The sequence below is a fragment of the Thermodesulforhabdus norvegica genome, from assembly GCF_900114975.1.
Taxonomy (GTDB): Bacteria; Desulfobacterota; Syntrophobacteria; order Syntrophobacterales; family Thermodesulforhabdaceae; genus Thermodesulforhabdus; species Thermodesulforhabdus norvegica.
Genome location: NZ_FOUU01000001.1, coordinates 459991 through 517351, shown reverse-complemented (window position 1 = coordinate 517351; position 57361 = coordinate 459991). Strand labels below are relative to the sequence as shown.

The 57361-nt window shown below is 49.4% G+C and carries 53 protein-coding genes, 2 tRNA genes and 2 riboswitches (1 of these 57 cut by a window edge); of the genes, 31 read left to right on the top strand and 24 right to left on the bottom strand.

Going from position 1 to position 57361, the window contains the following annotated elements; translation table 11 throughout:
- Positions 1-230: 230 nt before the first annotated feature.
- Positions 231-451: riboswitch (cobalamin riboswitch) on the bottom strand.
- A gap of 25 nt (positions 452-476) precedes the next feature.
- The 12 genes from rsxA (BM091_RS02490) to BM091_RS02435 all read right to left on the bottom strand — a co-directional run bounded on the left by rsxA (BM091_RS02490) (position 477) and on the right by BM091_RS02435 (position 12359).
- Positions 477-1055, bottom strand: coding sequence for an electron transport complex subunit RsxA (rsxA, locus tag BM091_RS02490; RefSeq protein ID WP_093393218.1), 579 nt, complete (start codon positions 1053-1055; stop codon positions 477-479).
- Positions 1056-1070: 15 nt separating this feature from the next.
- Complete coding sequence (gene rsxE, locus BM091_RS02485; protein ID WP_093393217.1) at positions 1071-1658, bottom strand: electron transport complex subunit RsxE; 588 nt, start codon at positions 1656-1658, stop codon at positions 1071-1073.
- A 3-nt stretch (positions 1659-1661) separates the two neighbouring features.
- The gene (rnfG, locus tag BM091_RS02480; protein ID WP_093393216.1) at positions 1662-2216 is read right to left on the bottom strand and encodes an RnfABCDGE type electron transport complex subunit G; all 555 of its coding nucleotides are present in this window, start codon (positions 2214-2216) and stop codon (positions 1662-1664) included.
- Position 2217: 1 nt separating this feature from the next.
- The gene (locus tag BM091_RS02475) at positions 2218-3195 is read right to left on the bottom strand and encodes an RnfABCDGE type electron transport complex subunit D (protein ID WP_093393214.1); all 978 of its coding nucleotides are present in this window, start codon (positions 3193-3195) and stop codon (positions 2218-2220) included.
- Positions 3192-4565: a 4Fe-4S dicluster domain-containing protein gene (locus BM091_RS02470; protein ID WP_093393213.1), complete on the bottom strand. Its 1374-nt coding sequence runs from the start codon at positions 4563-4565 to the stop codon at positions 3192-3194. The genes BM091_RS02475 and BM091_RS02470 overlap by 4 nt, the downstream gene beginning before the upstream one ends.
- Before the next feature lie 228 nt (positions 4566-4793).
- On the bottom strand, positions 4794-5240 hold the full coding sequence (rnhA, locus tag BM091_RS02465; RefSeq protein WP_093393212.1) for a ribonuclease HI: 447 nt from the start codon (positions 5238-5240) through the stop codon (positions 4794-4796).
- Positions 5241-5250: 10 nt separating this feature from the next.
- A complete protein-coding gene (locus BM091_RS02460; protein WP_093393210.1) occupies positions 5251-6255 on the bottom strand; it encodes a DHH family phosphoesterase in 1005 nt (334 codons plus the stop codon).
- Between the two features lie 70 nt (positions 6256-6325).
- Positions 6326-6400: transfer RNA gene (locus BM091_RS02455), tRNA-Gly, on the bottom strand.
- Between the two features lie 55 nt (positions 6401-6455).
- Entirely contained in the window at positions 6456-7196 is a 741-nt protein-coding gene (locus tag BM091_RS02450) for a superoxide dismutase (protein WP_218148775.1), read from the bottom strand.
- Positions 7197-7215: 19 nt separating this feature from the next.
- Positions 7216-8595, bottom strand: coding sequence for a TolC family protein (locus BM091_RS02445; RefSeq protein WP_093393209.1), 1380 nt, complete (start codon positions 8593-8595; stop codon positions 7216-7218).
- 12 nt (positions 8596-8607) lie between these two features.
- Entirely contained in the window at positions 8608-11367 is a 2760-nt protein-coding gene (locus tag BM091_RS02440) for an MMPL family transporter (RefSeq protein ID WP_093393207.1), read from the bottom strand.
- 23 nt (positions 11368-11390) lie between these two features.
- Positions 11391-12359: a radical SAM protein gene (locus BM091_RS02435; RefSeq protein ID WP_093393206.1), complete on the bottom strand. Its 969-nt coding sequence runs from the start codon at positions 12357-12359 to the stop codon at positions 11391-11393.
- Positions 12360-12449: 90 nt separating this feature from the next.
- Here BM091_RS02435 and hpnA point away from each other — a divergent pair, with 90 nt between their 5' ends.
- From hpnA to BM091_RS02420, 3 genes are read left to right on the top strand one after another with little or no spacing between them, the layout of a single operon-like run.
- Complete coding sequence (gene hpnA / locus BM091_RS02430) at positions 12450-13475, top strand: hopanoid-associated sugar epimerase (protein WP_093393204.1); 1026 nt, start codon at positions 12450-12452, stop codon at positions 13473-13475.
- Positions 13472-14467: an adenosyl-hopene transferase HpnH gene (gene hpnH, locus BM091_RS02425; RefSeq protein ID WP_093393203.1), complete on the top strand. Its 996-nt coding sequence runs from the start codon at positions 13472-13474 to the stop codon at positions 14465-14467. Before hpnA ends, hpnH begins: the two co-directional genes overlap by 4 nt.
- On the top strand, positions 14460-15266 hold the full coding sequence (locus tag BM091_RS02420; RefSeq protein WP_093393201.1) for a carotenoid biosynthesis protein: 807 nt from the start codon (positions 14460-14462) through the stop codon (positions 15264-15266). The genes hpnH and BM091_RS02420 overlap by 8 nt, the downstream gene beginning before the upstream one ends.
- Here the strand turns inward: BM091_RS02420 and sfsA are convergent.
- The 5 genes from sfsA to BM091_RS02395 form a co-directional block, all read right to left on the bottom strand.
- Positions 15217-16353 carry a DNA/RNA nuclease SfsA gene (sfsA, locus tag BM091_RS02415; protein WP_093393200.1) on the bottom strand — a complete coding sequence of 379 codons (1137 nt, stop codon included), beginning with the start codon at positions 16351-16353 and terminating at the stop codon, positions 15217-15219. The genes BM091_RS02420 and sfsA overlap by 50 nt on opposite strands.
- 22 nt (positions 16354-16375) lie before the next feature.
- The gene (locus BM091_RS02410; RefSeq protein WP_177193493.1) at positions 16376-17161 is read right to left on the bottom strand and encodes an ABC transporter permease; all 786 of its coding nucleotides are present in this window, start codon (positions 17159-17161) and stop codon (positions 16376-16378) included.
- A 5-nt stretch (positions 17162-17166) separates the two neighbouring features.
- Positions 17167-17973 carry an ABC transporter permease gene (locus BM091_RS02405; RefSeq protein ID WP_093393197.1) on the bottom strand — a complete coding sequence of 269 codons (807 nt, stop codon included), beginning with the start codon at positions 17971-17973 and terminating at the stop codon, positions 17167-17169.
- Positions 17974-18493: 520 nt separating this feature from the next.
- Positions 18494-18569: transfer RNA gene (locus BM091_RS02400), tRNA-Ala, on the bottom strand.
- 17 nt (positions 18570-18586) lie between these two features.
- Positions 18587-19954 (bottom strand): CCA tRNA nucleotidyltransferase, encoded by a 1368-nt coding sequence (locus BM091_RS02395; RefSeq protein ID WP_093393195.1) that lies wholly within the window; start codon positions 19952-19954, stop codon positions 18587-18589.
- 158 nt (positions 19955-20112) lie between these two features.
- On the opposite strand from BM091_RS02395, the gene BM091_RS02390 reads away from it, so the two are divergent.
- Positions 20113-21042, top strand: coding sequence for a sulfite exporter TauE/SafE family protein (locus BM091_RS02390; RefSeq protein ID WP_093393194.1), 930 nt, complete (start codon positions 20113-20115; stop codon positions 21040-21042).
- A 14-nt stretch (positions 21043-21056) separates the two neighbouring features.
- On the opposite strand, the gene BM091_RS02385 is transcribed toward BM091_RS02390, so the two are convergent.
- Entirely contained in the window at positions 21057-22010 is a 954-nt protein-coding gene (locus BM091_RS02385; protein ID WP_093393192.1) for an ROK family protein, read from the bottom strand.
- Between the two features lie 240 nt (positions 22011-22250).
- Between BM091_RS02385 and rsxC the strand changes: the two genes are divergently transcribed.
- The 6 genes from rsxC to BM091_RS02355 are packed head-to-tail and all read left to right on the top strand — an operon-like array spanning position 22251 to position 27068.
- Positions 22251-23567 (top strand): electron transport complex subunit RsxC, encoded by a 1317-nt coding sequence (gene rsxC / locus BM091_RS02380; protein WP_093393191.1) that lies wholly within the window; start codon positions 22251-22253, stop codon positions 23565-23567.
- Positions 23567-24520, top strand: coding sequence for an RnfABCDGE type electron transport complex subunit D (locus tag BM091_RS02375; RefSeq protein ID WP_093393189.1), 954 nt, complete (start codon positions 23567-23569; stop codon positions 24518-24520). The genes rsxC and BM091_RS02375 overlap by 1 nt, the downstream gene beginning before the upstream one ends.
- Positions 24517-25080 (top strand): RnfABCDGE type electron transport complex subunit G, encoded by a 564-nt coding sequence (locus BM091_RS02370; RefSeq protein WP_093393188.1) that lies wholly within the window; start codon positions 24517-24519, stop codon positions 25078-25080. The genes BM091_RS02375 and BM091_RS02370 overlap by 4 nt, the downstream gene beginning before the upstream one ends.
- A gap of 1 nt (position 25081) precedes the next feature.
- Positions 25082-25678: an electron transport complex subunit RsxE gene (rsxE, locus tag BM091_RS02365; RefSeq protein WP_093393186.1), complete on the top strand. Its 597-nt coding sequence runs from the start codon at positions 25082-25084 to the stop codon at positions 25676-25678.
- Positions 25679-25693: 15 nt separating this feature from the next.
- Positions 25694-26269 (top strand): electron transport complex subunit RsxA, encoded by a 576-nt coding sequence (gene rsxA / locus BM091_RS02360; protein WP_093393185.1) that lies wholly within the window; start codon positions 25694-25696, stop codon positions 26267-26269.
- A gap of 19 nt (positions 26270-26288) precedes the next feature.
- Entirely contained in the window at positions 26289-27068 is a 780-nt protein-coding gene (locus BM091_RS02355; protein ID WP_218148774.1) for an RnfABCDGE type electron transport complex subunit B, read from the top strand.
- Between the two features lie 38 nt (positions 27069-27106).
- Here the strand turns inward: BM091_RS02355 and BM091_RS02350 are convergent, their stop codons facing one another.
- From BM091_RS02350 to BM091_RS02340, 3 genes are all read right to left on the bottom strand, one after another.
- Positions 27107-28645, bottom strand: coding sequence for a 2-isopropylmalate synthase (locus BM091_RS02350; RefSeq protein WP_093393182.1), 1539 nt, complete (start codon positions 28643-28645; stop codon positions 27107-27109).
- 303 nt (positions 28646-28948) lie between these two features.
- Entirely contained in the window at positions 28949-29104 is a 156-nt protein-coding gene (locus BM091_RS13825) for a hypothetical protein (protein WP_177193492.1), read from the bottom strand.
- A gap of 73 nt (positions 29105-29177) precedes the next feature.
- The gene (locus BM091_RS02340; RefSeq protein WP_093393179.1) at positions 29178-30086 is read right to left on the bottom strand and encodes a hypothetical protein; all 909 of its coding nucleotides are present in this window, start codon (positions 30084-30086) and stop codon (positions 29178-29180) included.
- Positions 30087-30494: 408 nt separating this feature from the next.
- On the opposite strand from BM091_RS02340, the gene bioA reads away from it, so the two are divergent.
- The 10 genes from bioA (at position 30495) to BM091_RS02290 (ending at position 41072) form a co-directional block, all read left to right on the top strand.
- On the top strand, positions 30495-31772 hold the full coding sequence (gene bioA, locus BM091_RS02335) for an adenosylmethionine--8-amino-7-oxononanoate transaminase (protein ID WP_093393520.1): 1278 nt from the start codon (positions 30495-30497) through the stop codon (positions 31770-31772).
- The gene (locus BM091_RS02330; protein ID WP_093393178.1) at positions 31772-32932 is read left to right on the top strand and encodes an aminotransferase class I/II-fold pyridoxal phosphate-dependent enzyme; all 1161 of its coding nucleotides are present in this window, start codon (positions 31772-31774) and stop codon (positions 32930-32932) included. Before bioA ends, BM091_RS02330 begins: the two co-directional genes overlap by 1 nt.
- A gap of 1 nt (position 32933) precedes the next feature.
- On the top strand, positions 32934-33557 hold the full coding sequence (gene bioD, locus BM091_RS02325; protein ID WP_218148772.1) for a dethiobiotin synthase: 624 nt from the start codon (positions 32934-32936) through the stop codon (positions 33555-33557).
- 80 nt (positions 33558-33637) lie between these two features.
- Positions 33638-35023 (top strand): TrkH family potassium uptake protein, encoded by a 1386-nt coding sequence (locus tag BM091_RS02320; protein WP_218148771.1) that lies wholly within the window; start codon positions 33638-33640, stop codon positions 35021-35023.
- 149 nt (positions 35024-35172) lie between these two features.
- Positions 35173-35658, top strand: a complete 486-nt coding sequence (locus BM091_RS02315) for a SixA phosphatase family protein (RefSeq protein ID WP_093393176.1) — start codon at positions 35173-35175, stop codon at positions 35656-35658.
- A 7-nt stretch (positions 35659-35665) separates the two neighbouring features.
- Complete coding sequence (locus BM091_RS02310) at positions 35666-37078, top strand: cobyrinic acid a,c-diamide synthase CobB (protein ID WP_093393175.1); 1413 nt, start codon at positions 35666-35668, stop codon at positions 37076-37078.
- On the top strand, positions 37075-38646 hold the full coding sequence (locus BM091_RS02305; RefSeq protein ID WP_245735221.1) for a cobyric acid synthase: 1572 nt from the start codon (positions 37075-37077) through the stop codon (positions 38644-38646). Before BM091_RS02310 ends, BM091_RS02305 begins: the two co-directional genes overlap by 4 nt.
- Positions 38646-39596: an adenosylcobinamide-phosphate synthase CbiB gene (cbiB, locus tag BM091_RS02300; protein ID WP_093393172.1), complete on the top strand. Its 951-nt coding sequence runs from the start codon at positions 38646-38648 to the stop codon at positions 39594-39596. Before BM091_RS02305 ends, cbiB begins: the two co-directional genes overlap by 1 nt.
- A 15-nt stretch (positions 39597-39611) precedes the next feature.
- The gene (locus tag BM091_RS02295) at positions 39612-40037 is read left to right on the top strand and encodes a gamma-glutamylcyclotransferase family protein (RefSeq protein WP_093393170.1); all 426 of its coding nucleotides are present in this window, start codon (positions 39612-39614) and stop codon (positions 40035-40037) included.
- 261 nt (positions 40038-40298) lie between these two features.
- A complete protein-coding gene (locus tag BM091_RS02290) occupies positions 40299-41072 on the top strand; it encodes an epoxyqueuosine reductase (protein WP_218148770.1) in 774 nt (257 codons plus the stop codon).
- Here the strand turns inward: BM091_RS02290 and BM091_RS02285 are convergent.
- Entirely contained in the window at positions 41069-41974 is a 906-nt protein-coding gene (locus BM091_RS02285; RefSeq protein WP_245735219.1) for a sirohydrochlorin cobaltochelatase, read from the bottom strand. The two genes, BM091_RS02290 and BM091_RS02285, sit on opposite strands and share 4 nt — an antisense overlap.
- A 179-nt stretch (positions 41975-42153) precedes the next feature.
- Positions 42154-42341: riboswitch (cobalamin riboswitch) on the bottom strand.
- 420 nt (positions 42342-42761) lie between these two features.
- Between BM091_RS02285 and BM091_RS02275 the strand changes: the two genes are divergently transcribed.
- From BM091_RS02275 to BM091_RS02235, 9 genes are all read left to right on the top strand, one after another.
- Positions 42762-43799, top strand: a complete 1038-nt coding sequence (locus BM091_RS02275; RefSeq protein WP_093393167.1) for a Ppx/GppA phosphatase family protein — start codon at positions 42762-42764, stop codon at positions 43797-43799.
- Positions 43800-43843: 44 nt separating this feature from the next.
- Entirely contained in the window at positions 43844-45316 is a 1473-nt protein-coding gene (gene guaB / locus BM091_RS02270; protein ID WP_093393166.1) for an IMP dehydrogenase, read from the top strand.
- Between the two features lie 2 nt (positions 45317-45318).
- The gene (gene guaA / locus BM091_RS02265) at positions 45319-46887 is read left to right on the top strand and encodes a glutamine-hydrolyzing GMP synthase (protein WP_093393164.1); all 1569 of its coding nucleotides are present in this window, start codon (positions 45319-45321) and stop codon (positions 46885-46887) included.
- Positions 46878-47600 (top strand): UPF0280 family protein, encoded by a 723-nt coding sequence (locus BM091_RS02260; RefSeq protein ID WP_093393163.1) that lies wholly within the window; start codon positions 46878-46880, stop codon positions 47598-47600. Before guaA ends, BM091_RS02260 begins: the two co-directional genes overlap by 10 nt.
- Positions 47601-47874: 274 nt before the next feature.
- Positions 47875-48675 (top strand): DUF4198 domain-containing protein, encoded by an 801-nt coding sequence (locus BM091_RS02255; RefSeq protein WP_093393161.1) that lies wholly within the window; start codon positions 47875-47877, stop codon positions 48673-48675.
- Between the two features lie 21 nt (positions 48676-48696).
- On the top strand, positions 48697-49026 hold the full coding sequence (locus BM091_RS02250; RefSeq protein WP_093393160.1) for a hypothetical protein: 330 nt from the start codon (positions 48697-48699) through the stop codon (positions 49024-49026).
- A complete protein-coding gene (locus BM091_RS02245) occupies positions 49026-49385 on the top strand; it encodes a bZIP transcription factor (protein ID WP_093393158.1) in 360 nt (119 codons plus the stop codon). The genes BM091_RS02250 and BM091_RS02245 overlap by 1 nt, the downstream gene beginning before the upstream one ends.
- 13 nt (positions 49386-49398) lie before the next feature.
- On the top strand, positions 49399-50001 hold the full coding sequence (cbiM, locus tag BM091_RS02240; RefSeq protein ID WP_093393157.1) for a cobalt transporter CbiM: 603 nt from the start codon (positions 49399-49401) through the stop codon (positions 49999-50001).
- A gap of 99 nt (positions 50002-50100) precedes the next feature.
- The gene (locus tag BM091_RS02235) at positions 50101-51435 is read left to right on the top strand and encodes a sigma-54 interaction domain-containing protein (protein WP_093393155.1); all 1335 of its coding nucleotides are present in this window, start codon (positions 50101-50103) and stop codon (positions 51433-51435) included.
- 36 nt (positions 51436-51471) lie between these two features.
- Here the strand turns inward: BM091_RS02235 and BM091_RS02230 are convergent, their stop codons facing one another.
- Positions 51472-52611, bottom strand: a complete 1140-nt coding sequence (locus BM091_RS02230) for a carbohydrate porin (protein ID WP_218148769.1) — start codon at positions 52609-52611, stop codon at positions 51472-51474.
- 460 nt (positions 52612-53071) lie between these two features.
- Positions 53072-54970 (bottom strand): penicillin-binding protein activator, encoded by a 1899-nt coding sequence (locus BM091_RS02225; RefSeq protein WP_093393154.1) that lies wholly within the window; start codon positions 54968-54970, stop codon positions 53072-53074.
- Between the two features lie 175 nt (positions 54971-55145).
- Here BM091_RS02225 and BM091_RS02220 point away from each other — a divergent pair, with 175 nt between their 5' ends.
- Positions 55146-56537, top strand: coding sequence for a penicillin-insensitive murein endopeptidase (locus BM091_RS02220; protein ID WP_093393152.1), 1392 nt, complete (start codon positions 55146-55148; stop codon positions 56535-56537).
- Positions 56538-56661: 124 nt separating this feature from the next.
- A protein-coding gene (gene fusA / locus BM091_RS02215; protein ID WP_093393151.1) for an elongation factor G crosses the window boundary here: on the top strand, positions 56662-57361 show its 5' end (the start). 1385 nt of this gene lie beyond the right edge of the window; 700 of the gene's 2085 nt are visible here — the first part of the coding sequence; the start codon lies at positions 56662-56664; its stop codon lies beyond the right edge, outside the window.

Sequence of the window (57361 nt, the reverse complement as noted above, 5' to 3'; positions counted from 1 at the left end):
GCCTGCCGTGATTCCCGATTAGTGGTCGGTAGCTAGGTTACTTTTTGGGAGTCAACAAAATGTAGTGGGAAAGCCCGGTTCCGGCAGCAGAACGGCAGCGACGACGGTAACTGATGACCTTTGCCTTCATGTCAGTACCTCCCGTTACGGTTTTGGTTTAAAAGAAAAACCCGGATCAACCACACACCTACAGCGTGATCGATCCGGGATCCCTTTGCCATCAGGATTGCCCGCTAACGGCTTCGACAGGTCTTCTGGCTCTCGGATCATCCGGGATGGCCACAGCCTTCCCATTCTGCTTGAGCAGAACAGTGGCCGGATCCGGAAAGCTAACTCCCGAATCCCTGGGGTGACCTCCCGTCCCCGATCACAGCGGCGGGTCCGCCACGGATTTTCACCGTGTTCCGGGATGCCGAAGCCTTAGCTACGCTCTTTCAACTCCGTAAATAACGCAAGTATGAAAAAAGGTCAAACTTCTATTCAACCATTCCAAAAAAGCCAAAAAAGGCCAGAGCAAGCAAACTTGCAGTAATTAAGCCCGATGAAGTACCCCTGAAATGCCGGGGTACGGGCTGAAGAGCATACCTTTCACGAAGCCCAGTCATCAATATCAGTGCCAGACCGAAACCAACGGCAGAGGCAATGCCGAAGACAACACCCTGGGCAAGGTTATACTCCTCGTTAATGGCTATAACAGCCGCACCAAGCACGGCGCAATTTGTTGTAATCAAAGGCAGGAAAATCCCCAGCATTCTGTAGAGAACAGGCACTGACTTTTGCAAGAACATTTCCACAAGTTGAACCAGCGATGCGATTACCAATATGAAGGCAATGGTGCGAAGGTATTCAAGACCAAAGGGAACGAGAATGTATCTGTGAACACACCAGGTTATGAGATTGGCCAGCGTCATGACGAAGACGACGGCCATAGCCATGCCGGTAGCCGTGTCCATTCGGTTGGACACGCCCAGAAAAGGACAGTTACCGAGATAACGTATCAAAAGGATGTTTTTTACAAGAACGGCACTGATAACAATCAACAAATACTCGTTCATGGCCCGCTCACTCTCTTACTTTTCGCTGATGGCGTTCATAATTGCGAGAATAACACCCAGACACAGAAAAGCCCCCGGGGCTTTTATCAGGAAACTCAAAGGTTCAAAAGATGCCCCCATAACGGCATGCCCGAAGATTGTGCCACTTCCGAAAAGTTCTCTTATAGCTCCGAGCACCGTAAGCGAGATGGTAAAACCAAGCCCAATGCCGAGCCCATCGGCCAGAGACAGAATTACCCCGTTTTTTGAGGCAAAAGCCTCAGCTCGACCTAGAACGATACAGTTAACCACGATTAAGGGTATAAAAATTCCAAGCACCTTGTATAGAGGATAGAAGTAAGCCTGCATGAGCAATTCCACCATAACAACAAAAGTTGCAATGACAACGATGAAGGAGGCTATTCTAACTTTAGAAGGTATGATCTTACGCAGAATTGAGACTATAAAATTGGAACCCACCAGGACGAAGGTTGTGGCCAACCCCATACCAAGCCCGTTTTCGGCCGCTGTGGTTACGGCAAGTGTCGGACAAAGCCCGAGAACAAGCCTGAAAGGAGGTATTTCTTTCCACAAACCCTTTGTGAATTCTTTTGCAACACTCATAGGTTAAAAAACCTCCCCCTTGATCTGAGAAAAGATTTCACTTGCCTGATTTACCGCAGTAACGACAGCAGTACTGGAGATCGTGGCCCCTGATACGGCGTTTATCGTACCACCCTGTGCCGACAGTTTTATGGGAGGTGTCTTGTCTCTGAACTGAGACGTAAAGACATCTTCCGTAACCCTTGCTCCCAGTCCGGGTGTTTCCGAATGTCTCATTATACCAATTCCCACAAGAGTACCATCAGGCTTAAATCCCACCATGACCTCTACCGGACCGCCGTAACCAGAAGCAGCAGCATCCAACGCCACGGCTATAACCTGACCACCCTTTTTGGCAGGAAAAACGGTTTTGGTTTCCTCTCCTACCTTGACCTCCATACGATCCTTTATGGGATCGTTGTCATAATCCAGTACCGAGAAAACTGCTCTGATGGAAGGTTCCTTCACGAATTTGAGCAACTGATAAGCCCGTGCCTCCCGGGTTGCATCGTTCAGGAAGGCAAGGGTAAAACCCGATACGGCGCATATGGCCGTAAGTACGACGACCATCTTTACCATGTCACGCAAGGCCCTCTACCCTCCCTATTGGTTTGGTTTTCATCCTGTCAAGAAGAGGCGCCACAGCATTCATGAAAAGAATCGCAAAGGGCACCCCGTCCACATAAACACCCCAGTTTCTTATGATCATGGTCATGATGCCGCAACCCAGGCCGTAAAGTACCATCGGCGCAGGCTTAAGAGGCGTCGTGCCCTTTTCGGTGGAAAGAAAGAAGGCACCCAGCATCATCCATCCGGAGAAAAGGTGGAAAATAGGGGAAGCATACTTGGCGGGGTTTATCATCCAGAAGATCAGTTCAAAGCCTGCCGCTCCGATCAAGTAGAAGACGGGAATCTGCCAGGGGATTATGCCCCGCAGGATTAAATATATGCCGCCGATAAGGACGGCGAGCACGGAAGTCGTTCCCGCCGTGCCGGGAACATTTCCGATGAACAGATCTACAAGTGGAATATCCCGAACGACTTCAACCCCATCCCACTTTAGAACCTCCGTTGGCGGATATTCCACATAGCCTCCGGGGGTCAAACCGAACAAGGGCGCAGGCATGGGATAATCGGCCATAATGGATTGATAGGACACGTACATCACTGCCCAGCCCACCAGAACTGTACTGAATGCATTTTGGCCGACTCCGCCGAAGAACTGCTTGGGTACAAGAATTCCAATCACGCCGCCAATGAAAGGAATCCACCAGGGAACGGAAGGCGAGATAAGAAGGCCCAGTAAAACCCCCGTTAAAACTGCACTACCGTCACTAACGGTCACAGGCCTTTTTATGGCCTTTTGCCAGACGGCTTCCGCCAGAACCGTGCCCACGACTGCCGCAACTATTGGTTTCAGTACTCCAAAACCGAAGAAATATATGCCCGCCAGTATTGTGGGCACCAGCGCAAGAACCGTCTCACAATGCACCCGGCAAACACTCCAGCCCGAATGCACATGAGGCGGAGGCGAAACGATAAAAGTGCCCTTTTTCATGATGCCACCCTCGTGAACTGCAGTTCGTATTTCCCATACCGCATAAGCTGCACCATTGGCCTATGGGCCGGACATACATAGGCGCAAAGACCACACTCAATGCACTGCCACAACCCCTTGTGAACGGCTTCTTCAAATCGCTTATATTCGCAGTACATGCTGAGTTCGGCCGGTACGATAGATACAGGACAAACCTTCACACAGAAACCACATCTAACACAGGGTTCGTGAGAGTAGTGGAAGACATCACCGGTAAAGATGTCTATGGCGTCCACTTCACCGGTTACGGGGACGTTGAGGTCGTAATGTGCATAACCGAGAAATCTTCCTCCTAATACGAATTTGGTGACCTGATCCGAAGAAATCGAGAGCTGATCCATTATGTGACTTATCGGCGTTCCCACAGAGCACTCTATCATAAAGGATTCACCACCCGGAACCAGATTGATCTGGAGAAGGACCCTCAAAGCCGGATCGCCGTCCAGGAGCGCCTGCTTGATCTGATACAAAGCCAGCGTATCCACGACCGCAGTTTCCAGGGCCCTGCTGTTTTTTGAAGGGTAAATCATTTCTCTGCCCGTTAAGGCCCAGATAAGGATGGATTCCAGACCGGAAGGGTACTTGCCGTCAGATACCGCAATTTCTGCCTGAAGCGCCTGGGCACACTGCTGGACCGAAGGATTGCTAGCGAGGTTAGAAGGTACCGCCAGTATTACAGATTGAGGAGAAGCAACTTTACGAATCAGGCGCGCCGCAGATACGATTTCATCAGGATGATTCAGCAGCACATGAGAGCGGGTTCGACAGTAAGGATCACGGTCGATTGCGTTCAAAATAAGGATCTTAATGGGTCGGTCAATGTACGGGATGTTTTTCACAGATGCCACAAGATCTTCGTCGGTTGCAGATGAAGCGAAGGACTGGACGCTTTTGGGTCCTGCAACCCTCAGGGCAAGAGGCAAGCCGTAGTCTTCAGATTCCCAGATACCCGCCTGAAGTAAAGCGCTCAAGATTTGCCCTTCATCGGAGGAGTCATCCACCTTTGTGAGCATTTCTGTGCCTTCTACAGGCTGATTTTCGACCACGACTTCAACCGCCTGACCCTCTTTCATCTGGACTGTAGGAAGCTTGATAATTCGGCTTACCTTACCGAAAACAGTTGACCTTATACCCGGTACCCTGGGAGATGAAGAAGAGGCAATGAGCTGGCCTGCAACCACCGGGTCACCTTCTTTAAGTGCAGGTAACAACCATCCCCAGCGATTTCCCAGCGGATAAACCATTCTGGTAGATGGGGATAAGGTCTTAACTGCAGGTTCGGGTAAGGCAGCCCTTATGGTGATACCTTTCTTGACGGAAATGGTTTTCATAGGACTCCCCAATTTTCCGAAAAGAATAAAACCGTTTGTGAACAATAATAAAAAGCTTCTGAAAAAATTCACATTCTAACTAGGCGAAAAATCGTGCCCCTGTCAAGACGGAACGCTAAATTTTTCACATGGCCTTAAATTTTTGTATTCACTTGAGGCAGGACTTCTCTGGTACAAGAGGCATTCTGCAAAATCACTGCACTTTCCTTCCCGGCCCATTTCTTAAAATCAGACAGCGTTGTTACAGAGTTTTATAAAGTTACGGGCGATGCGATCACATCTTTCGTTGTCTCGATGACCCGAATGACCTTTTAGCCAGACCCAGGTAACGCTATGAGCCTTCGAGAGCACATCAAGTTCTTCCCAGAGGTCTCGATTTTTTACCGGAGTTTTTTCTGAGGTTATCCAGCCACTCTGCCTCCACCTGTGTATCCAGCGGGTTATGCCGTTTTTAAGGTACTGAGAATCGGTGTGAACGGTAACTCGACAGGGTTCCTTGAGGGCTTTTAAAGCGTGAACTACCGCAGCCATTTCCATTCGGTTATTGGTCGTCAGCGGTTCGAAGCCTGCCAGTATCTTTTCGTGCTCTCCGTATTTCAGTATTGCTGCCCATGCTCCAGGGCCGGGGTTGCCACTGCAGGCCCCGTCGGTGAAAATCACCACTTCTTTTCCCACAGCATACCCCTCATAGAAGGTTTTTCTTTAAAAAGCTTTCTATACAGGTCCTGGTAAGCCTCTTTCTGTGCAGCCGGGTTCTCAGGGCTTCGAGGGGGACTTCTGCCCTCGCCATGGAAGCGTGCCCGCCGGCAGGCCCCATGGAACCGAAACAACGCTGCAGGGTTTTACCGGCGTTCTTCCGGTATCCATCACTTCTGGCCACAACAATTAGCCTGTCCTGAACCTTGCCCGCGGCAATGCTCCAGGAAATGTTATGAATTTTCAAAAAGAATTCGGAGACGATAACGAGGATGTCCGATGAAGGAACCTCACCAAGATAAACCAGTATTTTCTGATCGGAAATTATTTTTGACTTAAGCGCTCTTTCGAAGAAAACGAGATCTTCAACGGCTAGATCGGAGATTTCGATTTTGCTCAATACGCTGTGATTTACCTTTGGATACAGATAAAGGAAGCATCTTATATCCTCTTCTCTGGTATGCCTCTCAAAGTTACGCGTGTCCGTCTTTATGCCGTAAAGAAGAGCAGTGGCAAGAGATCTGGAAGGTGTTATCTTTGCCGTTTTTAGATATTCCGTAAGAATGGTGGATGTGGCGCCGTATTGAGGGCGGACGTCGTAAAAGGTGTCGTTGTCCGATGCAGGTTTTTCCGGCGGAAGGGGGTGATGGTCTATCACAACATCGAACCGGAAACTGCCGAAGACGGGGTTATGGTGAGGCTGGCCGTCAACCAGGACGAATTTGGAGAAAGATCCCACCGGGACGTTTTCAAGAGGGGTTAAGGGAATCCTTAAAAGGCGGATCATCGAGATGTTATTCCATCTCTTTACCGGACGTATTATGGCAATGACCGTTGAGGCTACACGTCTCCAGAGTATCCGCTTCAGAGCCCAGGCGGATCCCAGAGCGTCGGGATCCGGGTCTATCACAATGAGTACGTTATCGTCGGGACGGAAAAAAGATAGCAGAGTCCTGAGCCGATCGTTTCGATTTCTAAGGGACAAGGCATCCATTCCGGACAACTCGCGGCCAAAAATATAAAAAAAGCGGACAACTTTGCTGCCCGCTTCTCTTACTTCAGCCTGGAGCGGGAAACGGGATTCGAACCCGCGACTTCAACCTTGGCAAGGTTGCACTCTACCACTGAGTTATTCCCGCTCCTTTATTTTCAATTTTCTAATAAACGAGATTCCCCTGTCAGTCAAGAACCAATTTAAGCTTCCTGTCCCGATTTTTCTGTAACCTCCGCGGGTCTTTCGGGAAAGGGTTGCCCTCTAAAACGCTCTTCCAGAACCTTCCAGTTCAGCGCCTTCAAAAAGGCTTCAATATAAGCTTTTTTATCCAGTCCGTAATCGACCAGGAAGGCATGTTCGAAAACGTCCAGCGGCAGAATTACTCTACAGCCGGCAGGATGTCCCACGTGGTGTTCATTAATCCAGACATTCATCAGGCGGTTCTGGATTTCATCGTAGTAAAGAACTGTCCAGCCAACACCGCGGCTCATGGCGGTATCGACGAAATCCTTTTGCCAGTTTTCGAAACTGCCAAAGCTGGCAACGATGGCTTTGTAAAGGTCGCTTTCCTTATCCGGAATGCCGTTTCCGCCTAAAGATGAAAAATAGTATTCATGGAGCCTCATACCGTTGAACTCAAAGCCGAACCTCCGTTTCAGTTCCGAAAATTCGGAACTCTGAGACTTCCCCTGCCGGACCATCTCTTCCATCTTTGTGAGCAAAAGGTTGGTATTCTTTACGTAACCCTCGTACAGTGCAAAGTGTAGCTTCAGAGCATTGTCGCTGAAGCCGGGTGTTCCGAGAAGATAAGAAAAATCTTTGGCTGAATAAGGCCGGATTTTTCCGGTGTCGGATGCAGGCTTTGCGGCCTTTTCTTTGCAACCTGCTAGCCCCATGCAGACAACCGTCGTCAGTAGCAACAGCAGAAACAGGCGTTTCATTTTTGTCCCTCCTCAGATGTTAAAAATTATTATTTGCTTTATAAAGTTGCCCCGTGAGCTGCTTAAGCTGAGCTACCGCCATGTTGTAATCGTAAACGCTTTCATAATACTGTCCCGCCGTTCTTGCGTAAATACTCAATCCGTCAAAGACATCCTTTCCCGATCCTATGCCGAATTTGAAATTGGTAAAGTTGAGAATAAGAAGGGCTCTTCCCGCTTTGCGGGCTTCCCAGCTTGAATCCAGGTTCTTCTCCGTTTCTTTTACCTTCTCGTAAGCTTCCCGTACTTTGACCATTATGCCCCTGCGAGCCTCTTCGAGCTGTCGTTCCAGTGAAAGATAACGGGCTCTTTTCTGTTCGACTTCCGCACGGGTTTCCAAAATGTTCATATTCCATTTCACAGCCAGAGCTGCCCCGGCGCTGAAGTAGTTGTATTCGTCGTTTAGAAAGGGGTTGTCCTGGTCTTCGCGACCCGGTGCTACCGCATACTTGACCCCTCCTACGGCAAGCAGCATTGGATAATACTTGGCTTTTTCGGCCATATACTCTTCTTTAGCCGCCTGAACGGCCGCTTCCAGTTGCTTGATTCTGGCATTGTTTTCTTTTGCCATTTCTTCGTATTCCGACAGATCCAGAAGCTTTATTTTTACCGGTTTGAGCTGTTTATCTTCGGTAGCAAACTCCTCTTCTGACTTATCCCAGCCGATTAAGTTAAGAAGAGAAGCGATAACGGTTTGCCTCTGCCTTTCCAGTTTGCGCATCCCCTTGGATACGCCTTCAAGACCGATTTTCAGCTTCAGTACGTCCGCTTCCGTTACGTTGGGCTCGTTTTTTTCAAGGCGTTCCTGAGCGATGGTGTAGGCTTCCTGAAAACGCTCGAGCAAATCTCCCGTGGAGTCCATCAGATGGGACGTCAACAAATAGCCGTAGTAAAGTTCGTGAACCCTGAGGACAACCTCGTCAAGTTCGGATCGGTATGCGGCTTCTTGCGATTTAAGGGCTTCCTGAGCGGCCTTTATACCGTGACCAATTCTGCCAAAGGTTACAAGAGGTAGAGCCATCTTGACATCAAGTTTGTTAAAGAAGCCGTACTCATCATCTATGGTCTCGCCTGTAATGGCGTCTCCTTCTGCATCGGGTACAATCCCCATGAGATTTTCCAGCTCCATGCTGGGCCATCTTCTGAGTTTTGCTTCTTTCAGTCTCCATAAAGAGCTTTCAACTTCATAGCGGCTCTTCTGCAGGGAAGGATAAGATTCCAGCGCTCTCTTTACACACTCCTCAAGGGACAGCTTTTCGGCCTTTGAGCAAAAGGGATAAAAGATGCAAATTATGATTGCCAGAATTCTTATCAACCTTACCCGACAGCCTTTTTTATTTCCCCTTTGATGACCGCTCATCTTCCTCCTCCTTTATCTTGTTTCTGTGCCACCTTTTGAAAGGATCTGAAGAATAGCCGGCAGACCGAAAAGGGAGAGTATCCATGCAATACCGACCGACACCGTTACAAGCAGGCCGAGGGTAAATATTCCGTAATGGTGAGCGAGCATAAGACTTCCGAAGCCGATCATGGTCGTCCAGGAAGTAAGTGAAACGGCCCTGGTGAGCCCCCCTGAAAAAGTTTCGTGCAAATCCCCCTGTTTTTCGCTGTAGCGGTGCATGATGTGCACTCCATCATCAACGGCTATTCCCAGTATTAAAGGCAGAGTAATAAGGTTTGCCAGATTAAAGGGTATTCCCGTCCAGCCCATAAGACCGAGCATAAGCACGATGGTTCCGGCCAGAGGAATGCAGGAGACAAGTGCAAGGGATATTCGTCTGAAGGTTGCAATAATTACAACGAAGATTACGCACAGGGCATATATGCTACCCTCGATGTAGCCTTGTTGCATGGTGGATATTGCAATGTATCCCACAACAGGAGATCCCGTCACCGAGGGATCCACCGTTTCAAGCTCCTTTACGAAGTTTTCCATGTGTTCTTTTTCCCAGATATTTTCCCGGGAATAAATCTGCAAAAGGTATCGTCCACTCTTTCCTTTAAACCTTGCCAGCAACTCGGGAGGTATGTCTTTTTCTTCGATCGGGCCGGGAGGATTTACGTTGTTTTTTAGAAGGGTGAATTTGGTGAGAAAGTCGTCGAAAAGTTTTTTCTCGAAAGCGTGGAGACTTTTAACCGTTTCCATTGATTCCAGACGTTTTTTCAGCCCCTCTATGGCAAGGATAAGGGCTTCACGGGTGGATTCGATTTCCCGGTCGTCGGGTTTTCTTGTGGGATCCCATCTGGTATCGCTTCTGAGCTTGAATTTTATTTTTTCCAGAATGTCGAGAAGTTCGGCGGGATCATCTCCCGAGGGATTGATTTCTTCCAGCTCTATGTTCGGTACGTATGGAGCGAGGTCTCTTACCAGAGAAATCCTTACATTCTGATCTTCCGGCAACATATCCGCAAGGCTGTCAACCTTGCGAACCGAAGGAAGTTCTTCAAAGGCCCTGTGTTTTTTTCGGAGTTCGACAAGATCCCGAGCCGTCGTTACGGCAAACCATGAAGATCGACCGGACTCACCTATAATTTTTTCTTCCCAGACGACCGACTCGGTGCCCCTGGCCTGGAGTTTTAGAAGGTTATAGTCAAAACGCACACGGGACAGGCCGGCCAGGGCACAGACCGTAAGAACCCCCCAGATAAGAAGGATTAACTTTGAATGGCCCGTTACCAGCTTTTCCGACGATATGTTGATTCGAAGGGCCGTTGCGTGTCCTGTTCCGGGATTTGACCTGCTTTCGACCATCTTGAGCATGGCGGGAAACACCGTAAAGGTGGCAACCAGTGCAAGAAGGACTCCAGAGCCTGCGATAAAACCCAGCTCCTGAATTCCACGAAAGCGGGCAAGCATTAAAGAAAAAAATGCAAGAGCCGTCGTTATGGCTCCAACCGTTATGGCCCGACCGGTATGGTCCGCAGAGATCTTCATGGATTCCACTACATCGGCTCCTTTTTGCCGCTCTTCCGAGTATCTGGCTACCAGGTGTATCCCAAAATCGACGCCCAGGCCCATGAGAATGGGTACGAAGGCAACGGAGAGAATGTTTAGGGAGCCAACGGTAAGGGTTAGCCATCCCAAAGTCCAGGCGATGGATATAACAAGGGTCGTTACGACCATAAGAGGGTTATAGACCTGATGAAAGACGATCATGAAAAGCAGGGCGATTCCGATGGCGGCAACCGCCGTGGCAAGCTGAGTATCCTTCATAGCCTGAACCATTTCGTCGGTTGCCAGAGCAACCCCCCCTGTAACCCCTACCGAAAGATCTTCAAAGCCCTTCTTCCTCAGTTCCTTTATGTGCCATCTCAGCCTATCCAGGGCCGCCTTCTTTTTGGTAAAGCCGTCGGCCTGGCTTCTGGCTTCAAGGGTTATGTAGAGGAATCGTTCGTCGTCAGAGACGAGAAACCCGTCGTAAGAAAACTTTTTGCTTGCCTTGAAAAAGGTGTCCCAGGGTGAATGGAACTGATAACCCGGCTCCAGAGAAAGCCTCATCTCCGTCAGGAGTTCTCTGAGGAAACTCAGATCCACAGGTTTTCTGGTGGTTTCAGCATTTTCTTGTTTGTTTTCTTTGCCTTCTCCCTTGCCGAGAAACTCCCCAACAAGATGACTGACGGTGGCTTCGCTAATTTTCTGGTTAACGTATTGAAATATGGTTGCCAGCGAGGGTTCGAAGGCAAGTTCTTCGATAAGTTCACCGTATTCTTCCAGTTTATCTTTGAGGTTTTGCAAATCTTCGGGAGATAAAAAGAGCAACTTCTTTCCTTCAAGGGTTTCCGTATTTATGCGATAGAGAATGTTGCCGAAATATTGTGGTTCTTGCTTCAGTCGCTCTGCAAGGAGTCGGGCGAAGTTTTTCATTTGTTCCAGATCTTTTCCTTCAACAACGACGATCACATTCGTAAGCCTTCCAAAATCTTCCGATATCTCTTCAAAACGCTGAACGGCCGGCTCTGATGATGCCACGAGGTCGTTTCGGCTTGTTTTAAAATCGAGTCTTAAGGCGGTGTAAGCGATTGAAACAAAGGCAATAAGCAGTGCAGACAAAAAAACAGTTCCCGGATGGGATAGCGACCAGAGTGAGAGCCTGCTCAGGTAACCCGATAACCCTTCAAAAAGATTTTTCATTGAATTTAGCCCTTGTACAATTGCTATCTGTTCAATTCAATAATGCGTTTCAGGTCAAGCGGCGCTTCGGCTTCGCCCCGACAGGCATACCAGCATTCCCTACAACCCGTTTGTGGAATTGCCTTTAGGTTCAGATCCTGCCACCTTCCCAGAATCTCTTTTTCGGAGCATCTTCTAACCATGCCGTCAGGGCTTATATGTGCCCATTTAAGCCCTGCAAGACATCCGGGTATTCCCCCATTTTTCACATAATCCACAATCCTTAAGAGATAGTAATCCGAATTCGTTATGTTACGGTACCGGCTTTTCAGGTAGATTAGGCGCAGGATTGTTTCTTCCAGCCGGTTCAGGAACTGTGAGTCCAGCTTGTGGTCAAAGTTTTTGTTTTTAAAAGGATTGTAGGTACTAAAAGAGACCTTCCAGCCGTGATCGTGAGCAATGCCGGCAATGGTTTCGAGAACATCCAGGTTATCCCGCATGATTACGGTGTTAAAACAGAGGTTGTCTATTCCGGTAGAGGGAAGGGTTTTCATAAGCTCTTTTATGTGGTTCCAGAGACCCGGAACGTTTCGAAGAGCATCGTGGCGAGAATCCGGAAAATCCAGAGATACGGAGATCTGCGAGAGACCGGCTTCCCAGAGCTTCAGGGCCTTTTCTCTGTTGAGCAATATACCGTTGGTTATGCAGTTTATGTAAACGAAGCGATTTTGCTCGACGATTCTTCTGACGATAGCTTCGAGATCCTTCCTGAGAAGCGGCTCGCCTCCCGTTATGGTCACGTGAAGAGGGTTAAACTTTTTGACTATGTGCCCGTAATCGGGGCAGAGACTTTCAGGGCCCTTTGTCTTCCAGTAATCACAAAAGACGCATCGGGCATTGCATCGTCTGGTTACTTCAATGTGAAGGCCGAAAAAGCTTTTTCCGGCTTTCATGGAAAAGAACTTGATCGACCCTTCCAGGAGTTCTTTTAAGCCGATTTTCCGGGTTATCACGACCGCTTTCTCCTGTAATAAATTGCCGTACCCACAGTCTTCTGATATAGAGAATCTGCCGGGTTATGACAATGGAAAAGGGAGCAGGCGATGCCGAGGGCCTTCGTTACGGGAGGAACGGGCTTTGTAGGAAGCCATGTTATCGAATGTTTGGTTTCGAAGGGTTGGCATGTGGTTGCCCTTGCCCGGTCTGTGCGCCTTCCTTCTTTTATTAACTTTCCAGGAGTAAACTGGGTGCCCGGCGACATACTGGCAAGTGATGTTCTAAAGAAGGCCATGACCGGCTGTGATGCCCTTTTTCATGTTGCAGCAGATTACAGGCTGTGGGCCAGAAACGCCTTGGAAATATACAGAAACAACGTCATGGGAACCCGCAGGGTGCTTTCTGTGGCCAGGGAATTGAGAATTCCCAGGGTTGTTTACACCAGCAGTGTGGGGGCTCTGGGGCTTCGGCGTGACGGTAGACCGGCCGACGAGACCACCCCTGTTTCTTACTCCGATATGATAGGTCATTACAAGCGTTCCAAATTCCTTGCAGAACGGATTGCCGAAGAATATGCCCGCTCGGGTCTGGATCTCGTGATCGTGAATCCAAGTACCCCCGTGGGCCCCAGAGATCATAAACCCACTCCGACCGGAAGGGTCATCGTTGATTTTTTGAACCGTCGGATGCCGGCCTATGTCAACACAGGGCTCAACTTCGTCCATGTTCGTGATGTGGCCTTAGGGCATTTGCTGGCCTGGGAAAAGGGTATATCGGGTAGAAAATACATACTGGGTAATGAAAACCTCTCGTTTCGTGATTTTTTGCGTATCCTTAGCGAAATCACGGGCCTGCCTGCCCCAAAGATCAGAATACCCTATCTCGTGGCCTTAACGGCAGGAGTTGCCTGCGAGATCTTTTCCAGGCTTACGGGAAGGCCTCCGTCGGTTCCCCTTGAGGGCGTGAGAATGAGCCGGTATCTCATGTTCTTTTCGCCTGAACGGGCCGTAAAAGAGCTGGGACTGCCGCTTACCCCGGTGCGGCAGGCGGTAAAAGAGGCGGTATGGTGGTATGTTAAAAACGGTTACTGTAAGACAAGATTGCCAATTTCTCCAGGGGAGCTTCTGACATGAAATTTCCTATCGGCTTGAGTCTGACCATGACGGAGTATTTACTTCGACATCGCATAGCCGGAACAAAACGGTATCCTCTTGTCCTGATGCTTGAACCCACTCACAGGTGCAACCTCCAGTGTGCGGGATGTGGTCGGATCAGGGAATATCGCGATACCCTGGATCGAGAAATGAGCCTTGATGATTGCATAGATGCCGTGGAAGTTACCGGGACCCCGGTTGTTACTATAACGGGCGGAGAACCCCTTCTTTATAGCCACATGAAAGAACTCGTTGGTGAAGTACTTAAGAGAAAGCGTTATATCTTTTTCTGTACCAACGGGTTACTGATGGAAGAAGCTCTTGGCGAATTCCAGCCGCACGGCCGTTTTTTCTGGAATGTCCATCTGGACGGCACCGCAAGGGTTCACGATGAAATTACAGGTCGGCACGGAAGCTTCCAGAAAGCGCTTAAAGCCGTGGAAAAAGCTCTTGAGGCAGGCTTTCAGGTCATAACCAATACAACCGTTTACAGAGAGACGGATCTGGATGACCTGGAACAGCTTTTCACAATACTTTCTTCCGTAGGGGTTAAAGGAATCCTGGTAGCGCCGGGGTTCAGCTATAGCGAAGTGGACGAAGAGATTTTTCTAACCCGTCAGGAGATTATCGAAAAGTTCAGAGTAATACGAGGCTGGACGCGCCGCTTTCCAATAATGAGCAATCCCATCTATCTGGATTTCTGTGCAGGGCTTCGCTCTTTGGGATGTACTCCCTGGGGTAATCCCACGAGAAATGTCAAGGGCTGGAAGTCCCCCTGTTACCTCATCACAGATGCCCACTACCCAACTTACGAAGAATTTATGGAAAAGACGGACTGGGACTATTATGCTTCGGGGCGTGATTCGAGGTGTAAACAGTGTATGGTTCACTGCGGTTACGAACCCACCGTTGTTAGATCTATGTCACTCCGTGATGCGGTCCGAATGATGCTGTGGAACATTCATGGTTGAAATAGCAGAGTTGCTGATTGGGACCTTTAAGCTTCGACCTTATGTGTTCGTCTTTTTGACGGTGTACTTTATCGGTGCTTCGTATCATCTGGGGATCAAAAGAGCGCTTTTTTATGTGCCCTGCGGATATTTCATCGCGTGGCTTTCCGAATTTTCCTCCATCCATACGGGAGTTCCCTACGGAATGTATCGATATATTGAGGCTACAAAAGGACGGGAACTCTGGGTATTCGGAGTTCCTTTTATGGATTCGCTCTCCTATGTTTTTCTGAGCTACGCCGCTTATTCACTTGTGAGGTTTGCATCGGGTTGTTTTGTGCCGAAAAACCGCTGCTGGTATTCTACATGGCCGGGGACTTCAGTTCTTATCACAATCTACGGAAGTTGCTGTTTCGTCTTTTTGGACCTTATCATAGATCCCGTCGCACTCCGTGGAGACAGATGGTTTCTGGGGAAGATTTACGAATATCCCTGCGAAGGTGTCTATTTCGGAGTACCTATGTCTAACTTCGCAGGATGGTTTCTGGTGGGTTCCGTTCTTGTCAGAATCCTCCAGAGCCTCGATCCTCTCGAATCGGTTGTGAAAATAGAAGGAGTCAGGTCGTATGCTCTCCTAACCGGCCCTCTGCTCTATTTCTCTGTTCTCGCCTTCAACATCGCGGTAACGGCCTGGCTGGGTGAGAAACTCCTTCTGGTGGTGGATCTCATCCTGGTGCTCCTGTTGATCTTTTTCCTGGTTTTTTCGGTTCTCACAACCCGTAGAGCTTTTTTAGCCGTTCCTCCAGCAGGTAAACCCTGAACATCATGAGCCTGTCGATAAAGGATGGATTCGTAATGGGATCGGTGGGACTGTAGAAGAGATGGCTTTCACACCGGCAGTCGGAGGCTCCAAAACCGGGTACAACGGGAAAGACTTCCGCAAAAGACCCGGCAATTTCGCATTCCGGTGTTTCGGGCAACCTTATGGGAAGAGCTTTTATTCTCGATGCTCTTTCTGTTAGGTAATCAATGTGCCAGCGTAGTTTCTTGTTTTTTCGCCCATGTCGGGACAAGCGTTTTTTAAGGCCCTTCTTTGCCCTGCCAATGTAAATGTAAAACCCCGCTGGAAAAGGTGAAGCGGAGGATCCGGAGCCAAATTTTATGGAAACGGTTTCGGATAAGGTAACGAGTAGAATGTAACATCCCGCATCAATTGCATGGTCCGCCACAAAATCCCAGGGAATGTCGAGTTTTTTAACGGATTTTACGGTGAACGTGAGGTCAGGGTACTCGAGTGCCACCGCACGGATATCCAGACGGTCTTTGGCTTCCAGAAGAGCTCTGGCAAATTCTATATCCACATGGACATCGGGCATAAAAAATCGAGCATGAGGCCACTGGACAACGAAGAGGACGGATCCGCGGAGATGAGAAGAGTCGGAATGGACGAGCTCCCTTATGTGTCGGACCCCTCTGGAGGTTTCAGCATCGGGAAACATTGCAAGGATGTTTCCGAAAAGAGTGCAGGTCTTTACCTCGAGGAGAAGCTTCCCTTTTTGGGGGCAGGAAAGCAAAAAATCGATACGGCTGCCTCCTGAGTTGACTTCTCTCCTTTCAACGCCGTAGTCCTCGTACCCCGGGATTCTTCCCTCGGACAACAGTCTTTCCACAATGGAATTGGTGAGGTGAGTGTGAAGCATAACGGGGTAACCGTTCTTTTCCACCGCCATCAGTGTGTGGGTAAGCTTCCCCTTTCCCCCGGAGGGTTTGATCCAGACCTTCCGTCCCGGTAAAAGGAGCTCCCAGAGACGACCGGGGTTGGGGAGGTAAGCTTTTACAGGATTCCCGTCTTTCTCGCATTCCACAACAAACCGGTTTAGCCTACGAATAAAACGGGCCGCTTCCATTCCGGGATGACCTTTTCGTTTACTAGCTACTGGCACTGCTGTACTGCCTTAAAGCATATTTCCATAACCGAATGCTTAAAAAGGTAGTTCCCAGAGCCAGGAAAAGACCGGCAACAACATGAGAGTACCCGATCTTTCCCAGAATGGCTCCTGATGGAAAAGTGGTTATAAAGGCAATGGGGACTATAAAGGTGAGAAATATCCTGATTGGCGCGGGGTAAACGCTCACGGGAAAACGACCGGTTTCAAAAAGAGAAAAGATGAACTCCATGATGCTGTCGATTTGTATAAACCAGAAGGCTGTACTTACCAGCATGACCCATAGATTGTAGAGAATCACAAAAGCGCAGATAAAAAGAATTACAAAGCTTATTACCTCTTCAACTGAAGGAGTGTACTTAAGGCTACAGAGGGCATATATACAGACCCCCAGGCCGGCGACCAACCCCGGAAATTTTTTTATTGAGAATACCCTTAGTGTGCCGATAATCTGAACATTCACGGGTTTTACGAGGATAAAGTCAAAATTACCAAAACGAATGTCTTCAACCAGTTTGGCAACATTGGGTTCGAGAATCCCTTCGATGAAAGAACCGAAAAATGAAAAAAAACCCATGACCAGCATGGCTTCGTGATAGGACCAACCGCCGATCTCCTGCCTATGGTGGAAAAAAAGAGAAAGGCTCAGGAGGGAAAAGCATATCCAGAAAAGGCTCATAAAGCTGTTTACGACGAAGTGGGTTCGGTATTCCATATCCACGAGCAGAGAGTTTTTCAAAAATGCTACGAGAAGCCTTGGCGTCTTCATGGTTGTCACGCTCCCACCGCACTGTATTTCTTGAGTCCTTTTTTCCATAAGATCTGATAGATGATGAAGAAGGTTATCAACCAGCCGAATTGAATTGCCAGTTCGAGGATGATCATTTTTCCGTTCAGGAGTTCGAGAAGTATTTCCACGGGAAGGGAAAGCATGTATCTGAAGGGCAGGTGCATGATGAACCCTTGATACCGGGCCGGAAACAGGTCCAGGGGGGCAATGACACCGCCGAAAAGCAGAAGGCCTGCATAGACCATTTCGTTTATGGCCATTGATTGTGTAACCCAGAAACCCAGAAGACCGATACAATACTGTGAGACAAATCTGATGCTCCAGGCCATTGACAGCGAAAGCAAGAATCCCAGGATGTGTTCCGGAGAGGAAGAAAATCGAAGGGCCGGAAAGGGAAGGGTTATTGCCACTACGGCCGGAACGAGGGTGAGCAGGCGGAAGATCTTGTCCGCCAGGTTGAAGGCTATGTGATAATGTATGGGATTCAAGGGTTTCATGAGTCGTGACGATAATTCTCCAAGGCGTATTTCTCTGTCCAGATCCCAGATAACCCAGACGGTAACGAGCTGTCTTACCATGAGAACGGCAAGGTAATAACGAACGAATTCCTTCACGCCGTATTTACCGACGGGTCCTGTGGAGGCCAGAGACACCCATACCGAAAGCATCACGAGAGGCATTATGTTGCTTAACATCCACATAACCATGCTGCCCCGATATTCCAGCACTATCTGCCAGTATGTACGGAGCAGAGCCGAGTAGATTTTTAACCATCGGCGTATTTTAAGCATCCCCCGTCTCCAGATTAGTCTGTCAAAAGGATTGCTTCCGCACCGTCAAAGTATTCTACTGTAATCAAAAGACTCCCTGGGAAAAAAGAAATTTCAGCCTGCCGGGGTTCCGGTTGACCAGGGCAACTTTCAGTCACTCGATTTCGTTTTTGCAGGAAAAGCCCGGGAAAAGCGCCCGTTGTTTAAGAACAACGGAATAGAAGTAAGCCCAAAATCAATCCATCTGTTAAAAAAAACATGGCATGGAACAGAGGTAAACCACAGGCCTTACATGTTCTTTGCGACCAGAACTCATTTTCGGTTCCACAACGCCAACATCTGACCTTCATGGCTATCGGTCCATATTTTTAAGGGGGAGACCGGATCAATGGCAGAGCTGCTTTTTACCGTGAGACTTTATGAATTAAGGCCCCTTCAGAAATACCTTAAACAGAGGGGTTAAAATTTCGAGCGCAAACACTGTGAATCCGGCTTTGAAAGGCTCCTGAGTTACCGAAACAACGAAGGTAAAAATAATAAGTGGTGGAGCTGAGGGGAGTCGAACCCCTGACCTCTTGAATGCCATTCAAGCGCTCTCCCAACTGAGCTACAGCCCCACCTTTCAAAATGCTAACTAACAGGAAAATCTTCCGTCGTCAAGATGATTTACACTTCTGGTTAATTTTCCCGATTTTAAAAGCTCTAATAACCTCTCTTTTCGGTTGTCTTCGGGATATTTCAGCACGTGTCTAAAGGCGTTTTCCAGTACCCTGCCGACCAGCGGGCCCGGACCCACATTGAGAAACTTCATGACGTCGTGGCCGTTAATGGCAAGGTTCTTGCGGGACAAGAGCCCGTTCGATCCAATTTCCCTTTTTATACGGGTTTCAAGGAGTTCAACTTCTTCAACCGATTTCCTGTCATCGGTGCCGTGAGCCAGCCTGTCCGCTTTCAGCAAGTCCAGAAAATCGTTTATTAAGGGTTTCCCCACACGGTGAATGAGCCTTCGTATCGCCCCATCAGACCATTTTTCAATGTTGTAAACCATGTGGTTTTTGACCAAGATGCAGACTTCCTTCGTGAGTTGATGAGATGTCCTCCATCGTTCCAGAATCTCTCTGGTCATCTGCTCGCCGATTTTTTCGTGGCCGAAGAAACGAAAACGCCCATTTTTTTTAATGCGAACCCTGGGTTTTGCAATGTCGTGAAAGAGAGCGGCAAGTCTTACCCTGAGGCGCTGAGGTGAATGGAATAGGGTGTACAATATGTGATGGTAGATGTCATATCGGTGATGAACGTTCTGCTTCTTACGCCATCCTTCCAGAAGTTCGGGAAAGAATTCCCTGAGAGCTCCGCTTTTTCGAAGAAGCTCGAAGCCTTCAATTATGTTGGCGCCGACGACCATGCGGAACATTTCCTCCCGAATTCTTTCGGCCGCTACTGTTTTGATCAAGGGAGCCGTCATTTTCATTGCGGAAAGGGTTGTCGGTGTTACGTGGAAATCCTCTAAGGAAACGAATCGTGCCGCCCGCAATATTCTGAGCGGGTCTTCCTGAAAGCGCCGGACGGGGTCTTTTGGAGGACGAAGTCTCTTGCGCTCCAGGTCCTTTATTCCTCCAAAAAGATCCAGAAATTTCCCGTCGGGAAACGAAATCGCCAGGGCGTTGATTGTAAAGTCCCGTCTTTCAAGATCTTTTTCTATCCGGTCGGATCCCGCACTTTCGATGATGCTGGTGGCCTCCACAATGTGGTCTCCGACGTTTACATCAACTACTCCAAAGCGTGTACCTACGGCGTAAGTTTTAAAAGGAGAATCGAGAATGACCTTGGAGGGAGCATCCGTTGCAATGTCCCAGTCCTTGGGTTTTTTCCCCAGAATCCAATCCCTCACGGCTCCCCCGACTATCCAGGCCCTGTAGTTGTTCCGGACGAGCCATTCCAGGAAAGCTCTGACGGTTGAGGGAATTTCCATAGAGCCACAGTGCATAGGATAGGCAATCATGATGATCGACTCCTGTGGGGGGCGCTGGTGCCTGGGGCAAGAGCTTTTAATTTTTGACTTTCCTTTGATGTTGTGAATAAAATAACAATCATGGTTTCTGCGATCAGAGAAGTTAGGAAGCGGTGTAGCATTTGAAGCTGACAGGGAGAACAGGTCTTATGGATATTTTCGAAATATTCAGGTATCGCTTTCCCGTATCCGGAGTAGAAACCTACATTTTCGTTCCTCCGCTTGTGATGGGTATTATCTCTTTCTTTACTTCCATGGGTGGGGTGTCCGGTGCGTTTATTCTTCTGCCTTTTCAGATGAGTGTCCTTCATTATACGGCTCCGGGAGTAAGTGCTACTAACTTCGTTTACAATATAGTTTCAATCCCCAGTGGCGTGTATCGATACATCAGGGACGGAAAATTTTCCAGACTGCTCTTCCTTACTCTTATGATCGGGACTCTTCCGGGGGTATTTCTGGGTTACTTCATAAGGTTGACTTATTTGCCCAATCCCGGTCCTTTCAAAATTTTCGTCGGGTGTGTCCTGGCCTATCTGGGGCTTCGTACTCTGTGGAGCGGCTATTCGGATGTAACGGCATCAAAGAAGGGCGGTTCCTCTCTTCCGCCGCCGAAAGGGCGCATCACGGCCGAAAAATTCGGCAGGGTTTGCGTCGTGAGCTTTGAAGGTCGGCCCTACTCTTTTTCGCCTTTGTTTGTTGCTTCAGTAAGCCTTGTCGTTGGCGTGATAGGTGGTGCCTACGGAATAGGCGGTGGGGCTTTAATGGCCCCTTTCCTGGTTTCGGTCATGAGACTGCCCGTTTACATTGTTTCCGGAGCAGCCCTCTGTTCTACCTGGGTAACCTCCATTGTTGCCGCGCTTTTTTACGCCTTCGGCCCTTTAACGACAAAAAGCGCCAATGCCAGCCCCGACTGGTTGTTGGGTGCACTTTTCGGTCTCGGTGGTTTTATAGGCATATACACGGGAGCAAGGTTGCAAAAATATTTTCCGGCGTCTTACATCAAGCTTATACTGGGTTTTGCCATATTGGGAGTTTCCGCCAGGTATCTATGGCCTGTTGTAGAAAGGGTTATCGGCTGAATTCATAACCCCGTCTAAATTATGTCCAGAGCGAGACGGGCCGCCCCGTAAAGGGCAGCAGAGTCTTCCAGTTCGCTTTTTTCAATGACTATGTCTTCAGCGTTCAGCATGGAACAGTTATTCACCGTTGCACGCAGCAGGGGTTCGTAAAAAACGCCCCAGGCGTTGCTTACTCCGCCGCCGACTATTGCGCATCGGATGCCCAGAAGAGTAAAGGCGTTTGCTATGGCAATCCCCAGAGCAGTTCCGAATTCTTCAAAAAGCCTGCAAGCCTCCGGATTACCCGATAGAGCCATGTCGTAGAGTCTTTTGGCAGAAAGAGCTGAAAGGCCGTATTCTTTGCCAGAACCGCAGTTGGCAATGTGCCTTAAAAGACCGCCTTCCGATGCATAGGCTTCGAGACATCCGCGTTTTCCACACATGCAAAGGCGGCCGTTTGGATAAACCGTGGTGTGGCCTATTTCTCCGGCAAACCCGATTCCTCTGGAACCGGTCCAGACACGACCGTCCAGTATAACACAGCCGCCAACCCCGGTGCCCAGAGTAATGCCCAGCCAATCAGGGTACTTTGACCCTTTGCCAACCCACAGCTCGCCTCTGCCAAAAACGTTGGCATCATTGTCAATGGCAACGGGATAGGCCAGATGAGATCGCAAAAAGGCCACCACATCAAAGCCGTTGAGCTCCGGTATGTTCGGTGAAAAGATAACACGACCTTCTTCCACATCTATCTTTCCGGCAATACCAAAACCGAGTGCAGAAACCTTCAGCCCGAATCCTTGAGCCCTGGATTCAAGTCCCTTCGCAATTTCTATCCAGTCGTAAATCATTCGTTCGGGAGTGGATCCACGAATTCGGGAACGCTTTTCCTGAAGTAAAATTTCTCCCTTTTCCGTTACCAGGGCAAAACGAACGTGAGTTCCGCCGATATCGGCCGCTATGACGGCTCGGGACGACGATGTTTCCATCGGTTCTCCCGCTTAAACCAAATGTTGTTGATATAAATGAATATACTTTGAAATTCACGAACTCAAATTTTCCCTTGACATTGACGGAAAATGCCACACTTATTGTGCCGTTGCAAGCCCGTCCATGGAGGGGGGACGGTGCATTAGGTAATAAGGGGTGTGCCGTGTGTGGAGGAGAGCGGTATTGTCGTCGCAGGGGAGAGTGTTATCTTCTTGTGGTAATGGAGGAGAGGGGAGATTATGCTTGTCAGGGCTCTGAAAAAGGGAGTGCATCCGGCGGAATGCAAGTTTACTGCCGGTGATCCCATACGGGAGTTTCCTCTGCCTGAACTTCTTTATGTACCTCTTCAGCAGCACATGGGCAGGCGGGCAAAGCCGCTGGTAAAAAAAGGTGATGTTGTTAAAAAGGGGCAGAAGATAGGGGAAGCGGATGGCTTTATTTCTGCCCCCGTTCATGCACCTGCTGCCGGCAAGGTTAAGGCTCTTGAAAGGGTTATGCTACCCAACGGTGTTTACGACGATGCTGTGGTCATTGAGGTTGATTCCGGGGATGATGAGCTTGCGGAACCATCCTGGCCGATAAAACCGCTTGAAGAGCTTTCGCCAGAGGATATTAGACTCATTGCCAGGGAAGCCGGTATAGTGGGGCTCGGTGGAGCCACCTTTCCAACGGCGGTCAAACTTACGCCTCCCGATAACGTAAAGATAGACACCCTTCTTATCAACGGTGCCGAATGTGAACCCTTTCTTACGGCAGATCATCGCCTTATGTTCGAAAAGACCCGGGAAATCATAGAAGGCGCAGAGCTGGTCAGGCGCGCGGTGGGGGCAGAACGGGTTTTCATTGGTATTGAGGAGAACAAGGGAGATGCCGTTGAAAAGTTCGACGAGCTTCTCAGGAACCGGGCCGGCTGGGAAGTCGTGTCGTTAAAGAGCATATACCCTCAGGGAGCGGAAAAAAATCTCATTAAGGTCATTACCGGGCGGGAAGTGCCCGTAGGAGGGTTGCCTTTTAATGTAAATGTGGCGATTCAGAATGTCGGTACGGTTTACAGCCTTTACAGAGCCGCCGTAGAGGGTGTGCCGCTGATTGAAAGGGTTGTGACCGTAAGCGGAGATGGTGTTGCCGAGAGGGGAAACTACATCATACGATTCGGCGTAATGGCCAGAAGGGTTCTTGAAAAGTGTGGTGCCGACTTCGACGGGATAGAAAAGGTAGTGTTTGGCGGGCCTATGATGGGAATGTCGCTCAAGGGCTACGATGTTCCGGTCATAAAGTCGACATCGGGAATCATTACCTTTAAGAAGGCTTTCAGGGAAGAAGCCAGACCCTGCTTGAACTGCGGGAAGTGCGTTCATGTATGCACTCTGGGAATAGCTCCGACCAGAGTGGTCAAGTACATACGGGCGGGCAAGTGGAGTGAAGCCAAGAAGGCCGGGCTGCTTAACTGCATGGAGTGTGGTTGCTGTGCCTTCATCTGCCCGTCTCGAATTCCTTTGGTTCAATGGCTCCGCTATGGAAAATTCATGCTGAGGAAAATGGAGGCTCAGAAGTAATGGCAGAAAAGCTTATTGTTTCTTCTTCGCCTCATGTTGTTGCTTCGGATGATATGCCCAAGATCATGAGGCATGTCGTCTACGCTCTTTTACCGGCTACGGTCGGATCTTTATACTTTTTCGGTCTCCGGGCTTTGTTGTTAATTGCGGTGTCCGTGATCGTTGCCGTGGTGACCGAAGCGGGGGCGCTGGCCATGAGGCGGAAGCCCTTGCGCACGATTTTTGACGCCTCGGCGGTTGTAACGGGTCTTCTTTTTGCCCTGACATTGCCGCCTGGCGTTACGATCGGTACTGCGGCAATAGGGGCATTCATTTCTATTGCCATTGGAAAACAGGTTTTCGGAGGGTTCGGGAGCAACATTTTCAATCCCGCGCTGGTGGGCAGAGCCTTTCTTCAGGCTGCTTTTCCCGTCGAGATGACCACGTGGGTTCCTCCTAGAACCCTGCATGGTGTGGATGCCGTAAGCTTTGCAACGCCACTGGGAGGATTTAAGTTTTCTCAGATTGTTACGCCCTATAAAGACCTGCTTCTCGGCGGAGTTGGGGGAAGTCTCGGGGAAACATCTGCTGTTTTGCTGGTTCTGGGAGGGCTTTACCTCTGGTGGCGGGGTTACATAGACTGGCGTATTCCCGTCAGTTCCATTCTTTCCCTGGTGATTTTTAGCGGTGCCTTTTATTTGATCGACCCGGTCAGGTATCCTGATCCCATTTTTATGTTGCTGGCCGGAGGATTCATGCTTGGCGTTTGGTTTATGGCAACAGACCCGGTGACTTCGCCCGTGCATCCTCTGGCTGTCTGGATTTACGGAGCTGGAATAGGTTTCTTTGTCGTGATAATACGCTTATTTGGCGGTATGCCCGAGGGTGTCATGTATTCCATACTTTTTATGAACGCCCTGACCCCCATTCTTGAAAGATACACAAGACCTAGGATGCTGGGAGAGGCAAAATGAAGGACTCCATCAAGACCGTTATTGTGCTTACTCTCTGTGCCGTTCTTTCCGGAGCCGTTCTCGCCTGGTTTAACAAGTTTACCGAAGCCAGGGTTATAGAGAACAAGCTTGCCGAGTTGAGAAAAAGCTTGTCGGAGGTTGTGCCGGGCATGAGTTCTTATGAGGAAGTCGTCAAAGAGCGTGATTTTGCGCTATATAGAGTGCTTTCGGACGGCGATGTGGTGGGCTATGCCGTAGAAGCTCAGGGAAACGGTTACCAGGACAAAATCAGGGTTCTGGTAGGGGTTTCCCGGGACCTCAAGCGCATTTACGGTTTACGGGTGCTGGAGCAAAAGGAAACCCCGGGCCTTGGAGCAAGGATTGTGGAGCCGGATTATCTGGCAGGATGGAGTGAAAGAGACGCAACAAACCCGATTATGCTGGTTAAAGGCAAAAATCCCGAGAAGCCCAATGAAGTTCATGCGATAACCGGGGCAACCATTACGTCTAAGGCCGTTGTGGATATAGTTAATGCCGGTATAGCGAGGGCTCGGACCGTCGTAAAGGGGGAGGGGAAGTAAGGTGAAAAGCGTATCCCTTAGAAGAGAATTCAAGAAGGGTTTATGGAGGGAAAACCCCGTTCTTGTTATGCTTCTGGGGCTATGTCCTACTCTGGCGGTAACAAACACGGTGCATAATGCCCTGGGAATGATCGGAGCCGTTTTCTTTGTTTTAACCTGCTCCAGCGCAATGGTTTCTCTCATAAGAGGAATCGTGCCTTCACAGGTCAGAATAGCGACCTTCATAGTTATTATTGCCACTTTTGTAACCGTTGCAGATCGCTTCCTGGCGGCTTACCTGCCCGAGTTGAGCAAGTCCCTGGGGCCCTATGTTCCGCTCATAGTTGTTAACTGCATTATTCTGGGCCGTCAGGAGGCCTTTGCCTCCAAGCACGGAATTGTTCCGTCCGTTGTTGATGCCCTGGGGATGTCCTGCGGTTTTGGTATAGCTCTGCTTATCCTGGCTTCTGTGAGGGAGATTCTGGGTAACGGTACATGGCTTGGTGTGAACATAACCGGGGGATTGTTTACGCCCTGGCAGGTTATGATATTGCCTGCGGGCGCTTTTCTTGCTCTTGGAGTAATCATCGGGCTTGTAAGGCACATCATGCACAGGTAAAAAGAGGTGGCCAAAATGGAACTGGTTCTCATATTCTTTTCTGCGCTTCTCATCAATAATTTCGTTTTAAGCTATTTTCTGGGAATATGCCCTTTTGTCGGGGTTTCCAACCGGCTGGATTCGGCTTTTTCCATGGGTTGTGCCGTTACTTTCGTTATGACCCTTGCTGCCATGGTGGCCTGGGGCATTTACCATCTCGTACTTGTGCGCTATGGACTTGAATTTCTCGAAATTGTTTCCTTCATCCTGGTAATAGCTTCCCTGGTGCAGCTTGTGGAAATGTTCATACGAAAGACTTCGCCCGTGCTCTATCAGGCCCTAGGTATTTATCTTCCACTGATTACCACAAACTGCGCCATTCTCGGCGTGGCCCTTCTTGCCGTTCTGAAAAATTATACCTTTGCCGAAACGGTTTCCTTTGCGATAGGGGCCGGGCTGGGCTTTACCCTTGCCATTGTCATGATGGCGGGAATCCGGGAGGAGCTGGATGCGGCAGATGTTCCCGTGCCTTTTAAAGGCCCCGGTATAACCTTTATTACTGCCGGGATCCTAGCCCTCACATTCATGGGCTTTTCGGGACTCATCAGATAAGAGAGCAGGGGGGATGGACATGGTTCTTGCGGCAATTCTTACTATGGGGGCCATCGGTCTGTTCTTTTCGGTCGTTATTTCGGTTGCTCATCAGCGTCTCAGGGTTGAAGTGGACCCCAGGGTTGAGCAGATAATAGAGATCCTGCCGGGAGCGAATTGCGGAGCCTGCGGTTATCCGGGTTGCGCTAATTACGCTGATGCCGTGGTGAAAGGGGCTCCTGTGAACAGATGTACGGTCGGCGGCATGGCTGTTGCCGAATTGATCGGTCAGATCATGGGTGTTGCTCCGGCCGAGATGGTGAGGCAGGTAGCTCGAGTACGGTGTCAGGGTGATTCGGAAACGGCCGTTTGGAGTGGCGAATACACGGGCATCCGGAGCTGTGCCGCTGCTCATCTTGCCGGAGGAGCCGGGAAGCTCTGTAACCATGGTTGTCTTGGCTTTGGAGATTGTGAAAGGGCCTGTCCTTTCGGGGCAATTGTGGTTAATGAACTGGGCGTGGCTCAGGTGGACCCAGAAAAATGTACCGGATGCGGTATCTGCGTACATACCTGTCCTAGAGGGATAATATCTCTGGAGCCGGAGAATAAAACTATTCTCGTTCTCTGTGTATCTCAGGACCCGGGAAAGGTGGCGAAGGCAACCTGCAAAAAGGCCTGCATCGGCTGTGGGATCTGTGCGAAGAAGTCGCCCGAAGCTATAGTACTCGAACACAACCTTGCCCGGGTGGTTGATGCGGATAAGGTAAAGGACGAATCCGTAGAAAAATGCCCAACCGGCGCAATTGTTCGAATAAAATGATGGTAAAGCCCCACAATGGTGGGGCTTTTTCACGAAGATCAGTCCAGGCTTAATACCCCGTTTATTCCTTTTTTGGCGGCAAAATAACGGTTGAAGGCATTAACATAAGCGCGAGCGCTTGCTTCAATGACGTCGGGGCTTGTACCGATCCCTGAGTAAATCATGCCGTCTATTTCCACCCGAACCATGGCTTCGCCGAGGGCGTCGGTTCCGGTGGTAACGGCCTTCAGGTCATAGTCTCGAAGCTTTGCGGTCTTTCGCACTATCTTTTCTATGCTTTTAAAAACGGCATCAACGGGCCCGTTTCCAAGAGCCGACTCGGTTATCTTTTCTTCCCCTTTTATAAGGGTAACCGAAGCCATAGGTGTTATGGTGTTACCGCTCATTATCTGCAGGCTGTGGAAGGTATAGGTTTCGGGAACCTTTGTGAGCTCAATTTCTACAATGGTGACCAGGTCTTCCGAAGAAACCTCCTTTTTTCTGTCGGCAACATTAAGAAACCGCTGATAGACCCGCTCGAACTTCTCTTCGCCCAACGAAAACCCCAGTTGCTGGAGCTGGTGTCTCAGGGCTGCCCGTCCCGACCTCGCCGTGAGTACCAGCTTGTGGTCCTTTATTCCCACGTCTTCCGGGCGAATTATCTCGTAGGTGCTGCGGTCTTTGAGTATTCCATCCTGATGGATTCCCGACGAGTGAGCAAAGGCATTGGATCCGACTATCGCCTTGTTGGGTTGAACGGGAATGTTCATTATGCGACTTACCATTCTGCTTGTTCTGTATATTTCTTTTGTGTTTATGTTGGTGTAGGCGTCGAAGCTGGCCTGCCTTACCTTCAGAGCCATGACGATTTCTTCGAGCGCCGCATTACCTGCTCGTTCTCCGATGCCGTTTATCGTGCATTCGACCTGGTCGGCGCCATTCCGTATCGCTGCCAGTGTGTTTGCAACGGCGAGCCCCAAATCGTTGTGGCAATGGACGCTCAGGGTTACCCTGTCCAGTGCAGGCACGCGCTCCCGCAGTTTTTTTATCATTTCACCGAACTCGTCGGGAATTGCGTATCCCACCGTATCCGGTATGTTTACCACCGTTGCCCCGGCTTTTATGACGGCTTCCACTACCCGGCACAGATAATCAAAGTCCGTTCTTGAAGCGTCCTCGGTCGAATATTCGACATCCTGACAATAGCGCTTTGCGTATTTCACGGAATCAACCGCCTGTTGAAGAGCGGTTTCTCTGTCTCGTCGGAGTTTCTTCTGGAGATGAATATCGGAAGATCCTAGAAAGACGTGAATTCTCGGTCTTTCGGCGGGCTTTACGGCTTCCCACGCAAGATCTATGTCCTGCTGTACGGCCCGTGCAAGCCCCGCAATGACCGGGCCTTTTACCTGTTCGGCGATTGCCTTTACGGCTTGAAGGTCTTCAGGGGACGAACAGGGAAAACCGGCCTCAATTACATCAACTCCCAACCTTGCCAGTTGCTCCGCAATTTCCAGCTTCTGTCTTTTGTTCAATTTTGCACCGGGTACCTGTTCCCCGTCTCTCAGTGTGGTATCGAATATATAAATTCTTCTGGCCATTTTCCTGTCTCCTCTGTTTTTACGAGAAATGTTATCCGACCGGACCCGTGAATGTTGTTTCCCTGAAACCGTTCAGACAAATCCACTTGGATAACAAGCCCCATAGTCCTTTTCCTCCTTTTCAAATTTTCAGGAAATAAAAAAGGCCATGGGCGGGAACCCATGGCCTTTTTTCCGGTATGTCGTGCGATTTACCCTTCCGGCAACCGCACGCAACAGCCATCGGGTCCCCGAACTGGGCCCGTGCTAAGCAAAAGAAGAAGTAATAGCGTGCGCTTTATTGCTGGCGGGTTTAAGCTCATATCAGATTACCTCACCATCCTTCTCGTAAAGCCACAGTACCTTTAACCCCATATTTAGAAGCCTGTCAACATTTTCCACAGCGGTAAAACGGCGTTTATCTCTATTTCTCGGTTTTAAACTTTGCAGCAAGATCTGCCTTAACTGGAAGTGATCCATCCAAGATACCCTGCTCCCCTGTTCCGTATCATTTGAATTTTGAACAAATTTATATATCCCGGCTAATTTTTCCTTATTCCTCCAGTTCATAAGACCAGATGTAGGGTATGTTCTCGTCTTGCAAAAACCTTTCTATAGCAGGTGGAAAGTCGTGAGCAACAACGAGCAGGAACACTTCGGCTTCTTCTAAAGCCCCAATCTTTTCGGCATATTTCTTAAACCTTCTGATCTCGTTTTTCGAAGGCCTTACCTTACACTCGCCGAGCAGAAGGAGTCGTTGCCCGTCTCTTTTACCGTAACCGTAAATGTTCACCTGAATGTCCTTACCGTCAACGGGTAAGTATTTTCTTACAAGCCGCCCCTCGATCTCTATACCGTACCTGTCTTTAAGAAGCCCGGGAAGCTTTCCATATACCCTGTTCTCAAGACTGTATCCAACGCTGTGAGATATGCCTTCCAATCTCTCCTCGAAAGCGTCCATCCGCTTTACCAGGATTCTTATCTCCTCTTCGGTTTTCTTCTGAGCTGCGGCCAATTCTTCAACCCTGGCCTCAGTTCTTTTCTGGGCTTCCGCCAGCTCTTCAACTCTTGCTTCGGTTCTTTTCTGAGCTTCGGCGAGCTCTTCGACTCTGGCCTCGGTTCTTTTCTGAGCTTCAGCGAGCTCTTCAACCTTCTGAGCCAGTGAGTTCAGTCTAAGATCGGTTTGTTTTTGTGCTTCTGCGAGCTCTTCAACCCTGGCTTCAGTTCTTTTCTGGGCTTCAGCGAGTTCTTCAACCTTCTGAGCCAGTGAGTTCAGTCTAAGATCGGTTTGTTTTTGTGCTTCTGCGAGCTCTTTTACGATGCCTTTTAATTCGTTGAATTCCTTCTTTGTTACAGATTCCTCCCTCTGACGCTCGATTTCCTCAAGCATCGCTATTAAAATGCTTCGGAGCTGCGGATCCAGCGATTCTAGCCTTTTTATGAAGGATACACTCACAGGCATAAGCCATATCTCCTTCGAATTCCGATTTGTAAAATACTTTTAACCACTTTCATACCACGGTGACAACCCAAAAGAAAGAGGACATTTCTCTGCTTGCGATGATCAACGCGCAAGGGTTTTGGGCTCCGAAGATGGTAGCTGAAAACGCACAGTTTACAGGTGATTTTGTTATAAGCTTTGTTTATCCCTCAAGCTGTAATACCAGAGTTTCACCTGCCGTTTTTGCCTTATCCTTGATCCCCTCTTAGAGCTGAAAAAGTGTAACCAGTTACGAGCAGGGATGTAAAACCCTTGAAGTGGCGAGTCTTTGGGAATTGACAAAAAGAGCCGAGTGATGTTAACCATCTTGCTGTGAGTGGTTGACAAAGGGGAAACATCATGAAGAGTGCTGGCGAAACAATACGCGAGATGTTGGAATTTGACCGGATTCATCTTTGGCATCCCTATACATCGCCTGTAGACCCTTTGCCCGTATACCCGGCGGTTAGGGCTAAAGGTGTCAGGATAGTACTTGCCGATGGACGGGAGCTCATTGACGGTATGAGTTCCTGGTGGTGTGTGATTCACGGCTATAGCCATCCTGAACTCATAAAGGCTGCAAGGGAACAGATAGAGCGGATGGCCCATGTAATGTTTGGCGGGCTTACCCATCCACCCGCCGTTGAACTGGGAAAATTGCTGTTGGAAATTGCCCCAGATGGGTTGACAAAGATTTTTTATTGCGATTCGGGCTCTGTTGCCGTTGAAGTTGCCATGAAAATGGCGCTTCAGTACTGGCACGCTTTGGGGAAGGCTGGCAAGAAAAAATTTCTTACCGTAAGAAAAGGCTACCACGGTGATACCTTCGGGGCTATGAGTGTCTGCGACCCGGTAAACGGCATGCATCGGCTTTTTGCCGGATTTCTTACGCAAAATCTATTTGCTCCCGAACCTTCCTGTACATTTGATCAAGAGTGGCAGGAAGACGATATCAGCGATTTGATGAAGTTGCTTTCCGAACATGTTGACGAAATTGCGGCCGTTATCATGGAGCCGGTGGTACAGGGAGCCGGGGGCATGAGGTTTTATCATCCTCTCTTTGTCCGACGGGCCTATGAGCTATCTAAACAGTTTGGTGTGCTTTTCATAGCCGACGAAATTGCTACGGGTTTTGGCCGTACGGGAAAAATGTTCGCCTGTGAATATGCCGGTATCACGCCGGACATCATGTGCGTGGGAAAGGCTCTTACGGGAGGCATGATGTCGCTTGCCGCCGTTCTAACCACGGATGATGTTGCCGAGGTAATCGGAGGTGGCGATCCGGGAATATTTGCCCACGGTCCCACTTTTATGGGCAATCCTCTGGCCTGTGCCGTTGGTGCCGCAAGCATCCGTCTGCTTATGTCGTATCCATGGCGTGAACGGGTGAAAGTGATTGAGTCGGTTTTGAGAGATGGGTTGGAGCCCTGCAGGGGTATGCCCGTTGTGGAAGATGTGAGGGTCTTGGGTGCAATCGGTGTCGTGGAAACCAAGAGGCCCGTGGATGTGGCCCTTTTGCAAAAGCTTTTTGTGGAACGAGGTGTGTGGATTAGGCCTTTTGACCGGCTGATTTATGTTATGCCCCCTTACGTAATAGGAAAGGAAGATCTGGTCATTCTCTGTGAGGCCCTTTGTGAAGTCGTGGATATGTGGGGGAGAACGTACTGATGAATGTGGAATGGCGGTTCATAGACGAGGAGCTCGAAAGACGAAGAAAATTGAGTCGATTACGGCGGCTTGGAGTTGTTAATGTTATTTCGCCCAGAGAAATAGAGATCAACGGCAGGAAAATGCTGTCTTTTGCATCAAACGACTACCTGGGCCTTTCGAAGCATCCGATGGTAAAAAAGAGAGCGGTTGAGTTCATCGCGCGTTATGGTACCGGAGCAACAGCGTCACCTCTCGTGTGCGGAAATTTATCGTGCACAGAAGCACTGGCCAGAAAAATCGCCTCGATGAAAGGTACCGAATGTGCCCTTCTTTTTCCTTCGGGTTTTCAGGCTAATGTAAGCCTTTTCTCAGCTCTTGCGGATCGGGAATCGCTTATAATTTCGGATCGGCTGAATCACGCCAGCATAGTTATGGGAGCAAGGCTTGCCCGTTGCACTGTATGGGTGTCTCCTCATAATGATTACAAGGCTCTAAGGGCGCTGTTAGAAAAGGCTTCTGGTAAATATTCCAGGGTGATCATTGTTACCGAGAGCGTATTTTCAATGGACGGAGACACCGCAGATGTACCTTTGCTAGTGGAGCTTGCGATGAAGTATTCGGCTTTACTCGTTGTCGATGAGGCTCATGCAACAGGGGTTATGGGGCCTGAGGGAATGGGGCTTTGCACCGGTCTCCCGGTGGATGTGATTATGGGAACCTTCAGCAAGGCTCTTGGTGCAAGCGGGGCCTATGTGGCTTGTTCCAGAAAGATGGCACATTATCTCGTTAACTGCTGCGGGGGGTTCATATATTCCACGGGCCTGTCGCCGGCGATTATAGGAGCCGTAGATGCTGCACTGGACCTTCTTCCCGCAATGGGAAGTGAGCGGGAAGGTTTACTGCAGAAAGCCCGGTTTTTAAGAGACCGACTTAATTTCATGGGCTTTTCTACGGGATCCTCTACAACTCACATAGTACCGATTATAGTGGGTGACGATAAGGAGGCTCTTGATCTGTCCGGCTACTTGATGGAAAAGGGTATCTTCGCTCTTGCCTTCCGTCCGCCGACGGTGCCCGATGGGACAAGCAGGATCAGGATTTCTCTGAGCTCATGTCACACTCTACAGGATCTGGAAGTCCTGCTGGAAGCCCTTGATGACTGGAAAAGGAAGACCTGAAATGATGCCTGATGGTATTTTTGTTACGGGTACCGATACGGGAGTGGGAAAGACTTTCGTTTGTGCCCTTCTCATGATCTCTTTTGAAGATACCTGTTATTGGAAGCCCATCCAGACCGGAAGTGCTGAGGGCACCGATCGGGAATGGATACGGCGGGTTACAGGCCTTCCGGATTATCGTTTTATACCCGAGGTCTATTGTTTTAAAGATCCCGTATCGCCTCATCTGGCCTCGATGCAGGAAAAAAGAAGGATAGATCTGTCGAACATCAGGCTACCCGCACTGCCTTCCCGTAAGCTGGTTGTTGAAGGAGCGGGTGGGGTTATGGTCCCGATAAATGAAGATAAATTTATGCTGGATCTGATGCTCTATTTAGGATTTCCTGTTCTGGTAGTTGCAAGGAGCACCCTGGGGACCATCAATCATACTCTTCTTACGATATCGGCACTGCGTAACTCGGGTGTGGAAGTCCTGGGAGTAATACTTAACGGACCCAGGAATAAGCATAACCGTGAGGCCATTGAATATTACGGGAATGTCAGGGTAATCGGTGAGATAGAGCCTGTGCCCAGGGTTACCGTGAATGTACTTCGAGGTCTTAGAAAAGAGATGTCACTTCTTTAGACTGCCTGCGCTTGACATGACCTGCCCTCGCTATTATGCAAGAGCCACATAATTCATGGTTACAGCCGGAGGATGGAGACTTGATTGAACTTATTGGGGATCGGTTACCCCGAATTATGCGGTCTCTTTTCACCCCCTGGTCTCTTCCGTTAATGGCTTTTTCCGCCTTAATACTTACCGGAGCAATCCTTCTCATGATTTGCGGGCAAGGAAAATTGAGCTTTATTGATGCGCTTTTTATGGCAACCTCGGCATCCTGCGTGACGGGGCTTACGATAATGAACATAGGAACCGATCTGACAATATGGGGGCAACTGGTCATCCTTACCCTGATCCAGGTAGGTGGGCTGGGTATAATGACCTTTTCAACAGGCCTCATGCTCTTTTTAGGAAGGAGCATTTCCTTCCGATCCCGTTTTGTTCTTCAGGATATCTTTACCTATAGCCCTCGATCCGATTTCACATCACTGGTTAAAAGAATTGTTATCTTTACGGTGCTTTTTGAATTTGTCGGGGCCCTGTTGCTTTTTTTAAGATTCGTAAAGACTTCTCCGTCCTGGATATCGGCTCTCTATCAGGCTATTTTCCACTCGATTTCTGCCTTCTGCAATGCGGGTTTTAGCCTTTTTCCCGATTCCATGATGCGCTTTCGTGGCGATGCCCTTGTGAATTTTACCATGTGCGGCCTTATCGTGATGGGAGGGCTCGGTTTTCTGGTAATGCACGAAATATATGCAACCCTGAGAAAAGCCAGAGACCTTCGCAGATTCTGGAATATGCTGTCCCTGCACACGAAGGTTGTGACGACCTCAACGGCCGCACTGATCGTGATCGGAGCGTTGCTTTTCCTCGTAAGTGAATGGCACGTAACGATGAAAGGGTTTAGGCTTTCCGAGCGGCTTCTTTCATCCCTCTTTCAATCTGTGACGACGAGAACCGCAGGTTTCAACACTCTGGATTTTGCTTCCATGAATAACATCAGCATCTTTGTTACTATGATTTTTATGTTCATCGGCGCTTCGCCGGGTTCTACGGGGGGTGGCATTAAGACCACCAGTTTTATGGTTCTCCTTGCTCTGGGATGGAGTCGTTTTCGAGGCTTTGAACAGCCTTTTTTGTTTAAACGAACTGTAAGCAATGACTCGGTAAACAGAGCTCTTGTGGTTTTTGTTGTAGGGGTTTGGATTGTCGTTATGGGCACGGTTTTGTTGCTCGTAACGGAGCTGGGGTACAAGCCCTATCACGAAACGGAAGGTTACTTTATGGAGTACCTTTTTGAAGTAATTTCTGCGTTCGGAACTGTGGGATTGAGTATGGGAGTAACTCCGACTCTGTCCGGGCCTGGGAAGCTGGTCATTGTGTTGCTCATGTTTATCGGCCGTGTGGGCCCTCTTACGGTTGCGATGGCGGTACAGGCAAGGTCTGTTTCCTACAGTTACGCAGAAGAGAAGGTCATGATCGGATAATCCTTTTTCGAGCTAAGTCCTGCTGAGACTTTTCCTGGAAGGGTTTTTAATGCCCCGTTATGTTTGTTAAGAGAGATCGTCACGCCATTGTTCCTGAGGTATCGAAAGAGTAAACTAAAAAGACCAAAATACGAAAGGAGGTGATTTGTGTGCTCTGGTATCTCGTACAACACGGAAGGGCACTGCCGGAAGATGTTGATCCCGAAAGAAGCCTTTCTTCCGAAGGGATAAAAGAAGTAGGGGCGGCCGCCAGAGGTCTTAAACTTCTGGGTATTAAGCCTCATGCGATTTTTTCGAGCACGAAAAAAAGATCGATTCAAACTGCCGAGTTGATTGCCAGTATCCTGAACTTTCCGAATGAGCAGGTTGTGAAGAGCGACGTCTTCAGGCCTTCCGGGAGCCCGGAGGAGATATCAAAATTCTTGAAAGAATATAGCAAGCCGGCACAAAGCATTCTCATTGCCGGGCATATGCCTGGACTTCAATATCTTGCCGATGCCCTCATCGGGGGATCCAATACGGTTGCCTTTGTAAATGCCGGTGTGCTTTGCATTGAATCTGAGGGGATTGCCTTTGGTACGGGCAGGGTGTTGTGGTATATCCGACCGGAACAGTTTGAACTCATGAAAGATTAGAGCGATTATGCTGAAACATGCCTTTGTAATTGCAGGTACTCACAGTGGCGTCGGAAAAACCACGCTGACTCTGGCCTTAATGGCCCATCTCTATGAACGGGGTTTCCGTGTCCAGCCTTTCAAGGTGGGCCCGGATTTTATAGATCCGGGCCTTCATTCACTCGTAACCGGCAGGGCTTCCAGAAACCTTGACGGATGGATGCTAAGCCGGGATTATAACCGCTCTCTGTTTTACCTTAACACTCTGGACGCAGATGTGGCCGTTGTGGAAGGGGTTATGGGTCTTTATGACGGCCACAGTGGTCGCGGGGAGGCGGGCAGCACGGCAGAGATGGCCAAGTGGCTGAATCTTCCTGTTGTTCTCGTGGTTGATGCCCGGAGCATGGCCAGGAGTGTTGCCGCGCTTGTTTCGGGATATCTGAATTTCGATCCCGATGTTCGATGGGCAGGGTGTATTCTGAATCGTGTGGCCGGCGACCGTCATTTCCGGTATCTGAGGGAAGCTCTGGAAACGGCACTGCCGAATTTGCCGATTCTGGGGTGGATACCCTATCGGGAAGCCCTGTGTCTTCCGGAAAGGCATCTGGGGCTTGTAACCGCCCAGGAATCTCCTGTTGACGAAGGCTGGATTAAAAGAGCCTCGGAGCTCGTTTCACGCCATATAGATCTGGATTTACTTCTGGAAAAGAGCAGAGTTGAGGTGTTGCCTGATTCGAGACCTTCCTGCTCTTGTCAGCTGGAGGCAGCGGTGGACGGGCCTGTCAGAATAGCGGTTCCCATGGATCCGGCATTTTGCTTTTATTATCAGGATAATCTGGATTTACTGAAGCGCTTTGGGGCGGAGATCGTTTTCATAAAACCTCTTTATGGAGATGTAATACCCGATGACGTTGACGCCGTTTATATGGGAGGCGGATATCCGGAGCTTCACGCTGATAAGCTTTCGGGTAACACCGGTTTTTTTAACAGCCTGAAGGGGTGTGTGGAGCGAGGCGCTCCCGTTTATGCTGAATGCGGTGGGCTTATGGTTTTGAGTCGCTTCATTCGGAGGCTTGATGGAACTCTATGGCCGATGGCCGGTATTCTGCCTTTTGGTGTCAGGATGCTTCCCAGACGGCGGGCTCTGGGATATGTGGAGGTAAAGTTCCTGAGTGATTGCATTCTGGGGCCTCGCGGAAGTGTCGTAAGGGGTCACGAATTTCACTATTCCGAAATTTGCGATGATAATTTCTCAGGTCAGGTTAACAGGGTGTACGAAATAACCTTGTCCCGAAGTGAAGACAATTCTCGTGAAGGCTATTCTCTGGGGACCGTTCTGGCAAGCTATGTACATCTGCACTGGGGAAGTAATCCTTTGATGGCGAAGTATTTCGTCGAGTCGGCGAAAAAAGCCGGTAAGCCAAAAGGGAGTAAGCCGTGAGACGCGCCAAAACTATCATGTTTTTGGGTACTGGATCGGACGTTGGGAAGAGTGTTCTGGCTGCCGCACTTTGTAGGGTGTTGAAACAGGATGGTTACAGAGTGGCTCCTTTCAAAGCCCAGAATATGGCCCTCAATTCCTTTGTTACCCCGGATGGGGGAGAAATGGGTCGTGCTCAGGTAATGCAGGCAGAAGCGGCAGGCGTGGAGCCTCACGTCGATATGAACCCTATTTTACTCAAGCCCACATCTCAAAAAGGTTCTCAGGTTATAGTTCTGGGAAAACCGATAGGTAACATGTCCGCTCCGGAATACTACAGGCGGAAAAAAGAGTTGATCCCTCTTGTTATGGCCGCCTTTGAGCGCTTGAGCCGAAGCTTCGACGTCATAGTTATGGAGGGTGCCGGAAGTGCCGTGGAAATAAACCTCAAGGAGCATGACCTTGTAAACCTTTCCATGGCGCGCCGCACGGGAACCCCCTGTGTGCTGGTGGGGGATATTGATCGCGGTGGAATATTCGCGTCTCTTCTCGGGAGCCTTGCTTTAATGGACGAGCAGGAACGAGGGCTTGTTAAAGGTTTCATTGTTAACAAATTCCGGGGGGATCCATCGCTTTTTGAAGATGGCATAAAGATCCTTGAAGAAAGGTCGAGTTTACCCGTTCTGGGAGTAATCCCTTATTTCGATCACATCCTGCTTCCGCAGGAGGATAGTGTGGCACTGTCTAGAATCTGCAGGGCTTCCGTAGAAAGTAACGACGGCGTTAAACTGGGCATAGTCAGGCTTCCTTACATATCAAACTATACCGACTTCGATGTGTTCAGCGGAGATTCCGGAGTTTTGGTTCGTTACTTCAGTAACCCTGAGGAGATATTTTCTTTTGATGCCGTTATTGTTCCCGGAAGCAAAAACACGATACATGATCTTCGTTTTCTGCACGAAAGCGGCCTTGCCGACGCCCTTCGTGCATTCTGGAAAAGCGGGAGAACCGTTGTTGGGCTTTGCGGTGGGTATCAGATGCTTGGAAACTGTGTGAGAGATCCTTTCGGGGTTGAGGGAACCCCAAGTGAGATGCAGGGGTTGGGGATACTTCCGATTGTAACGGAGATGGTCCGGGAAAAGCTAACCCATCAGGTTGAAGTCGTGCCCAACGATAATAATCCTCTGTGGTCGGGAGAAATGTCTTCCGTGGTCTTGAGAGGCTATGAGATTCACATGGGCCGAAGTTACCTTAAAACCGGTGACGTTGCCGACCCTTCAAAAGATGCGGCAGGGCTTTCAATTTTCAAGATTGTGTCCCGATCAGGCCGTCCGGCAGATGAGTTCGAAGGATGCGCTTCCCTTGAGGGTAATGCCTGGGGTACTTATGTTCACGGCATTTTTGACAATGCAGAATTCCGCCGGTGGTTTGTCTCAAAGGTTGCCCTTCTGCGGGGGAAAAAAATAGCCTGGGAGAAAGAAATCCCTGAACATTGGAGTGCCGTTCTTGATAAACAGTATGACCTGCTGGCGGAACACTTTCGAAAACACGTTAAGGTCGAACTTCTCTATTCGATTATGGGGCTCTGATGTTTGTTTCTCCTCTGGACGTGTTGATGGCTTTTCTGCTTGATCTGTTTGTGGGAGATCCTCAGGGCTGGCCTCATCCCGTCCGCTGGATTGGCGGTCTTGTAGGCAAACTGGAAAGGGTACTTTACGTAGGCGCAAAGGAAGGTTCCCTTCTGGTTACCCGTGGGGCTCTTCTGGTGGCAATGGTTTTGACAATTACGGCCACTTGTGCCGTGCTGGGACTTTTACTGGCCTACCGGCTTTCGGAATGGCTGGGGCACGCCCTGTCGGTCTGGTTAATTTACACTTCCGTCGCAACCCGGAGTCTTCATGTGGAAACGGCGAGGGTGGTTGAAAGGGTGAATAAGGGTAATCTGGAAGGAGCCAGAAAAGAGCTGTCCTGGATAGTTAGCAGGGATACGGATGTTCTTGACGAGCAGGGGGTTATGAAAAGCGTTATTGAGACGCTTTCGGAAAATATCTCCGACGGTGTGGTGGCGCCTTTCTTCTATCTGCTTGTGGGAGGTCCTGTGGGAGCACTGCTCTACAAGGCCGTAAACACGATGGACTCGATGATCGGCTATAAGAATGATCGCTACCTTCATTTCGGTCGCTGTGCTGCAAGACTCGATGATCTGGTGAATTACGTACCGGCGAGACTTACTGCGGGATTTATCGTAATCTCCGCGTGGTTTTTGGGTCTTGATGCCGGAAGAGCTCTCAGGACGGTTTTCAGAGATGCCCGTAAGGTTGCGAGCCCTAATGCTGGGTATCCTCAGGCGGCTGTTGCAGGTGCTCTGGGTGTGCAACTGGGAGGGCGACTTTCCTATTTCGGCCGTATCGTAAATAAACCGCTGATCGGCGAGCCACTTCGCACGGTGGGGTGTGAAGTTTACAGAGAGAGCGTTAAGATACTGTATCTCGTAGCGGTGTGCTCCTGTGCTTTTGTGGCTTTTATTATGAGCTTTTAAAGAGAACTTTTCAGCATGAAGCAAGCTAAAACCGAAGGCAACCTGTTCGCCTATGGTACTCTCATGTGCCCCGAAATAATGCTCGAAGTTTGCGGAACCGTTCTTGCGAGTCGACGGGCTCTTCTCCGGGGGTTTTCAAGATACCGGATACGCGATGAGTTTTACCCGGGTATTTTACCTGACCCCGGTGGTTTTGTCGGAGGAGTGGTATATTTCGGAGTTTCTGACGAACTCTGGCAGGGACTCGATAGATTTGAAGGTGACATGTACGAGCGTGTTCCCGTTACCCCGGTTCTCATGACCGGCGAAAAGATAGAAGCCTTTGCCTATGTTGTTAAACCTGCCTTTTATTCGATGTTGACCGGTGAGGAATGGGATTTTCATGAATTTTTGACAAAATTTAAAGATGCTTTCAGAAGCTCCTATCGTGGCTTTGAGTAATTTCTACTCCCGGGTTTCGGTCTTGGCATAAATGCTTCCGGACACTTTGCCTGGTAACATTACTCTTCTCCGGTACCCCCTTTAGGACCTTTTAGTACGGTTCTTCATGCTCAATAAAACAGCTAGGGATAAAGGTTGGTAAGACAATACCTTTTGCTCTAAAGCCCTCTTCTGCATCAAGAATTCGGTTGCCTTTTGGAAGATTAACCTTTAGAAAACTGGGCTCGTCAGGTAAACCGGGACCCTGGAGGTTTGGAGCTGATGAAGGTGACCCTTCTTAGCATAAAAGATCGAGTACTTGGTTCAATTGAGGCATGGTTGCTGGAAAGGGGCTATTCAAGCCTGTGGCGTGAACCTCTTGTTGGTGCAGTGGATGCTCGAGATGCTAGACTTCTCGAACTAAAAAAAGCGGTTGCCCCAGATCATGCTCTTCCTCCGGATCTTCTGCCTTCGGCCAGAAGCGTCGTGGTTTACTTCCTGCCCTTTGTTGAGGATGTGGCAAAAGATAACGGTAAGTTTCACCCTTTCGCATCCCGGCTTTGGGCCTTTGCCTATGTTGAGACAAATGCTCTGATAGCCCGGATCAATCAGGATCTGGCTTCGTTCCTGGGGGATCAGGGATATGAGACTGCGGTAACGCCGGCTACTCATAATTTCGATTCCCGGAGGCTTGTCAGCAGATGGTCTCATAAGCACCTTGCTTATTACGCAGGCCTGGGGACCTTTGGTCTTAACCATCTTCTGATTACTGCTTCGGGCTGTTGTGGACGGTTCGGGAGTCTGGTTACCAGCGCTCCGGTGGAAACTTCTGCGAAGCCACAGGAAGAATTTTGTTTGAGCAAACGAGGGCTCCCCTGTGAGGCATGTTTAAAGCGATGCCCCGTGGGGGCCCTTTCCGTTAACGGCTTAAATCGATCTTTATGTTACCAGAGATTACTTGAAAATAACGAGCGTTTCTCTGATCTTCCGCTAACTGATGTGTGCGGTCAATGCTCCTGCAATGTTCCTTGTTCCTTCAGCATCCCTCGAAACTAGAGATTTTTCATTGCTTCTTGGAGATGATCCAACCATATGTTCACTATCTCGGGATATCCGGCCATTCCTTCCAGTACTGGAATTACTTCGTAGCCTTCTTTTGTCAAAAGGGATTTCCAGCTATCAGGATCGTCCCCTGCCATATCGTTCCTGGCATGATCCCCTGCAACGCTCATAAAGGGCATAAGAAATACCTTCTTTACCCTGTTCTTTTTCAAAAGGGGAATTAGGTCATCCAGTGTTGGATGACCTTCTACGGTAGCAACAAAAATAAGGGGATCTTTTTTCTTAAATTCCACGTCAACGGCCGAATAAATGGCATCGGCAGGGTGTTTTTCACTGCCGTGACCCATGAGGATAACGGCATCTTCGGGCCTCCGGGTCTTCGGTATGTGGGCCATGACGGCTTCAACCACCCGTACGAAATCGTCATGGCTGGAAAGAAGAGGCCATGCTACGACGACCCGGTCGAAGCCACCCGCCATTTGCTCAAAAAAACGGGCGTTTGCCATCAGGTCATGAAACTCCTTTCCCGGAATAAAATGAAGGGAAAGAACCGCGACGTGGGTGTATCCGTCTTCCATGAGCTGGGCAAGCGCCATTTCGGGGGAGTGGAGGATCTGCCCTTGAGCAGCCAGCTTCTTCCGGATGATTGAGGATGTGTAGGCCCAGCGGACTTCCGTGTTGGGGAAACGCTCACGGACCATTTTCTCAACGTTTCTGAAAACGCTCTGTGCCTCGGGAATACTGGTTCCAAATGCGCTGAGGAGTATAGCCGTTTTTTTCTCTTTTTGCTTCTCCATGGCTTCGGCTCCGTTGCTCCAGAGTCCTGAAATCAAAAGGCCCATAACCGAAAGCATTAGAATGAGTTTAGAACAAGATTTTTTTTGAAGTTCCCTCATGACTTATCCTCCTAAAACGGTTTAAAATGCCCCGGGACGCCGGTAAAACGTCCCGGGGGTTGCAGGGTTAGTGAAACGATGAGGAGGGATTCGGTGCATAAAAAAACCCCAGAGCCTTCAAAAAGACTCTGGGGATTGCACCCGTTTTACTTCATCCGCCAGATGGCCGATGTCCTCGCCCGGCACTTACGGTTCAGGCAGGTCTTCTGGCTCCCGGATCACCCTACTCGCCGCACCTTCCCATCCTGGATAATCAGGACAGTGGCACTCTGCGACTTTCGTCCCCGGTTACAGCGGCGGGACCGCTCCCGATTCCCACGGGATTCCCTTTTAAGCCCTCTCGGGCACCTGACCGATTTAACCACAATACGAAATTAACCCTACGATAGGTGAATTAGTGATGTCAAGAAATATTTTTTGCCTTTGTGCAGGAGATGCAAAGTCAACTACTACTCCTTAACGGAAGGAGCTTGTAGCTGATGCTAACGGGTAGCACCGCTACATTGGGACGGTTGACGGCGTCCCACCGGGAGGGACATGCCGCTCCCGGCCACGACCTGAGCCGGATAGTTTCTGTTTCTGTTTTCCCCGAAGCCGTTTCTCTCCACGGAAGCGGAGAGTGCCTTTGGGGTTATTACGATCCTGGCACACCTTGCGGTCTCATCTCCCCCTTTACGGAAGGAGTCTCCGACCGCACAATAAATGCGTTACCTCGATACCTGCAAAATTTCAAGAGCGGTCTCCTCCCCTCCCTTACGGAAGGGGTCTCCGACCGCAGGGAGGTAAGATGAAGAGGTTCGCAGGAGTTGATATCGGATCCCACACGGTACGAATGCTTGTTGTCGAAGAGAGATCGGGTGCTCTGTTCCCGTTGAGTCACCATCGCCGTATAACGAGGCTTGCGGAAAATTTCCAGGACAAGGGATATCTGAGCACCACGAGAAAGCGGCAAACCCTGGAGGTCCTTAGGGACTATTGCCGTATTCTAAAAGATTTTGGTGTGGCCTATGCCTTTTGCGGTGCAACGGGTGTGGTGAGGCGGGCCGGCGAGAAAGAAGCATTCGTGAAGGATGTGGAGTCCGCTTTGAGCTACCCCTGTAAGGTTCTTTCCGAAGAGGATGAGGCTCTTACTGCTGCCCGTGGAACTCTTAACGTGATAAGGGCTCGAATGGATTTGTCGTTCTACGGAATGCCCGCTGTCCTATTCGATCTCGGTGGAGGTTCCACCGAGTTTGTCGTGGTCAGAAGCGATCGTCTGGTTTTCAGCACCAGTGTTTTTGTGGGGGCTTCAACGATTACGGGAATGTTCCTTAAAGATGCACCCGTTGGGTCCGGTAAAATTCGGGAAGCAAAAGAATATGTGGATAATCTATTGAAGCCGGCAGTAGTGGAGATCGGCCGATTTGTGGACTCAAGTTTCGAGTTGATCGGTACCGCCGGGACGGTTGCAACTCTGGGCGCAATTTTCCTGGGCATGATGTCCTATGAACCCTATAGGATGATTGGAACGAAACTATCACTTCCGTGGGTGGAAAAGATCCTGAAAGAATTGGCAGGGCTTACTTTTGAGGACCGCAGGAAAATACCGGGGCTTGAACCCGGTAGGGAAGATGTGATAGTGGGCGGAACCCTGATCGTGCATCGTATTCTTTCACTTTTAGGCCGGCAGGAGATGATCGTTTCCGATGCAGGGCTCCTGGAAGGACTTGCACTGATTGCAGCCGAAGAGTACATGGGGTTGACTCCTGACGGGATATACTCACCCTTGACATGGCATTTCGAAAAGGCTAAAGGCGAGAACAATTTTTTTGATGCCCGACGTTAACTATCGGGCCGTCACAATATCGGTAATTGCTGAGAGGTTAAATCATGGTAGAAGTTCATAGAATTCCCGAGGCGCTCACTTTCGACGACATTTTACTCGTACCGGCCTATTCCGAAGTTCTACCCGTTGAAGTGAATACCGAAACCTGGCTTACCAGGGACATTAAGCTCAACATCCCGCTCTTAAGTGCCGCCATGGATACGGTGACGGAGGCAGACACGGCGATAAGCATGGCCAGAGAGGGCGGTATTGGTATCATCCATCGGAATATGCCTATAGAGATGCAGGCCCTTGAGGTTAGCAAGGTAAAAAAATCGGAAAGCGGTATGATCCTGGATCCCGTGACCGTTGAACCCGATCAGAGTATTGCCGATGTGCTCGAATTGATGAGCAGGTACAGAATATCCGGTATTCCGGTCGTGAAGGACGGGAAACTCATCGGTATCGTGACCAATCGGGATCTTCGCTTCGAAGATGATCTCACGAAAAAAGTCTCGGAAGTCATGACCAGCGAAAATCTGATAACCGCTCCGGTAGGGATAACCCTGGAGGAATCCAAAAAGTTGCTTCATGAAAAGCGGATTGAGAAGCTTCTCGTCGTTGATGAGGAAGGAAATCTTCGAGGGCTCATAACCATCAAGGACATTATGAAGATAAAGAAGTATCCCAATGCCTGTAAGGACAGATTTGGCAGGCTAAGGGTCGGGGCGGCCGTCGGGGTTGGAAGTGATATGCTTGACAGGGCTTCTGCCCTGGTTGAAGCTAGCGTCGATGTACTGGTCGTAGATAGTGCTCACGGCCATTCCAGAAATGTCATTGAGGCCATAAAAACCCTGAAGAAAAAGTTTCCCGATGTGCCGGTTATTGCGGGCAATGTGGCGACGGCCGAAGGGGCTGAAGCGCTCATCAGGGCCGGCGCCGATGCAGTGAAGGTCGGTGTGGGACCGGGATCCATCTGCACGACCAGAGTCGTTGCCGGAGTGGGGGTACCCCAGGCAACGGCAATAATGGAGTGTGTCAGAGCAGCATCGGCTTACGGAATACCCGTTATTGCCGACGGCGGAATTAAATACAGCGGAGATATAACGAAGGCCATTGCCTGTGGGGCTCATGCCGTGATGATCGGCAGTCTTTTTGCGGGAACCGATGAAAGCCCCGGTGAAACGGTACTTTATCAGGGTCGGAGTTATAAGACCTACCGGGGCATGGGTTCGCTCGGAGCCATGCGTGAAGGAAGCCGTGACAGGTATTGTCAGCAGGATGTGAAGGAACTGTCCAAGCTGGTTCCCGAAGGCATAGAGGGTATGGTTCCCTACAGAGGGCCCCTGTCAGGGGTTGTTCATCAGCTCATTGGAGGGCTTCGTGCCGGGATGGGCTATCTCGGCTGTCGTACGATTGAGGAGCTACGGACGAAAGCTAAAATGATACGGATAACGGCTGCCGGGCTCAAAGAAAGCCACGTCCACGACGTTATCATAACCAAAGAAGCGCCTAACTATCAGGTGGATTTGAGATAGCCATGAGCAACATAAATTTGCCTGAAGATCGGATCCTTATTCTGGACTTTGGTTCCCAGTACACTCAGTTAATTGCCCGCAAGGTCAGAGAAAGTCATGTTTATTGCGAAATTCATCCCTTCAACATGCCGCTTGGGGAGATCAAGAAATTTTGCCCTAAGGGCATAATATTTTCAGGAGGACCTGCCAGCGTTTATCAGGAAGGAGCGCCTCTAGTCGATCCCGGCGTCTATGAACTCGGGGTTCCTATTCTCGGAATCTGTTACGGTATGCAGATGATGGGGTATCAGCTGGGTGGTGAGGTGTCAGAGGCGGAAGAAAGGGAATATGGGCCGGCATACATTGAAGTTGATGAACCCGGAGCGTTGCTTGAGGGTATTGAGTCTGAAAAATCTTCAGAAGGGATAAGGGTCTGGATGAGTCACGGAGACAGGATCCTGAAACTCCCCCCGGGATTTCGCGTCCTTGCTCATTCTCAGAATTCTCCCTTTGCAGCTATGGCAGATCTTGATCGAAACTACTTTGGGGTTCAGTTTCATCCGGAAGTTGCCCATACCCCCTGTGGGCGGATCGTACTGGACAATTTCCTGTTCCGCATCTGTAAGTGTGAACCTTCCTGGACGATGCAATCCTTTGCGGAGATGGTGATAAAAGGGATAAGAGATCAGGTTGGAGACGACCGTGTGATCTGTGCGCTTAGCGGTGGGGTTGACTCTTCCGTTGTTGCCGTACTCCTCCACAGGGCTATAGGCAGACAGCTCTACTGTATCTTTGTCAATAACGGTTTGCTGCGAAAGGGTGAAGCCGAAGAAGTAAGACGCGTATTTGCCGATCATTTTGACATCAATCTGGTTTATGTGGATGCCTCGGAAGAGTTTCTGTCCAGATTGAAAGGGGTGACCGATCCCGAACAGAAAAGAAAAATTATCGGGAATCTTTTTATCGAGATTTTTGAAAGAGAAGCCAGAAAGATAACGGGGGTCAAGTACCTTGCCCAGGGTACGCTTTATCCCGATGTTATAGAATCGGTATCCTTTAAAGGGCCTTCTGCTACCATTAAGACCCATCACAATGTGGGGGGATTGCCCGATCGGATGAGCCTGCAGCTTATCGAGCCTCTTCGAGAGCTCTTTAAAGATGAGGTGCGATCTTTAGGGCGCCAGCTTGGTCTTCCAGAAAGGATAATAATGAGGCACCCCTTTCCGGGACCTGGGCTGGCCATACGCATCATCGGAGAGGTCACGGCCGAAAAATTGTCAATACTTCGAGAAGCCGATGCCATCGTGATGGAGGAAATGGAAGCTTCGGGCTGGTACGATAAGGTCTGGCAGGCCTTTGCCGTGCTTCTTCCCGTTCGTTCCGTTGGGGTTATGGGAGATGAGCGTACCTACGAGCAGGTTATAGCTCTGAGGGTTGTTGAGAGCGTAGATGCCATGACCGCCGATTGGGCAAGGCTTCCCTATGATTTGCTTGCCCGCCTATCAAACCGCATAATTAACGAAGTAAAGGGCGTAAATCGCGTGGTTTTCGACATTTCATCAAAACCGCCGAGTACTATTGAATGGGAGTAATCGGGAAAGAAAGTAGATTCTATCGATTTTGGCATGCTTCGGGAAAGGGCACGGCCTATGAGGTTAGATTTCGTCAGACCGATTTGTGGATCCGCTCCTCCGAAGATTTTTCGAAACTTGTCCTCAAAGTAGTGATGGATGCCCATTGTCAGATCATGGCCTATGCAAAGAAAAACTCCCGATTTCTGACATCTCTTCGACCCCTGCCATGGGATCCTTTGGCTCCGCCGATTGTAAGAAAAATGCTGAGGGCTGCTGATTTTGCCGGCGTGGGACCGATGGCATCTGTTGCCGGAGCCATTGCCGAATGTGTTGGAGTGGAGATTCGCAGGATCGATCCTGCGGGGGACGTGATCGTTGAAAACGGCGGAGATTGCTTCCTTTTTTCCGCCCATGACCCGATTATCGGTTTATACGGAGGAAACATCAGACTTAGAGTTAAATTACCTTCCGAAAAACTACCTCTTTGTGTTTGTTCATCTTCTGCAACTATGGGACACTCGTTGAGTCTCGGCAAGGCCGACCTGGTAACGATATTTTCTTCCGACGGAGCTCTTGCAGATGCCGCCGCAACAGCGGTTTGCAATTCAATTCACAGTCCTGACGATCTGGAGCCTGTGGTGGGTGAATGGGGACTGAGGCCGGAGATTTACGCCGTTATTGCCATTATTGATGGTCAGGTAGGGCTCTTCGGGGGAATTGAACTTGTTTGATTTTTATCGTGACTATCTGCCGGTTATATCCGGCGCGCTTTGAAAGCTCCTGACGCCGGTTTCTTTAAAAAAGACGGTTGGATTGCTCTATTGACCCGGTCTCATTTCCGTGCTAAAGAGATAAACGGAAAGGGGATCAAGAAGATCCCTCTGAAGTTGTGGCGAAAAGAGCCTTCGAAGATTTGATAAGTCTGTGGACCGTGGTCATGAAGGCCGCTTCCGTTGGGAAGTGGCCTTTTTTCTTTTAAACTCTGGTTTTTAAGGAGGAGGGATCATGAAAGGTGTTAAACCAGCTTTTGTAACGATGGTGGTGGCATGCTTGCTCATTTGTGCGAGTTTATCGTATGCTCATTTTGGAGTCATTATTCCTTCTGATGACATAGTGGCCGGATCTGAAAGCAAGGAGATTTCTCTTTCGGTCAAATTCGTGCATCCAATGGAAGGCGTTTACATGGAAATGGCAAAGCCGAAAAAGTTTGGGGTGTTTTGTCGAGGGAAAAGTGAGGATCTCACGGGGAGTCTTGTTTCTGCCAAGGCCGAAGGCCCCTGTCAAGGCGGATCCTGTACCTACTGGACTGCCACGTACACAATCAAGCGTCCCGGCGACTATATATTCTTCGTTGAGCCCGAACCTTACTGGGAACCTGCCGAAGACAAGTACATTGTCCACTATACCAAAGTCTGGGTGAATGCTCTCGGTATGGAAGAAGGCTGGGATGCCAGTCTCAACCTTCCCATAGAGATTATCCCTTTGACCAGGCCATATGGCCTGTGGACGGGCAATGTTTTCCAGGGTCTGGTGCTGGTAAATGGTAAACCTGCTCCGAATCTGGAAGTAGAGGTTGAATACATGAATGGGTCGGGAGATGATAAAGTAATCCCTCCGGCCGATCCGTACATAACCCAGGTGATAAAAACCGACTCAAACGGGGTTTTTACCTATGCCATGCCCAAAGCGGGATGGTGGGGATTCGCAGCCCTGGCCGACGCTCCATGGAAGCTCAAGCATGATGGTCAGGAAAAGGACGTTGAAATAGGTGGCGTTGTCTGGGTGCGAGTGGTCGACATGAAGTAACTTTTATGGAGGTACATAAAAATGTCCCGATGCTTTTTTACGCTGAGCCTGGCAGCCTTTATTTTAAGCCTTTTCGTGGTAACCTGCTGGGCACACAAGGTTCAGGTGTTTGCTTACGCAGATCAGGGAAGGATTTATGCCGAGGCTTATTTTGCCGACGGCAGCCCGGTTAAGCAGGGAATGGTCACGATTTACGATGGGGAAGGGAAGGAAATCGGCAGGTGTGAAACCAACAGCGAGGGCCTTTGTGATGTGGCCTTGCCCGGTAATGTCAACATGGTGAAGGTCGTTATCGATGCCGGCATGGGACACAGAGGCGAATATGTTCTCAAGGGAGATGAATTGAAGTGATGAACTGGAAAGGGGTTGTTATTGGTCTGATGGTTGTTCTTTTTGCCGCTACGGGTTGCGGTGCCCTTGAAGGACATGGTGGAGAAGGTGTTTCTGCTACGCCGTATCCCGGCCCGGAGAATCTCTCGACGGGTGGTAAATCCGTATGTGACAGCATTTCCGATGAGTTACACAAGCAGAATGAGGCTCTTCACAGAGAGATCAGACAGTTGAAAAGAGAGATCCTTATGTTGCGTCAGGAAGTAAGCAGCCCGGATGTGCGCGACATTATAGGAGGTATCGGGTTTGTATTCGGCCTTTGTGGCGTGGGTTTTTATTTCCATGCTCGAGCGATGTTAAAGAAAGGTCGGGTGGAGTAAAGGGAGGCTTGACATGCATATTTCCGACGGCGTCCTTCCGCCGGCTGTTACCGTTAGCACTGCCGTAGTTAGCGCCGGGATGGTGGTCTTGAGCGTTCGAAGGCTCCACTATGAGGATTATCCCAGGATTGCCGTGATGACGGCTGCTTTTTTTGTAGCCTCCCTTATCCACATTCCTCTTGGACCCACAAGTGTTCACCTGCTACTGCCCGGACTTGTGGGGATTGTCTTGGGGCCTTTGAGCTTTCTGGCGATAGCCCTGGGATTGGTGCTTCAATGTTTTCTGTTTCAATTTGGAGGTGTAACCGCTCTGGGTGCCAACGCTTTGATGATGGGGATACCGGCCGTGCTTTCGGGCTATATTTTCCGGGCTTTCGCGGGAAGACATATTGGGAAAACCGCTGTGGTTGCTGGAATAGCAGGAGCCATTGGGGTTCTGACGGCCGCTTTGATTCTGGCCGTCTTACTGGCGCTTTCGGGAGAAGTTTTCTGGGGTGTGGCCAAGGTGGCTTTTCTGGCCCACATCCCCGTTGCCGCTGTGGAGGGGGGTGTTTCGGCTTTTGCCGTATCGTTTCTTTATCGTGTTAAACCTGAGCTGTTAAAGGGCACATTATAGAAGGTTGATCTGTTGCCTCGCCCTTTTTAAGTGAATATGTTCTTTATGTAGCGAGGGCTAGGAGTGTGTATTTAATTTAAGAGCGAAAAATTTTCGGTAATGAAGTTCGTTAATTCTGAAACTTCTATTCTGGAAAGCATTTCCGACGGAGTATTCACGATAGACCTGGAGTGGAATGTTACTTACTTCAACCGGGCTGCCGAGGTTATTACCGGGATTCCGAGAAGCGAAGCCATAGGCCGTAAATGCTGGGAAGTATTCCGGTCCAGTATGTGCGAGGAAACCTGCGCTCTCCGGGAAACTCTTGCCACGGGAAAACCCGTAATTGGTAGATCCTGCTATATAATTGACGCCAGGGGTCAGAGGGTTCCAATCAGCGTATCCACGGCGGTGCTACGCGATAGAGATGGAAAGGTTTACGGTGGTGCCGAAACCTTCAGGGATCTGAGTGAGCTTGAGGCGTTGAGGAAGGAGCTCGAGGGGAAATACAGGGTCGGCGATCTCGTAAGCTGTAGCCCGCTCATGCAGAGAATTTTTGAAATCCTGCCGGCTATTGCAGAAAGCCCCAGCACAGTACTTATCCTGGGTGAAACCGGTACGGGAAAGGAACTTGTAGCGCGGGCTATTCACAACCTGAGCTCCAGACGTGACGGACCTTTTGTGGCCGTAAACTGTGGCGCCCTGCCCGATACCCTGCTTGAATCTGAACTCTTCGGCTACAAAGCCGGAGCATTTACAGGTGCCTTGAAGGACAAGCCCGGCAAGTTTGCTGTTGCCAGAGGAGGTACATTGTTTCTGGACGAAATCGGCGAGGTTACCCCTGCCCTTCAGGTCAGGCTTTTAAGAGTGCTTCAGGAACGTACCTATGAGCCGCTGGGTGCCACCAAATCCGAGGTAGCCGATGTTCGTATAATCGCCGCCACGAATCGGGATTTAAAGGCGCTGGTGAAGAAAGGTACATTCAGAGAAGATCTCTATTACAGAATAAATGTGATGAGCATAGAGCTTCCGCCTCTTAGAGAAAGAAAGGAGGACATACCGCTTCTCGTGGACCAGTTCATCAGGCGCTTTAATGTGCTTCATAAGAAATCCATTGAGGGGATTTCTCCCGAAGCCCTTTCACTGCTTATGGCCCATGATTGGCCCGGCAATGTCCGTGAGCTGGAAAACGTTATAGAAAGGGCTTTTATCTTGTGCTCGGGAAAGACGATAGAGGTGAGTCATATCGTTTCTGACTTTTCTCCAGGCCTGAAACATCACTCCGGTAACATAAAAGGTATTCGAGAAACCGTTGAAGCCCGACTGATAGAGCAGACCTTGAGAAATACGGGTTACAATTGCACCGAGACGGCCCGGCGCCTGGGAATTCATAAGGCCACTCTTTACAGAAAAATGAAAAAACTCGGTATATTCAGACCTGGGAAGGCCGAATAGGTAAGGAGGGCGACCGTGAACGGTCGCCCCGATGTATCAAAACTCGGCGGTCAACCGAAATCCTGCTATCCAACCGTCAACATCTTCCCCTGCTTCCTCTTTATACTCATCGTCGATGTACTGAAGGTCAAAGGTCAGGGCGAAGATATCGTTCAGGCCAAAGCGTATGTAACCTTCGAAAAGGTGGGTTTTGTCTAATTCCTGATTCCCGCCGTTAAGATAGGCATAGCCGATCCCGATGTTATCTTGTTCTCGTCCCCATATCTTCCCGCTTATATTGATTCCGCCAGAGTAAAAGTCTGCATAAGTGACACTTGCTTCGTCATCAGACCATCCGAATCGGATCCAGGCACCTAAAACCTCGCCCAGTTCCTGATCGCAGGAGATAACCAAACCTTTCAGTGATTCCTCATTCCGCCCATAAGGATCACTGAAATCATCACTGGTTGCGTCAAGAATTATCCTGTAATTTCCCTCCCCCCAGGGGGTTTCTATGGAGTAACCGGCCTGAAGGCCGTAGGACTGATATCCTTTCCCTTCGTCGTTTTCCCCGACCTGCATGAACACTGCCTTGACGGTAAAACGGCCCATCTCCACTTCCAGCGCGCCCCCTACGTCATAGGAAGGCAAAAAGGCCACGGGGGCATTGACAAGAGCTTCATTCATGAACTGAGTAAATTCGTCATTGGCAAAGGCGTTTTCATCAAGGTAGTCCGTAGAGTCTATAATGCCGCCGGTCAGGCTAATTACATTCTCTCCTATGTTGAATGAGTGCTTGTACCATGCCGTGAGCAAGTAATCTCGATTCCTTCCGTTGATGTCTTTAACATCGTCTTCCAGGTCTGCCGCCCAGGGAGCCAGAGCAAATCGATGCTTATCTATATTCAGACCATTTCCGGCGGCGAATCCTAATTTGAAGAATATTTCGTCCGATTTCGTAGGCCTTATCGTGATCTCCGGCTGAATTGTTAAGGCACCTCTGCCAAAGCTATCATCTTCTTCCGAGTCACTTGTGCTTTCGTACTGATACGCCCCTGCCATTGTACCGCCGATGATCACTCTGCCACCGAGCAGCTCGAGTTGGTCAATTTCGCTGCTCTGTGCCGAATCGTCGGCCCATGCGCTGACTCCTAGAATCATTAGAATAGAAAGGAGCACCAGACTTATTGGCTTCATCTTTATACCTCCTGCTTTTTTAGGTCAACCGAAACCAGTAAATAGGCACCGGTAAGCCATAGCAAAGTAGTGAATTAGTATAAACTAAACTCATGACACCACTGCAGTCTCTGTTAATGACATCAAGCGCGTTTTGATAAACTGCACATTCCTTTACTGATGAGTTGATCCGCGCATGAAAAATCGCGCTATAAGCACACTGCTCTCGTGAGCAAATGCCTTCATGGCATAGATGATCCTCAGGACCTTAAAGCTTGGCCGTCACCTTCATGGTGGGTGGTTAATCAAGAAAGAATCCCGCGGACTTCTTGCCCGCCGGTCTTGTAAATTTCGTAACTAACCTCTGGAATGATGTCCAGGGCGAAAAAAACCTGATTTGGGAGACCTTATGAGAGGAGCTGTTTTCACGACAAATGTGGCGTCAAACCCTCCAGGCCCTCTGGAATTACAAGACCATGGATCACGGCAGGACCTGAACAGGGGTGTTGTTTGTAATGGTCATTATTTTGTATTCTCTTTGCAAATGTCCGTTGTCCTCTATTTCAATAATTCCCGTAATGCTATGGGCGGGTCTGAAACCCCGGGCCCGGCTTATCATTCCCGTACGGGTGCGTTCGTCTTGAGAAAGCGAGCTTCTTATGTCTAGGACAAGCGATAAGGCATCGTATCCAATGGCGTGGAGCAATTCGGGTTCGGTTCCAAAAAGGTTGCGAAAGTCGGAAATAAACTCCTGAAGAGACGGATCTTTTGTGAAGGTGGAAAAAGCCGTCACGTAATATGCTCCTTCAAGATACCCGTTTGCAAGATTGGGTAACTCGGGATGATCCCACAAATGACTTCCAAGGAGGGGAATCCCCGTTATGCCGTAGTAAAAAAGCTGGGGAACTATGGTGGATACGGCTCTTATCGTATCCGGCAGAAAGAGGGCTTCAAAACCGGTATTAAATTTATCGACCTGTGTCGTTTGTTTTTCGAGATTTCTGATGTAGGCTTCGAGGTCAACGGATTGGGGCGGATAGGAGACCGCTGAAGCAATTTCCCCACCGTGAGAATCTACGGCGGTGTTAAAGGCCTTAAGAGCCTTTTCGCCGAAATTGTCGGAGGGATAAAGAACGCCGAAGGATCGAACTCCCAGGTTTTCCACGGCGTATTTTACCAGTAAGTCGAGGGACTCTGTAAGGCCGGGCAGCATTCTGATGTAAAATGGTGTGGTTTCCGTGCGGGGTTCGTCGGGTATCAGGGCGACAACGAGGACCGATCCGGCATATCCTTCCTCTATTAGCCTGTTCACTGCCTTCGTACCGAGTGGCCCTATCAGAGCAATAACCTTATCTTCCTTGAGAAGTTTAAATACCGGTTTTTCGGAGGCGTTTTCGTAAGTAGAAGTGTCGTAGACGACCAGCTCAACGGGATCGTACGGATGATCTCTGTTCCACCTTTCCAGGGCGACGGATGCTCCCTGCAAAATGCTTCGCCCGTAAATCGCAAATTCTCCGTGTAACGGAACCATTAGTCCGAGTTTTCCCGGATTGGCCTGCCCCAGTTCCGGGGAAACTTCTTCGGCCGCAACCTTTCTCGCTATTTTTTCTATTAACGGTGACATGGGATTCTGAGCCGAAGTGGTTTCCCGAAGGTACTGGAGCCTTTTTCTGCCTTGCTCTGTTCTTCCGAGCGATATCTCCTGAAGTGCCAAAACACAGTGCAGGAATATTCTCAAGCTTTCGGGTAAGGGCTTTTTGAGATAATTATTTGTCATCTCCGGGGTCAGTATCCGTGCCGCAAGTTCTGATGCCTTGAGCAGTGCCTCCGGATTTGAAGTTACCTGAGGATCGCTGATGTACTGGTCCATTGAAAAGATGGCTTTGCCATCTTGTCCCTTCAGAACATAGGCAAGGCCTGCGTAAAGGTTTTTTTCTGCTTTGTTGGACGCCTTCAATGAGGCCTTCAGGGCTTCGTCACCCTTTCCTGTCATCAGATAGGCCTTTGTCATGTCAAGATAGAGTTCTGGAAGCCCGTTCCACTGAGGATAGCTATTGGCAGCATAGGTATAAAAGGCCAGAGCATCGTTCCATTGCTCTCGATCGGCGAGTATGCGCCCGGCCCGGTGCAGGGCCCGGGGTGCTATGGCATTGTCGGGATACAGGGCGGCGATTTCCCGGTAAGTGTTTAGGGCTTCCAGGAATTGATGCCGTGCCTCCAGTGAGGAGGCTCTTTCCCAGAGGGCCAGTGCTTTTTTGGGCGGCGATCTGTGTAAAATTTCACCCGGGATTTTTTCGGGTGGTACCGTTTGCATGGTAGATGCACAGGCTGTTAACAATGCAAAAATCACAACTCCAAAGAAGCGAAAGGGCACGCTCATTGCCAACTCCACCACTTCAGATGAAAGCAAAGTAGTAACATTCTACTTCAGTGGCCTATTTAGCAGATAAAGCCGTTGACAGACAGAGAAAATTTCGGCTAGTGAAGGGTTGGCCTGCACAATACGAGATCCTGGATTTGCATTGCTTTTTTTGTGAAAAACAGGGGAAAACGCTATGAAGAGGAAGAAATTTTTGTTTTTTGTGAATATTTTCTTATTGTTATCCTTTTATGCCTTTTTGATAGCTGCCGAAGCCGAGGCCAAGTCCGTTCTTTCTTCTTATAAGATTACTCGGTCTATAGGTTACCCTTGGGCCGGGAGACTCAAAAACGGGATACCTTTTCCCCGTCAATTTTCCGGATATATTTTGAGAAGCCCGGAACACACATACACTACGCCTGAAGTAATCGGAGCCCTTCTGGATGCCATAAAGGGGGTTCAGGCGAAATACCCCGGTAGCTGTGATCTTTATATCGGTGATTTCAGTAAACCCGGAGGTGGCCCGTGGTATCCCAAGCACAGGTCACATCAGAGCGGCCGTGATGTGGATCTTGGAATGTACGCCCGCGGGAATAGATGTCTATCATCCTTTATCCCAATGGGAAGACATAATCTGGATGTTGAAAAGACCTGGACTCTGTTAGAAGAACTCCTGGCCACTGGTATGGTGGAAAACATTTTTGTGGATCGCTCTATACAGCAGCTGCTTTTCAAGTACGCAAAAACAAGAGGATACGGTGATGCTTATCTTGATCGACTTTTCGGAAATTGTGGAAAATATAAAGGTCCCGCAGTAATTTCTCATGAACCCGGACATAGAGATCATATCCACGTTCGTTTTTTTGCTCCTTGGTCTGAATTGGCGGGTAAATTTCGTGAGATTCCCGATCAGGAAAGAAGAATCATTGCGGTTGCCCAGCAGAGTTTTCTTCCTCAAAGAGTTCTATTTTACGTTCAACATGGTGCGGATGTAAAAACCTTGAGTCACCAGCTTGGTGTGTCTGTGGATGATCTGAAAAGATGGAACAACCTCGGTGATCTGGATGTTTTGCATCCGGGAATGAGCATTGTCTTTTATAAACGGCATTTTGAAATGGATGCCGTTCGACTGGCTTTGAGTCTTGATGCAAGGGATCTTCGTTCCAGAATCTTTACGAAGCTTGCCATGTTGCAGGATCGGGTGGTTGTGAGCCTCCCTGAGGAAAGCCCAACTCCCACCCGTAAGTCGCCCGGATCGTCTCGAACAGCCGCCAAGTATGTAGTGAAAAAGGGAGACACACTTTACGGTATTGCAAGAAGATTCGGCGTGAGTGTTTCGGCACTGTGCATGGTCAATAAAATCGCCCCCGGTAAGGCCTTAATAAAGCCAGGGCAGACCCTTGTCATTCCGGAAAACACAAAGAGGAGCCGAAAGAGAAGTTCAAAGGTTCATATCGTTAGACCCGGTGATACTCTCTGGAATATAGCCCGCATGTACACCGTATCTATTGAAGACCTCGTGCAGGCTAACGGTATAGGAGCGAAATCGGTCATCAAACCCGGAATGAAAATAGTTATTCCCAGATAGTATTTTATACTTTCCTCGCCTTTCGGGTTTTGCTATAAATCAGCGCCTTTTAAAAAGTGGTAAGGCACGAGAGTGCCTTTTTTTATTGGATTTAAAGGGTTTTAAGGGAGGTGTTTTTTTAAGTATGACTGCGGACATAAGCAAAATCAGAAACATAGGAATAAGCGCCCATATAGACTCGGGTAAAACCACTCTGACAGAGCGCATCCTTTACTACACGAGACGAATTCATGCGGTACATGACGTAAAAGACGGTCGTGGCCCTACAATGGATTTTATGGATCTGGAGAGGGAAAGGGGTATAACCATACAGTCTGCTGCAACTTACTGTTTCTGGAAAGGTCATGAGATTAACATCATCGATACCCCGGGTCATGTTGATTTCACGATAGAGGTGGAACGGGCGCTGAGGGTTCTGGACGGAGGTATTCTTGTCCTGTGTGCTGTGGGAGGGGTACAGTCTCAGTCCATAACCGTAGACCGCCAGATGAAGAGATACGGAGTTCCGAGAATAGCTTTCATAAACAAGTGTGATCGAGTTGGCGCCAATCCCTTCAAAGTGGTTAACCAGATGCGGGAGAAGCTCGATCCTAATGCAGTCCTCGTTCAGATACCCTGGGGACTTGAGAAGGAATTCAGGGGTGTTATAGATCTTATCACCATGAAGGCCTATTCTTTTGAAGGTGATCTTGGTGATGAGGTTGTGGAACACGAGATTCCGGCAGAATATGTTGATCTGGCTACGGAGAAACGAGAAGAGTTGCTGGATGTAGCGTCTTTGTTTTCCGATGAACTCACCGAGGCGATTCTTGAAGAGAGGGTAA

What these genes read in the sequence shown, in the direction of transcription:
- rsxA (WP_093393218.1), bottom strand. Translation starts at nt 1,055, where the DNA reads ATGAACGAGTATTTGTTGATTGTTATCAGTGCCGTTCTTGTAAAAAAC.
- rsxE (WP_093393217.1), bottom strand. Translation starts at nt 1,658, where the DNA reads ATGAGTGTTGCAAAAGAATTCACAAAGGGTTTGTGGAAAGAAATACCT.
- rnfG (WP_093393216.1), bottom strand. Translation starts at nt 2,216, where the DNA reads ATGGTAAAGATGGTCGTCGTACTTACGGCCATATGCGCCGTATCGGGT.
- BM091_RS02475 (WP_093393214.1), bottom strand. Translation starts at nt 3,195, where the DNA reads ATGAAAAAGGGCACTTTTATCGTTTCGCCTCCGCCTCATGTGCATTCG.
- BM091_RS02470 (WP_093393213.1), bottom strand. Translation starts at nt 4,565, where the DNA reads ATGAAAACCATTTCCGTCAAGAAAGGTATCACCATAAGGGCTGCCTTA.
- BM091_RS02460 (WP_093393210.1), bottom strand. Translation starts at nt 6,255, where the DNA reads ATGGATGCCTTGTCCCTTAGAAATCGAAACGATCGGCTCAGGACTCTG.
- BM091_RS02450 (WP_218148775.1), bottom strand. Translation starts at nt 7,196, where the DNA reads ATGAAACGCCTGTTTCTGCTGTTGCTACTGACGACGGTTGTCTGCATG.
- BM091_RS02445 (WP_093393209.1), bottom strand. Translation starts at nt 8,595, where the DNA reads ATGAGCGGTCATCAAAGGGGAAATAAAAAAGGCTGTCGGGTAAGGTTG.
- BM091_RS02440 (WP_093393207.1), bottom strand. Translation starts at nt 11,367, where the DNA reads ATGAAAAATCTTTTTGAAGGGTTATCGGGTTACCTGAGCAGGCTCTCA.
- hpnA (WP_093393204.1), top strand. Translation starts at nt 12,450, where the DNA reads ATGCCGAGGGCCTTCGTTACGGGAGGAACGGGCTTTGTAGGAAGCCAT.
- hpnH (WP_093393203.1), top strand. Translation starts at nt 13,472, where the DNA reads ATGAAATTTCCTATCGGCTTGAGTCTGACCATGACGGAGTATTTACTT.
- BM091_RS02420 (WP_093393201.1), top strand. Translation starts at nt 14,460, where the DNA reads ATGGTTGAAATAGCAGAGTTGCTGATTGGGACCTTTAAGCTTCGACCT.
- sfsA (WP_093393200.1), bottom strand. Translation starts at nt 16,353, where the DNA reads ATGGAAGCGGCCCGTTTTATTCGTAGGCTAAACCGGTTTGTTGTGGAA.
- BM091_RS02410 (WP_177193493.1), bottom strand. Translation starts at nt 17,161, where the DNA reads ATGAAGACGCCAAGGCTTCTCGTAGCATTTTTGAAAAACTCTCTGCTC.
- BM091_RS02405 (WP_093393197.1), bottom strand. Translation starts at nt 17,973, where the DNA reads ATGCTTAAAATACGCCGATGGTTAAAAATCTACTCGGCTCTGCTCCGT.
- BM091_RS02395 (WP_093393195.1), bottom strand. Translation starts at nt 19,954, where the DNA reads ATGATTGCCTATCCTATGCACTGTGGCTCTATGGAAATTCCCTCAACC.
- BM091_RS02390 (WP_093393194.1), top strand. Translation starts at nt 20,113, where the DNA reads ATGGATATTTTCGAAATATTCAGGTATCGCTTTCCCGTATCCGGAGTA.
- BM091_RS02385 (WP_093393192.1), bottom strand. Translation starts at nt 22,010, where the DNA reads ATGGAAACATCGTCGTCCCGAGCCGTCATAGCGGCCGATATCGGCGGA.
- rsxC (WP_093393191.1), top strand. Translation starts at nt 22,251, where the DNA reads ATGCTTGTCAGGGCTCTGAAAAAGGGAGTGCATCCGGCGGAATGCAAG.
- BM091_RS02375 (WP_093393189.1), top strand. Translation starts at nt 23,567, where the DNA reads ATGGCAGAAAAGCTTATTGTTTCTTCTTCGCCTCATGTTGTTGCTTCG.
- BM091_RS02370 (WP_093393188.1), top strand. Translation starts at nt 24,517, where the DNA reads ATGAAGGACTCCATCAAGACCGTTATTGTGCTTACTCTCTGTGCCGTT.
- rsxA (WP_093393185.1), top strand. Translation starts at nt 25,694, where the DNA reads ATGGAACTGGTTCTCATATTCTTTTCTGCGCTTCTCATCAATAATTTC.
- BM091_RS02355 (WP_218148774.1), top strand. Translation starts at nt 26,289, where the DNA reads ATGGTTCTTGCGGCAATTCTTACTATGGGGGCCATCGGTCTGTTCTTT.
- BM091_RS02350 (WP_093393182.1), bottom strand. Translation starts at nt 28,645, where the DNA reads ATGGCCAGAAGAATTTATATATTCGATACCACACTGAGAGACGGGGAA.
- BM091_RS13825 (WP_177193492.1), bottom strand. Translation starts at nt 29,104, where the DNA reads ATGGATCACTTCCAGTTAAGGCAGATCTTGCTGCAAAGTTTAAAACCG.
- BM091_RS02340 (WP_093393179.1), bottom strand. Translation starts at nt 30,086, where the DNA reads ATGCCTGTGAGTGTATCCTTCATAAAAAGGCTAGAATCGCTGGATCCG.
- bioA (WP_093393520.1), top strand. Translation starts at nt 30,495, where the DNA reads ATGTTGGAATTTGACCGGATTCATCTTTGGCATCCCTATACATCGCCT.
- BM091_RS02330 (WP_093393178.1), top strand. Translation starts at nt 31,772, where the DNA reads ATGAATGTGGAATGGCGGTTCATAGACGAGGAGCTCGAAAGACGAAGA.
- bioD (WP_218148772.1), top strand. Translation starts at nt 32,934, where the DNA reads ATGATGCCTGATGGTATTTTTGTTACGGGTACCGATACGGGAGTGGGA.
- BM091_RS02310 (WP_093393175.1), top strand. Translation starts at nt 35,666, where the DNA reads ATGCTGAAACATGCCTTTGTAATTGCAGGTACTCACAGTGGCGTCGGA.
- cbiB (WP_093393172.1), top strand. Translation starts at nt 38,646, where the DNA reads ATGTTTGTTTCTCCTCTGGACGTGTTGATGGCTTTTCTGCTTGATCTG.
- BM091_RS02295 (WP_093393170.1), top strand. Translation starts at nt 39,612, where the DNA reads ATGAAGCAAGCTAAAACCGAAGGCAACCTGTTCGCCTATGGTACTCTC.
- BM091_RS02290 (WP_218148770.1), top strand. Translation starts at nt 40,299, where the DNA reads ATGAAGGTGACCCTTCTTAGCATAAAAGATCGAGTACTTGGTTCAATT.
- BM091_RS02285 (WP_245735219.1), bottom strand. Translation starts at nt 41,974, where the DNA reads ATGAGGGAACTTCAAAAAAAATCTTGTTCTAAACTCATTCTAATGCTT.
- BM091_RS02275 (WP_093393167.1), top strand. Translation starts at nt 42,762, where the DNA reads ATGAAGAGGTTCGCAGGAGTTGATATCGGATCCCACACGGTACGAATG.
- guaB (WP_093393166.1), top strand. Translation starts at nt 43,844, where the DNA reads ATGGTAGAAGTTCATAGAATTCCCGAGGCGCTCACTTTCGACGACATT.
- guaA (WP_093393164.1), top strand. Translation starts at nt 45,319, where the DNA reads ATGAGCAACATAAATTTGCCTGAAGATCGGATCCTTATTCTGGACTTT.
- BM091_RS02260 (WP_093393163.1), top strand. Translation starts at nt 46,878, where the DNA reads ATGGGAGTAATCGGGAAAGAAAGTAGATTCTATCGATTTTGGCATGCT.
- BM091_RS02255 (WP_093393161.1), top strand. Translation starts at nt 47,875, where the DNA reads ATGAAAGGTGTTAAACCAGCTTTTGTAACGATGGTGGTGGCATGCTTG.
- BM091_RS02250 (WP_093393160.1), top strand. Translation starts at nt 48,697, where the DNA reads ATGTCCCGATGCTTTTTTACGCTGAGCCTGGCAGCCTTTATTTTAAGC.
- BM091_RS02245 (WP_093393158.1), top strand. Translation starts at nt 49,026, where the DNA reads ATGAACTGGAAAGGGGTTGTTATTGGTCTGATGGTTGTTCTTTTTGCC.
- cbiM (WP_093393157.1), top strand. Translation starts at nt 49,399, where the DNA reads ATGCATATTTCCGACGGCGTCCTTCCGCCGGCTGTTACCGTTAGCACT.
- BM091_RS02235 (WP_093393155.1), top strand. Translation starts at nt 50,101, where the DNA reads ATGAAGTTCGTTAATTCTGAAACTTCTATTCTGGAAAGCATTTCCGAC.
- BM091_RS02230 (WP_218148769.1), bottom strand. Translation starts at nt 52,611, where the DNA reads ATGAAGCCAATAAGTCTGGTGCTCCTTTCTATTCTAATGATTCTAGGA.
- BM091_RS02225 (WP_093393154.1), bottom strand. Translation starts at nt 54,970, where the DNA reads ATGAGCGTGCCCTTTCGCTTCTTTGGAGTTGTGATTTTTGCATTGTTA.
- BM091_RS02220 (WP_093393152.1), top strand. Translation starts at nt 55,146, where the DNA reads ATGAAGAGGAAGAAATTTTTGTTTTTTGTGAATATTTTCTTATTGTTA.